General features: G+C 55.7%; 52 protein-coding genes and 4 pseudogenes (2 of these 56 running past the window's edge). 26 read left to right on the forward strand and 30 right to left on the reverse strand.

Features of this window, described 5'->3' with window-relative positions; all coding sequences use genetic code 11:
• Positions 1-74: the final stretch of an argininosuccinate lyase gene (gene argH / locus HQ912_RS27250; RefSeq protein WP_173407500.1), read on the forward strand. It extends 1,321 nt beyond the left edge of the window; 74 of the gene's 1,395 nt are visible here — the last part of the coding sequence; its start codon lies beyond the left edge, outside the window; it ends in the stop codon at positions 72-74.
• Positions 75-203: 129 nt separating this feature from the next.
• Here argH and HQ912_RS27255 read toward each other — a convergent pair whose 3' ends face one another.
• Entirely contained in the window at positions 204-863 is a 660-nt protein-coding gene (locus HQ912_RS27255) for a glutathione S-transferase family protein (protein ID WP_173407501.1), read from the reverse strand.
• 124 nt (positions 864-987) lie between these two features.
• Between HQ912_RS27255 and HQ912_RS27260 the strand changes: the two genes are divergently transcribed.
• From HQ912_RS27260 to HQ912_RS27270, 3 genes are all read left to right on the forward strand, one after another.
• Positions 988-1,272 carry a hypothetical protein gene (locus HQ912_RS27260; protein ID WP_047226126.1) on the forward strand — a complete coding sequence of 95 codons (285 nt, stop codon included), beginning with the start codon at positions 988-990 and terminating at the stop codon, positions 1,270-1,272.
• Between the two features lie 228 nt (positions 1,273-1,500).
• Entirely contained in the window at positions 1,501-1,749 is a 249-nt protein-coding gene (locus HQ912_RS27265; RefSeq protein WP_047226127.1) for a TIGR02647 family protein, read from the forward strand.
• Positions 1,750-1,928: 179 nt separating this feature from the next.
• On the forward strand, positions 1,929-4,772 hold the full coding sequence (locus HQ912_RS27270; RefSeq protein ID WP_173407502.1) for a class I adenylate cyclase: 2,844 nt from the start codon (positions 1,929-1,931) through the stop codon (positions 4,770-4,772).
• Between the two features lie 5 nt (positions 4,773-4,777).
• On the opposite strand, the gene rnk is transcribed toward HQ912_RS27270, so the two are convergent.
• The 3 genes from rnk to cyaY all read right to left on the reverse strand — a co-directional run bounded on the left by rnk (position 4,778) and on the right by cyaY (position 6,021).
• Positions 4,778-5,188 carry a nucleoside diphosphate kinase regulator gene (gene rnk, locus HQ912_RS27275; protein ID WP_047226129.1) on the reverse strand — a complete coding sequence of 137 codons (411 nt, stop codon included), beginning with the start codon at positions 5,186-5,188 and terminating at the stop codon, positions 4,778-4,780.
• Positions 5,189-5,465: 277 nt separating this feature from the next.
• Positions 5,466-5,684 (reverse strand): DUF1289 domain-containing protein, encoded by a 219-nt coding sequence (locus HQ912_RS27280; protein WP_047226130.1) that lies wholly within the window; start codon positions 5,682-5,684, stop codon positions 5,466-5,468.
• Positions 5,685-5,688: 4 nt separating this feature from the next.
• Positions 5,689-6,021, reverse strand: a complete 333-nt coding sequence (gene cyaY / locus HQ912_RS27285; RefSeq protein ID WP_047226131.1) for an iron donor protein CyaY — start codon at positions 6,019-6,021, stop codon at positions 5,689-5,691.
• A 202-nt stretch (positions 6,022-6,223) separates the two neighbouring features.
• Between cyaY and lptM the strand changes: the two genes are divergently transcribed.
• The 6 genes from lptM to HQ912_RS27315 are packed head-to-tail and all read left to right on the forward strand — an operon-like array spanning position 6,224 to position 10,825.
• Positions 6,224-6,394, forward strand: a complete 171-nt coding sequence (gene lptM / locus HQ912_RS27290) for an LPS translocon maturation chaperone LptM (protein WP_047226132.1) — start codon at positions 6,224-6,226, stop codon at positions 6,392-6,394.
• 9 nt (positions 6,395-6,403) lie between these two features.
• Positions 6,404-7,651 (forward strand): diaminopimelate decarboxylase, encoded by a 1,248-nt coding sequence (gene lysA / locus HQ912_RS27295; RefSeq protein ID WP_047226133.1) that lies wholly within the window; start codon positions 6,404-6,406, stop codon positions 7,649-7,651.
• 4 nt (positions 7,652-7,655) lie between these two features.
• On the forward strand, positions 7,656-8,486 hold the full coding sequence (gene dapF, locus HQ912_RS27300) for a diaminopimelate epimerase (protein ID WP_047226134.1): 831 nt from the start codon (positions 7,656-7,658) through the stop codon (positions 8,484-8,486).
• Between the two features lie 13 nt (positions 8,487-8,499).
• Positions 8,500-9,222 (forward strand): DUF484 family protein, encoded by a 723-nt coding sequence (locus tag HQ912_RS27305; protein WP_047226135.1) that lies wholly within the window; start codon positions 8,500-8,502, stop codon positions 9,220-9,222.
• Positions 9,223-9,224: 2 nt separating this feature from the next.
• Positions 9,225-10,124, forward strand: a complete 900-nt coding sequence (gene xerC / locus HQ912_RS27310) for a tyrosine recombinase XerC (protein ID WP_076383081.1) — start codon at positions 9,225-9,227, stop codon at positions 10,122-10,124.
• Positions 10,121-10,825, forward strand: a complete 705-nt coding sequence (locus tag HQ912_RS27315; RefSeq protein ID WP_173407503.1) for an HAD family hydrolase — start codon at positions 10,121-10,123, stop codon at positions 10,823-10,825. The genes xerC and HQ912_RS27315 overlap by 4 nt, the downstream gene beginning before the upstream one ends.
• A gap of 211 nt (positions 10,826-11,036) precedes the next feature.
• Here the strand turns inward: HQ912_RS27315 and sutA are convergent, their stop codons facing one another.
• The 4 genes from sutA to glnK all read right to left on the reverse strand — a co-directional run bounded on the left by sutA (position 11,037) and on the right by glnK (position 13,797).
• Positions 11,037-11,360 carry a transcriptional regulator SutA gene (sutA, locus tag HQ912_RS27320; protein WP_014340827.1) on the reverse strand — a complete coding sequence of 108 codons (324 nt, stop codon included), beginning with the start codon at positions 11,358-11,360 and terminating at the stop codon, positions 11,037-11,039.
• A 101-nt stretch (positions 11,361-11,461) separates the two neighbouring features.
• Positions 11,462-11,887, reverse strand: coding sequence for a secondary thiamine-phosphate synthase enzyme YjbQ (locus HQ912_RS27325; RefSeq protein ID WP_047226195.1), 426 nt, complete (start codon positions 11,885-11,887; stop codon positions 11,462-11,464).
• A gap of 212 nt (positions 11,888-12,099) precedes the next feature.
• Entirely contained in the window at positions 12,100-13,425 is a 1,326-nt protein-coding gene (locus HQ912_RS27330) for an ammonium transporter (protein WP_047226138.1), read from the reverse strand.
• Between the two features lie 33 nt (positions 13,426-13,458).
• On the reverse strand, positions 13,459-13,797 hold the full coding sequence (gene glnK, locus HQ912_RS27335; RefSeq protein ID WP_002555808.1) for a P-II family nitrogen regulator: 339 nt from the start codon (positions 13,795-13,797) through the stop codon (positions 13,459-13,461).
• Between the two features lie 412 nt (positions 13,798-14,209).
• Between glnK and HQ912_RS27340 the strand changes: the two genes are divergently transcribed.
• Positions 14,210-14,470 (forward strand): accessory factor UbiK family protein, encoded by a 261-nt coding sequence (locus HQ912_RS27340; RefSeq protein WP_047226139.1) that lies wholly within the window; start codon positions 14,210-14,212, stop codon positions 14,468-14,470.
• 93 nt (positions 14,471-14,563) lie between these two features.
• Here the strand turns inward: HQ912_RS27340 and HQ912_RS27345 are convergent, their stop codons facing one another.
• Positions 14,564-15,841: a sensor histidine kinase gene (locus tag HQ912_RS27345; RefSeq protein ID WP_047226140.1), complete on the reverse strand. Its 1,278-nt coding sequence runs from the start codon at positions 15,839-15,841 to the stop codon at positions 14,564-14,566.
• Positions 15,842-16,117: 276 nt separating this feature from the next.
• On the opposite strand from HQ912_RS27345, the pseudogene HQ912_RS27350 reads away from it, so the two are divergent.
• The 6 genes and pseudogenes from HQ912_RS27350 to HQ912_RS27375 all read left to right on the forward strand — a co-directional run.
• Positions 16,118-17,029, forward strand: a pseudogene (locus tag HQ912_RS27350) (YifB family Mg chelatase-like AAA ATPase); the annotation flags it as partial.
• A gap of 60 nt (positions 17,030-17,089) precedes the next feature.
• Positions 17,090-19,372 carry a hypothetical protein gene (locus HQ912_RS27355; RefSeq protein ID WP_143513850.1) on the forward strand — a complete coding sequence of 761 codons (2,283 nt, stop codon included), beginning with the start codon at positions 17,090-17,092 and terminating at the stop codon, positions 19,370-19,372.
• Between the two features lie 467 nt (positions 19,373-19,839).
• Positions 19,840-21,465, forward strand: a complete 1,626-nt coding sequence (locus tag HQ912_RS27360; RefSeq protein ID WP_260990058.1) for a hypothetical protein — start codon at positions 19,840-19,842, stop codon at positions 21,463-21,465.
• Positions 21,462-21,968, forward strand: coding sequence for a hypothetical protein (locus HQ912_RS27365; RefSeq protein ID WP_143513849.1), 507 nt, complete (start codon positions 21,462-21,464; stop codon positions 21,966-21,968). Before HQ912_RS27360 ends, HQ912_RS27365 begins: the two co-directional genes overlap by 4 nt.
• On the forward strand, positions 21,961-23,334 hold the full coding sequence (locus HQ912_RS27370; protein WP_260990059.1) for a tyrosine-type recombinase/integrase: 1,374 nt from the start codon (positions 21,961-21,963) through the stop codon (positions 23,332-23,334). Before HQ912_RS27365 ends, HQ912_RS27370 begins: the two co-directional genes overlap by 8 nt.
• Positions 23,335-23,880: 546 nt before the next feature.
• Positions 23,881-24,711, forward strand: coding sequence for an inositol monophosphatase family protein (locus HQ912_RS27375; RefSeq protein WP_090401485.1), 831 nt, complete (start codon positions 23,881-23,883; stop codon positions 24,709-24,711).
• Positions 24,712-24,843: 132 nt separating this feature from the next.
• Here HQ912_RS27375 and HQ912_RS27380 read toward each other — a convergent pair whose 3' ends face one another.
• Complete coding sequence (locus tag HQ912_RS27380) at positions 24,844-25,269, reverse strand: hypothetical protein (protein ID WP_090401484.1); 426 nt, start codon at positions 25,267-25,269, stop codon at positions 24,844-24,846.
• Positions 25,266-27,122, reverse strand: a complete 1,857-nt coding sequence (locus HQ912_RS27385; RefSeq protein ID WP_090401483.1) for a DEAD/DEAH box helicase — start codon at positions 27,120-27,122, stop codon at positions 25,266-25,268. Before HQ912_RS27385 ends, HQ912_RS27380 begins: the two co-directional genes overlap by 4 nt.
• On the opposite strand from HQ912_RS27385, the gene HQ912_RS27390 reads away from it, so the two are divergent.
• Entirely contained in the window at positions 27,121-27,291 is a 171-nt protein-coding gene (locus tag HQ912_RS27390) for a hypothetical protein (protein WP_159440118.1), read from the forward strand. The two genes, HQ912_RS27385 and HQ912_RS27390, sit on opposite strands and share 2 nt — an antisense overlap.
• 139 nt (positions 27,292-27,430) lie before the next feature.
• Here HQ912_RS27390 and HQ912_RS27395 read toward each other — a convergent pair whose 3' ends face one another.
• The 3 genes from HQ912_RS27395 to HQ912_RS27405 form a co-directional block, all read right to left on the reverse strand.
• The gene (locus tag HQ912_RS27395) at positions 27,431-29,284 is read right to left on the reverse strand and encodes an ATP-dependent helicase (RefSeq protein ID WP_313959888.1); all 1,854 of its coding nucleotides are present in this window, start codon (positions 29,282-29,284) and stop codon (positions 27,431-27,433) included.
• Between the two features lie 53 nt (positions 29,285-29,337).
• Positions 29,338-31,320 (reverse strand): ATP-dependent nuclease, encoded by a 1,983-nt coding sequence (locus tag HQ912_RS27400; RefSeq protein ID WP_090401481.1) that lies wholly within the window; start codon positions 31,318-31,320, stop codon positions 29,338-29,340.
• A gap of 273 nt (positions 31,321-31,593) precedes the next feature.
• Complete coding sequence (locus HQ912_RS27405) at positions 31,594-31,812, reverse strand: helix-turn-helix domain-containing protein (protein WP_017846214.1); 219 nt, start codon at positions 31,810-31,812, stop codon at positions 31,594-31,596.
• Positions 31,813-31,917: 105 nt separating this feature from the next.
• Between HQ912_RS27405 and HQ912_RS27410 the strand changes: the two genes are divergently transcribed.
• The 5 genes and pseudogenes from HQ912_RS27410 (at position 31,918) to HQ912_RS27430 (ending at position 37,588) form a co-directional block, all read left to right on the forward strand.
• Positions 31,918-32,478 (forward strand): hypothetical protein, encoded by a 561-nt coding sequence (locus HQ912_RS27410; RefSeq protein WP_090401480.1) that lies wholly within the window; start codon positions 31,918-31,920, stop codon positions 32,476-32,478.
• Positions 32,475-33,863 (forward strand): DEAD/DEAH box helicase, encoded by a 1,389-nt coding sequence (locus tag HQ912_RS27415; RefSeq protein WP_090401479.1) that lies wholly within the window; start codon positions 32,475-32,477, stop codon positions 33,861-33,863. Before HQ912_RS27410 ends, HQ912_RS27415 begins: the two co-directional genes overlap by 4 nt.
• A gap of 690 nt (positions 33,864-34,553) precedes the next feature.
• Positions 34,554-35,658, forward strand: a pseudogene (locus HQ912_RS27420) (IS3 family transposase).
• A 47-nt stretch (positions 35,659-35,705) separates the two neighbouring features.
• On the forward strand, positions 35,706-36,038 hold the full coding sequence (locus tag HQ912_RS27425; protein WP_090409838.1) for a DUF2790 domain-containing protein: 333 nt from the start codon (positions 35,706-35,708) through the stop codon (positions 36,036-36,038).
• Positions 36,039-36,262: 224 nt separating this feature from the next.
• A complete protein-coding gene (locus tag HQ912_RS27430) occupies positions 36,263-37,588 on the forward strand; it encodes an OprD family porin (RefSeq protein WP_090401478.1) in 1,326 nt (441 codons plus the stop codon).
• Positions 37,589-37,986: 398 nt separating this feature from the next.
• Here HQ912_RS27430 and HQ912_RS27435 read toward each other — a convergent pair whose 3' ends face one another.
• The 13 genes from HQ912_RS27435 to phnC all read right to left on the reverse strand — a co-directional run bounded on the left by HQ912_RS27435 (position 37,987) and on the right by phnC (position 52,001).
• On the reverse strand, positions 37,987-38,991 hold the full coding sequence (locus HQ912_RS27435) for a cytochrome D1 domain-containing protein (protein ID WP_108184480.1): 1,005 nt from the start codon (positions 38,989-38,991) through the stop codon (positions 37,987-37,989).
• A gap of 150 nt (positions 38,992-39,141) precedes the next feature.
• Positions 39,142-39,396 carry a hypothetical protein gene (locus tag HQ912_RS27440; protein ID WP_090401476.1) on the reverse strand — a complete coding sequence of 85 codons (255 nt, stop codon included), beginning with the start codon at positions 39,394-39,396 and terminating at the stop codon, positions 39,142-39,144.
• Positions 39,353-39,463, reverse strand: a complete 111-nt coding sequence (locus HQ912_RS28260; protein ID WP_390620690.1) for a DUF6957 family protein — start codon at positions 39,461-39,463, stop codon at positions 39,353-39,355. The genes HQ912_RS27440 and HQ912_RS28260 overlap by 44 nt, the downstream gene beginning before the upstream one ends.
• A gap of 318 nt (positions 39,464-39,781) precedes the next feature.
• Positions 39,782-42,940, reverse strand: coding sequence for an efflux RND transporter permease subunit (locus HQ912_RS27445; RefSeq protein WP_173407504.1), 3,159 nt, complete (start codon positions 42,938-42,940; stop codon positions 39,782-39,784).
• Complete coding sequence (locus tag HQ912_RS27450) at positions 42,937-44,421, reverse strand: efflux RND transporter periplasmic adaptor subunit (RefSeq protein WP_169857186.1); 1,485 nt, start codon at positions 44,419-44,421, stop codon at positions 42,937-42,939. The genes HQ912_RS27445 and HQ912_RS27450 overlap by 4 nt, the downstream gene beginning before the upstream one ends.
• A complete protein-coding gene (locus HQ912_RS27455; RefSeq protein WP_169857187.1) occupies positions 44,418-45,674 on the reverse strand; it encodes a TolC family protein in 1,257 nt (418 codons plus the stop codon). The genes HQ912_RS27450 and HQ912_RS27455 overlap by 4 nt, the downstream gene beginning before the upstream one ends.
• Positions 45,675-45,775: 101 nt before the next feature.
• On the reverse strand, positions 45,776-46,111 hold the full coding sequence (locus tag HQ912_RS27460) for a hypothetical protein (protein ID WP_169857188.1): 336 nt from the start codon (positions 46,109-46,111) through the stop codon (positions 45,776-45,778).
• A 396-nt stretch (positions 46,112-46,507) separates the two neighbouring features.
• Positions 46,508-47,488: an IS5-like element IS1384 family transposase gene (locus tag HQ912_RS27465; RefSeq protein WP_010466230.1), complete on the reverse strand. Its 981-nt coding sequence runs from the start codon at positions 47,486-47,488 to the stop codon at positions 46,508-46,510.
• Positions 47,489-47,595: 107 nt separating this feature from the next.
• Positions 47,596-48,465: a LysR family transcriptional regulator gene (locus tag HQ912_RS27470; protein ID WP_010466239.1), complete on the reverse strand. Its 870-nt coding sequence runs from the start codon at positions 48,463-48,465 to the stop codon at positions 47,596-47,598.
• Positions 48,459-49,469 carry a phosphonate dehydrogenase PtxD gene (ptxD, locus tag HQ912_RS27475; protein WP_003118429.1) on the reverse strand — a complete coding sequence of 337 codons (1,011 nt, stop codon included), beginning with the start codon at positions 49,467-49,469 and terminating at the stop codon, positions 48,459-48,461. Before ptxD ends, HQ912_RS27470 begins: the two co-directional genes overlap by 7 nt.
• Positions 49,470-49,477: 8 nt before the next feature.
• Complete coding sequence (phnE, locus tag HQ912_RS27480) at positions 49,478-50,305, reverse strand: phosphonate ABC transporter, permease protein PhnE (protein WP_010466252.1); 828 nt, start codon at positions 50,303-50,305, stop codon at positions 49,478-49,480.
• Between the two features lie 8 nt (positions 50,306-50,313).
• Positions 50,314-51,177 carry a phosphate/phosphite/phosphonate ABC transporter substrate-binding protein gene (phnD, locus tag HQ912_RS27485; protein WP_010466255.1) on the reverse strand — a complete coding sequence of 288 codons (864 nt, stop codon included), beginning with the start codon at positions 51,175-51,177 and terminating at the stop codon, positions 50,314-50,316.
• Complete coding sequence (gene phnC / locus HQ912_RS27490; protein ID WP_003118432.1) at positions 51,174-52,001, reverse strand: phosphonate ABC transporter ATP-binding protein; 828 nt, start codon at positions 51,999-52,001, stop codon at positions 51,174-51,176. The genes phnD and phnC overlap by 4 nt, the downstream gene beginning before the upstream one ends.
• Positions 52,002-52,462: 461 nt before the next feature.
• Between phnC and HQ912_RS27495 the strand changes: the two are divergent.
• From HQ912_RS27495 to HQ912_RS27505, 3 genes and pseudogenes are all read left to right on the forward strand, one after another.
• Positions 52,463-52,975, forward strand: a pseudogene (locus HQ912_RS27495) (IS5-like element ISPre1 family transposase); the annotation flags it as partial.
• 519 nt (positions 52,976-53,494) lie between these two features.
• Positions 53,495-54,763: a group II intron reverse transcriptase/maturase gene (gene ltrA / locus HQ912_RS27500; protein WP_010466266.1), complete on the forward strand. Its 1,269-nt coding sequence runs from the start codon at positions 53,495-53,497 to the stop codon at positions 54,761-54,763.
• Between the two features lie 59 nt (positions 54,764-54,822).
• A pseudogene (locus HQ912_RS27505) lies at positions 54,823-55,293 on the forward strand (IS5 family transposase); the annotation flags it as partial.
• A 146-nt stretch (positions 55,294-55,439) separates the two neighbouring features.
• On the opposite strand, the gene HQ912_RS27510 reads toward HQ912_RS27505, so the two are convergent.
• From HQ912_RS27510 to HQ912_RS27520, 3 genes are all read right to left on the reverse strand, one after another.
• The gene (locus HQ912_RS27510) at positions 55,440-56,309 is read right to left on the reverse strand and encodes a sterol desaturase family protein (RefSeq protein WP_169857189.1); all 870 of its coding nucleotides are present in this window, start codon (positions 56,307-56,309) and stop codon (positions 55,440-55,442) included.
• 68 nt (positions 56,310-56,377) lie between these two features.
• Positions 56,378-57,124 (reverse strand): helix-turn-helix transcriptional regulator, encoded by a 747-nt coding sequence (locus tag HQ912_RS27515; RefSeq protein WP_167361098.1) that lies wholly within the window; start codon positions 57,122-57,124, stop codon positions 56,378-56,380.
• Positions 57,125-57,306: 182 nt separating this feature from the next.
• Positions 57,307-57,448, reverse strand: the 3' portion of a protein-coding gene (locus HQ912_RS27520) for a DUF411 domain-containing protein (protein ID WP_090401471.1). Its footprint extends 326 nt past the window's final position; only the last 142 of its 468 coding nucleotides appear in the window; its start codon lies off the right edge, out of view; the stop codon is at positions 57,307-57,309.

The raw sequence follows: 57,448 nt of genomic DNA on the forward strand, positions 1-57,448 counted from the left end.
ACATCGGCGGCACAGCGCCTGCCCAGGTGAAGGCTGCCGTGGTGCGCGGCCAGGCGATGCTCGCCAGCCGTTAAAAGCCGAAAGCATCGCGAGCAGGCTCGCTCCCACAGTGGATCTTCAGTGAACGCACATGTGTGAACACAGGGAGATCAAATGTGGGAGCGAGCCTGCTCGCGATGACTCACTTCAAAACACCACAAAACTCACTTCTTGGCAGCAATCATCGCCAAAAACGCTGGCATCTCTGCCTCCCTGTCGGCCGCAATCCGCTGCACATTCGGGTTCTGCTCCAGCCGCTCCATCAGCCCCTTGGCCGCCGGCATATCCGCCAGCAAGTCGGTATCGAACACTTTCCGGCCCACCTGGCACGCCAGCGATACGCTGTAGAGGAAATACAGATCGGCCAGGCTCAGACTGTCACCCGCCACGTAGGGCGAGAATTTGCCGTGACGGCCGAGCGAGGCAAACCCCAGCAGCAATTCGGCCTTGGTCTTTTCCTTGATGGCGTCGGGTACCGATATGCCGAAAAACGCCTCGGCGTAGCAAGCCCGTCCCGGCAGCTCGATGTACAACTCGATTTCCCTGCACAAAGCCAGCACCTGGGCACGCTCGAACGGGTCGCTGGGCAACAGGGCTTTGCCCGACTGGGTTTGTTCGATGTATTCGAGGATCACGCTGGTTTCGTTGATAAACCCTTGCTCGGTCTTGAGCACCGGCACCTTGCCCCGTGGACTGATGGCCAGCACATCGGGGGTCTGAGCGCCGTAGAACGGCACCTCTTCGAAAGGCAGGCCCTTCTCCAGCAACGCCAGCTTGACCATGTTGTAATAATTGCTGACGGAAAAACCATAAAGCTTGAGCATGACAAGGCCTCCAGGCCGTGCGGGGTTGGCAGCCTTGCGTTATAGACCGTCGAACCATCTCTTGCCAGACGCATCACCGCGCTGAATGCAGGTAAACTGGCGACCTTTCTCCAAGGAGCCTGCCGTGAGCGAGCCAACCGATATCGACACCGACGAAGAAGAGTTCGTCGAAAACACGCTGATCCAGGCCATCGAAAACCAGATCGAAAATGACAACCCGCCAGCGGCCAAGGCCGTTTTCAATAAATTGACCCTGGTGGGTTACGAGCGCGAAGAAATTCTCAACCTGATGGCCCATGTGCTGGCAGTGGAAATTGACGCGATCCTCGAAGAGGACCGTGCGTTCGATACCCAGTGGTACGAAACGGCGTTGCGCGCTCTTCCCGAGTTGCCGCCAGAAAAGAAATAAGGTCTCACCGACTGTGGCGAGGGAGCTTGCTCCCGCTCGGCTGCGCAGCAGCCATCAAGCTATTGGGACCGCTTCGCGCTCCAGCGGGAGCAAGCTCCCTCGCCACAACGAATTACGCCTGCGGTCACCCAAAACAAAAAAAGCATGACGCTGACACTGGACAGCTCGGCCGAGTGCGCTCACTTTAGTGACGCTGTCGACCAAATTCCTAGAAAGTCTGGAGTCCTTATGTCGCTTACCCCTGAGCTGGTTGCCGAACTGGAAATCCTTGCACTCTTCAACCTGGACAGTTCCCAGGAAGGCCTGAAAATCCATCAGACCGCTGCCCCCTCTGCCATCGCTGCCGCTAAACGCCTGTTCGAAAAAGACCTGATAACCCAGTCCGACGGTGGTTACCTGACCAGCCTGGGCCGGGATGCCGCCGAGCATGTGCAAAGCCTGCTGACCATTCTCAACGTCGTAAAAGAAGCCGCCTGATTCCTCCTGTCGCCCACGGAAATCTCCTTCATCGAGGTTTCCGCAGGCGCCCTGGCGCACTGTGTAAAAATTCTGACGTCAAAAACATACATTCAGCTTAAGAAATCCCGGGTTCGGGCGCTAAACTGCCACCACCTGTGATCTCCCACGTTCGACGCCGCGAGCCGGTTTGAGCTGACATGACCCGCAATCACGAAATACGCCCCGATCTGGACGAGGGAATCGACCGCAAGGTCCTGAGCCAGTTGCGCGCACGTTTTCTCAAGCTCAACAGCGTACGGATGGATCGCGCCCTGGAAGGTCTGTCGACCCGCCAGCAAAGCGTGCTGACGCTGTTGCCGTTGTTTTTCCACGTCAACCACCCGTTACTGCCCGGCTATGTCTCTGGCAGCACGCCTGCCGGGTTGTCCAACTACGAGCCCGACGCCAGCGTCCTCGCCGAAGCCCAGCGGCTGACCCGCTCGTTCTCCTACAAGCCGCGCCACGGCAGCAATCCGCCGCGACCGATTCTGGGTCTGTTTCTGATGGGCAGCCTCGGCACCCTCGCCCAAGCGGATCAAAGCGACATGGATGTGTGGGTCTGCCATGGTCCGGACCTGAGCGAGGACGAACTGGCCGAACTGCGCAAAAAATGTCTACTGCTGGAAACCTGGGCGGCGACCCAGGGCGCTGAAGCGCATTTTTTCCTGATCGACCCGGCGCGCTTTGTCCGCGGCGACCGGGACACTCAGCTCAGTTCCGACGATTGCGGTACAACCCAGCATTACCTGCTGCTGGACGAGTTCTACCGCACGGCGATCTGGCTGGCCGGACGCACGCCGATCTGGTGGCTGGTGCCGGTGTATGAAGAGGAAAACTATGAGCAGTACACCCACACGCTGATTTCCAAACGCTTCATCCGCGCCGATGAAACGCTCAACCTGGGACATCTGGCCTATATCCCGCCGGGAGAATTCATCGGTGCCGGCCTCTGGCAATTGTTCAAGGGCATCGAGTCGCCCTACAAATCAGTGCTCAAGCTGCTGCTGATCGAAGTCTACGCCAGCGAACACCCGGACGTTCGCTGCCTGAGCCTGCGCTTCAAACAGGCGGTGTTCGCCAACCGCCTGGACCTGGAAGAGCTGGATCCCTACATGGTGGTTTACCGTCGTATCGAGGAGTACCTCACCGCCCGAGGTGAATCCGAACGCCTGGAGCTGGTGCGCAGGGCGCTTTACCTGAAGGTCAATCGCAAGCTGACCGGCCAGGGGCGCAGCACTGGCTGGCAACGGGTTCTGCTTGAGCGTCTGGCCCGGGAATGGGGCTGGGACCCACGGCAACTGGCGCTGCTGGACAGCCGCAGCCAGTGGAAAGTGCGTCAGGTCAGCAACGAACGGCGGGCGCTGGTCAACGAACTGACCTACAGCTACCGCTTCCTGACCCAGTTCGCCCGCACCGAAAAAACCGTCAGCCTGATCAACAAGCGCGACCTCAACGTCCTGGGCCGGCGGTTGTATGCCGCATTCGAACGCAAGGCCGACAAAGTCGAGTTCATCAACCCCGGCATCGCCCCGGACCTGGCCGAAGACACCCTGACGCTGGTGCAGTCACCGAACAAGAAAGAACCCGGGCAGAACCAGTGGGGCCTGTACAACGGCAGCCTCAACGCCCTGGAGTGGGAAAACTTCGCACCGATCAAACGCTGCCGCGAGTTGCTGGAGTTGCTGACCTGGTGCCATCGCAACGGTGTGATCGACAGCAGTACGCGCCTTGCGCTGCACCCAGGTAGCAGCGACCTGAGTGAGTTTGAGCTGTTCAACCTGCTGGGCAGCCTGCAACAGTCCATCGCCCTGCCGCTGAGCACGGTAGATGAAGAACAGCTGTTGCGCGCCAGCGTGCCCAGCGAAGTGCTGATACTGGTTAACGTCGGCGTCGATCCGCTCAAGCATCATCGCGACCTCAATATCCTGATGACCACCGAGCGCACGGACTCCCTGAGCTACGCCGGGGTTCGGGAGAACCTGGTGCTGACCCTGGATCAGGTCACGCTCAACAGTTGGAACGAGGTGCTGGTCAACCGCTTCGACGGCGAGCACGCCCTGCTCGACTGCCTGCGCGATTACCTCAATGACCTGCCCGTCACTCAGCGCCAGCCGCGTTTGCAGGTACGCTGTTTCTGCCACAACCGCGCGCAGTTCATTGCCCGCCGGGTCGAGGAAGTCATCGAAACGGCGCAGACCCTGCTACTGAGTAGGCTCAACCACCGCTATCTGCTCCAGGTCCAGCAGCACTACCACGTATTGGAGCTGGTGCCGGGCCAGGTCAATCACGTGGCCCTGGGCAGCCTGTCGGCGCTGATGGATTACCTGGGCGAGGAGCTGACGGCCTACAGCCCTCTGCATCTGGATCCGATGGCTCTGGAGGACCATGACCTGGCGCTGATCCTGCCCATGGGGCAGCCCGAGTGCATTCAGGTGTTCTACCGGGTCAACGAGGACGACGCTGAGCTGTACGTGCTCGATGAGCTCAATGCCCTGTGGCAGCAACGCCTGCCTTACCACGACGACCACAGCCTGCTGCTGCCGCTGCAGCGCTTCCTGCAATCGGTGCTGTACCGCCGCGACGCGTTACTGCCGATGGATGCCACCCAGCCATTGCCCCTGGAAACCCTGTACTACCAGCTCCTGCCCTCGGGCAGCGGGCGGGCACGGCGGATCGAGGCGCGGCAGGCGCCGCAAACGCCAGTGAACAAGCCGTTCTATGACGTGCAGGCAATCATCGGCAAAGCCACTCATGGGCAGGTGCACGTCACCCTGTATTGCGATCAGCGGGAGTTTTCGGAGCTGGAACATGGCGACCAGCTGTTCCGCGTGGTCGCCAGGGAGATCGTCGAACAGCGCCGCGAGGCCGAACGCTATCGCTGCTACATCACCGACCTGGACCTCTCGGGTCTTGTGGGTGATGGGGCCTGCTCAAGTAATTTGTACCTGCGTTACAAGGCTGACCTGGAACGCGCCCTGAACGAGGCGCTGGCCTTGGTCTGAAGCGCTTAGAGGTGGAAATCGCCGCCCGCTTCCGGCTGGTACTCCACGGCCAGCAATGTCAGTTTCAGCGTCTTGCCGCCCGGCGCCGGCCAGTCGATGTGCTGGCCAACCTTCAGGCCCAACAGTGCGCTGCCTACCGGGGCAAGGATTGATATCTTGCCTTCGTCGGCATTGGCGTCCTGTGGATAAACCAGGGTCAGGTGATAGTCCTTGCCGCTGCTTTCTTCGCGGCAGTGCACACGCGAATTCATGGTCACGACATCGGCGGGCACTTCATCGTGGCCTACCACGGTGTCGGCACGGTCCAGCTCGGTTTGCAACGCAATCACGCCCGGCAGCGTTTCATCAAGGCTATCGATCAGGCGCTCCAGACGCTGTACGTCCAGACGTGTAAGGGTGATGGAAGGTACGGTCATGATTCAGGCAGACTCCTTTGTTCTGCACGAAAAAAGCAAAACCCCGCCACAAAAAGACGGGGTTTTCACGGGCCTCGATGAGTTGAGGCGTAGCTGGACACTATCACAGCTCAATAAATAAACAACCCGGGCCAAATCTACCCATTGTCATGGGGAGCAGAATTACTGTGGCGCGGGGATTGTGGGAGCAAAGCTTGCTCGCGAAACAGGCGCCTCGATTTCAGGAAGAACGCGTCGTCTTCATCGCGGGCAAGCCTTGCTCCCACACAGTGGGCGATTACACCAGAGATTTGCGTTTAGCCGCCTCGGCACAGATCACCCGACGGCGCTCATCATCGGCCGAGCGCCATTCGCGGATATCCTCCACATGACGGAAACAACCGAGGCAGACCTTCTGCTCATCCAACTTGCACACGCTGGTGCACGGAGAGGGCACTGCGGGGCTGACGTTGCTGTAGAGCGGTTTGGGCGGCCGCGCCGGAGTGTTCTGGCTCACGCTGTCAAAGGCCTTCGAAATCCAGTTCCACCCCGGCCTGCTGCTTGACGATGCGCTCGAGCATCTCGCCCAATTGCTCTTCGCTCTTGTCGCACATCCAGCGCTCGCTTTCCTCGTCGTAGTCGAAGTGGAAACCGCCGGACACCGCCGCCAACCACAGTTGCCGCAACGGCTCCTGGCGGCTGAAAATCAACTGGCTGCCATTTTCGAACTTGACGGTCAGCACCCCGGCGGAGCTTTCCAGGTCGATGTCCAGCTCGCTTTCGTCGAATACATCCTCCAGCGTTTGCTGGGTCGCATCGACCAGATCGTGGAAACGGGCTTCAGTCAAACTCATTGCGGCAACCTCGAAAATGTCTGCTCATGCTCAAGCGCCGCAAGATACGGACGCTTCCCGGCGATTGCAAAGGATATACCGACCGACGACAGCCGGCTTTGGGAAAAGCCTCCCGGCGCCGGACGGGAACCCCGTTGCATAGGCAAGCTGCCGGGTGGCCGGTATACTCCGGCGCAATTAACGCATTTTCAAGGATTTCGCCATGAAGCGCCTGATCTCTTCCCTTGCTGCGCTCGTCGCGGTTGCTTGCCTTGTGACAGCCTGTGGTCAAAAAGGTCCGCTGTACCTGCCCGACGACAGCAAATCCCCTGAAGAACAGGCCAAGTCGTCGCAATCCAAGTCCCACGCGCACGATACCCACACCACTTATTAAGGGAACGCCATGGACGCTTTTAACTACCGTGGCGGGGAGCTGTTCGCGGAAGGGGTTGCCTTGTCCGCGCTCGCGGAACGTTTCGGCACGCCAACCTACGTTTATTCCCGTGCACACATCGAAGCCCAGTATCTGGCCTTCGCCGATGCTCTGGCCGGCATGCCGCACCTGGTATGTTTCGCCGTAAAGGCCAACTCCAACCTCGGTGTACTCAACGTCCTGGCACGCCTGGGTGCCGGCTTTGACATCGTTTCCGGTGGTGAGCTCGAACGCGTGCTGGCCGCTGGCGGCAGCGCCGACAAGATCGTTTTTTCCGGCGTCGGCAAGACCCGTGAAGACATGCGCCGCGCCCTGGAAGTGGGTGTGCACTGCTTCAACGTCGAATCGACCGATGAGCTGGAGCGCCTGCAACTGGTCGCCGCCGAGATGGGTGTCCGCGCGCCGATCTCTTTGCGCGTGAACCCGGACGTTGATGCCGGCACGCACCCGTACATTTCCACCGGTCTCAAGGAAAACAAGTTCGGCATCGCCATTGCCGACGCCGAGGATGTGTACGTACGCGCGGCCCAACTGCCGAACCTGGAAGTGCTGGGCGTGGATTGCCACATCGGCTCGCAACTGACCACCCTCGAACCTTTCATCGATGCCCTCGACCGCCTGCTGGCGCTGGTTGACCGCCTCAGCGATTGCGGCATCTACCTGCGTCACATCGACCTGGGCGGCGGCGTCGGCGTGCGCTACCGCGACGAAGAGCCGCCACTGGTGGCCGACTACGTCAAGGCGGTGCGTGAACGCCTCGACGGTCGCGACCTGGCCCTGATGTTCGAGCCGGGCCGCTACATCGTTGCCAATGCCGGCGTGCTGTTGACCCGGGTCGAATACCTCAAGCACACCGAGCACAAGGATTTCGCCATCGTCGATGCGGCGATGAACGACCTGATCCGCCCGGCGCTGTACCAGGCCTGGATGGACGTCACCGCGGTGCGCCCTCGCGCTACCGCCGCCCGCAGCTACGATATTGTCGGCCCTATCTGCGAAACCGGCGACTTCCTGGCCAAGGGTCGGGAGCTGGCGCTGGAAGAAGGCGATCTGCTGGCCGTGCATTCGGCCGGGGCCTACGGGTTTGTCATGAGTTCCAACTACAACACTCGCGGCCGCTGCGCCGAAGTGCTGGTGGACGGTGATCAGGCGTTTGAAGTGCGTCGCCGCGAGACGGTAGCCGAGTTGTTTGCCGGCGAAAGCCTGCTGCCGGAGTAAAACCATGCTGCTGCGTTTTACCAAGATGCACGGCCTGGGCAACGACTTCATGGTCCTCGACCTGGTCAGCCAGCACGCGCACATTCTGCCCAAGCATGCCAAACAATGGGGCGACCGGCACACCGGTATCGGTTTCGACCAGTTGCTGATCGTCGAGGCGCCCAACAACCCGGACGTGGACTTCCGTTACCGGATCTTCAACGCCGATGGTTCGGAAGTCGAGCAGTGCGGCAACGGCGCCCGCTGCTTCGCCCGATTCGTGCTGGACAAGCGCCTGACCGCCAAACGGCAGATTCGCGTCGAGACTAAAAGCGGCATCATCGAACTGGATGTGCGCAACGACGGCCAGATCGGCGTCAACATGGGCGCCCCGCGCCTGGCACCGAAGGACATTCCGTTCGAAGCGCCGGCCCAGGCCTTGAGCTATCAGTTGGAGGTCGACGGCACCACGGTGGAACTGGCGGCAGTATCCATGGGCAACCCCCATGCCGTCTTGCGAGTCAGCGATATCAACAGCGCGCCAGTGCATGAGCTGGGGCCGAAGATCGAAAATCATCCGCGCTTCCCCGCGCGGGTGAATGTCGGTTTCCTGCAGGTCATCGATCGCCACCGTGCGCAATTGCGCGTCTGGGAACGCGGTGCCGGGGAAACCCAGGCGTGCGGCACCGGCGCCTGCGCGGCGGCAGTCGCCGCGATCAGTCAGGGATGGATGGATTCGCCTTTACTGATCGACCTGCCCGGTGGACGCTTGTCCATCGAATGGGCAGGCCCCGGCCAACCGGTGCTGATGACCGGCCCGGCAGTACGCGTATACGAAGGACAAGTTCGTCTTTGAGTGAGTCAAACCCATGACCGACAAGCCACAGGTTCCAGCCCCGCAGCCCGACGAATCCCCCAGCCATCCGGACGCCGCAGCCGTGGCCGCGTACCTGGAGGCTCACCCGGACTTCTTCGTCGAGCATGAAGAACTGCTGGCGACGATGCGCATCCCCCACCGCCGCGGCGACACGGTGTCGCTGGTCGAGCATCAGATGAAGATTCTGCGCGAGCGCAACATCGAAATGCGCCATCGTCTTTCGCACCTGATGGACGTAGCCCGGGATAACGATCGGCTCTTCGACAAGACCCGTCGCTTGATCCTGGCGCTCATGGATGCCAACACCCTCGAAGACCTGGTGATGAGTGTCGAAGACAGTCTGCGCCAGGATTTCCAGGTGCCTTTTGTCAGCCTGATCCTGTTTGGCGATAACGCCATGCCAGTGGGGCGCTGGGTAACCCACGCCGATGCACAGACAGCCATCGGCGGCTTGCTCACGGAGAACAAGAGCGTCAGCGGCAGCCTGCGCGAACATGAGCTGGACTTCCTCTTCGGCGAAGAACAGCGCAAGCAGATCGGCTCCACCGCTGTCGTCGCCATCGCCCACCAGGGCGTACATGGCGTGCTGGCCATTGCCAGTCGTGATCCGCAACACTACAAAAGCTCGGTGGGCACGTTGTTTTTAAGCTACATCGCCGAAGTCACCGGCCGGGTCCTGCCGCGCATGACTGGTTCACTGCGCTCGGTACGCTGATGATGGAACGGCAGCTGGACGCCTACTGCGAACACCTGCGCAGTGAGCGCCAGGTGTCGCCCCACACGCTGTCGGCCTATCGCCGCGACCTGGAAAAAGTGTTGGCCTGGTGCCAGAAGCAAAACATCGGCAGTTGGGCAGCCTTGGACATCCAGCGTCTGCGCAGCCTGGTCGCCCGCCTTCATCAACAAGGGCAATCCTCCCGCAGCCTGGCGCGACTGTTGTCAGCAGTGCGAGGCCTGTACCACTACCTCAACCGCGAAGGGCTGTGCGATCACGACCCAGCCACCGGCCTGGCACCGCCCAAGGGCGAACGCCGTCTGCCCAAGACCCTGGACACCGATCGGGCCCTGCAATTGCTGGAAGGCGCTGTCGAGGATGACTTCCTGGCGCGACGGGACCAGGCGATTCTCGAATTGTTCTATTCCTCCGGCCTGCGGCTTTCCGAACTGACGGGGCTCAACCTGGATCAACTGGACTTGGCCGACGGCATGGTCCAGGTGCTGGGCAAGGGCAGCAAGACACGTTTGCTGCCCGTTGGCCGCAAAGCCCGTGAGGCCCTGGAGCTGTGGCTGCCGTTGCGGGCGCTGACCAACCCGGCCGACGACGCGGTATTTGTCAGCCAGCAAGGCCGGCGCCTCGGCCCGCGGGCGATCCAAGTGCGGGTCAAGGCCGCCGGTGAACGCGAACTGGGACAGAACCTGCATCCCCACATGCTCAGGCATTCCTTCGCCAGCCATCTGCTGGAGTCTTCCCAGGACCTGCGCGCCGTCCAGGAACTGCTCGGCCACTCCGACATCAAGACCACCCAGATCTATACCCACCTGGACTTCCAGCACCTGGCAACGGTCTATGACAGTGCCCACCCAAGGGCCAAACGAATCAAGGGCGACGAATCATGACCATCGAGCTCATCACTTTCGACCTCGACGACACCCTATGGGACACCGCCCCGGTGATCGCCAGTGCCGAGGCCATCTTACGCCAGTGGCTGACCGACAACGCCGCGAACCTGGGCAGCGTGCCGGTGGAGCATCTTTTTACCATTCGCGAGCAAGTGTTGCGCGAGGAGCCCGGCCTGAAGCACCGCATCAGCGCACTGCGCCGACGAGTGCTGTTCCGTGCCTTGCAGGACGCCGGTTATGACCAGTGGCAAGCCTCGGAGCTGGCGGACGAAGCGTTCGAAACATTCCTGCACGCCCGTCACCAACTGCAAATCTTTCCCGAGGTGCAGCCTACCCTGGAAATTCTGGCCAACCATTTCGCCCTCGGCGTGGTCACCAATGGCAACGCGGATGTACGTCGCCTGGGACTGGCGGATTATTTCAAGTTCGCCCTGTGCGCCGAGGACATCGGCATCGCCAAGCCTGACGCCCGGCTGTTCCACGAAGCCTTGCAACGCGGCGGCGCCACGGCGCAAACCGCCGTGCACATTGGCGATCATCCGGGTGACGACATCGCCGGCGCCCAACAGGCCGGCTTGCGGGCAATCTGGTTCAATCCGACGGGTAAAACCTGGGATGCCGAGCATGTACCGGATGCAGAGATTCGCAGCCTGACCGAGCTGCCGGGGTTACTGGCGGGGTGGCATAGCCAACCCTGAACCGCCTGTTTTGTGGCCACCAGACCTCAAATTGTGGGAGCGAGCCTGCTCGCGATAGCAATGGCACATCCAGCGTCGATGTGACAGATGGATCGCTATCGCGAGCAGGCTCGCTCCCACAGGATCCGCGGCGCCTGGCCTGAAGATTTTTATAGCCCATGAAAAAGCCCGCAGCGACGGCGGGCTTTTTCAGCAAGCAAGAAGCAGATGCTCAGATCGGGCGGCTGCCGTACTTGTTGTCCGGTTTCTTGGGCGGATCCGCAACAACGTTGGCCTCCACTTCCTGCACTTTACCGCCTCGGGCCAGGAACTCCTCCATGGCCTTGGCGAGCGCATCACGCTCCTTGTTCTTGGCCTCTACGCTCGGCAACTCGTCGACCGAAACCGCCGCCTTGGCCTTGCCTTTGGCGGTTGGCGCCGGTACATCGGCCCCATCGTCGTCGGCGACGTCTTCAGCCGCCGCTTCCAGGCCTTCTTCGGTCTCGTCTTCGTCACCTACTTCGAGGTCGTCGTTTTCCAGATCATCGTCGCTCATGTTCTACCTCATGACTTGCGAAAAGCAGATTAGTTATAGCCCAGCTTCGCCGTCTGTCGAAGGCTGCCAGAAAAAATTCAACATCCGCCGGCAATCAGCGGTTACTCCCCATCACCGTACAAAGTGGCGAGGACTTTACGAGCACCGCCATGATCACGGTGCTCGCCCAGATAAACACCTTGCCAGGTACCCAATGCCAACCGTCCCGCCGTGACCGGCAGACTAAGCTGACACCCCAGCACGCTGGCCTTGAAGTGCGCCGGGAGGTCGTCCAGGCCTTCGTCGTTGTGCTCATAATCGGCGGTTCCTTGTGGGATCAGCCGATTGAAAAATCGTTCGAAGTCTCGACGCACCGCCGGATCGGCGTTCTCGTTGATGGTCAACGAGGCCGAGGTATGCTGCAGCCACAGATGCAACAGACCGACACGACATGCCCGGAGTTCAGGCAGGCCGGCGAGCAACTCGTCCGTTACCAGATGAAAGCCCCGAGGCCTTGCCCGCAGGGTTATCAGCGTCTGTTGCCACATACAGATCTCCGCACGTTCGGCGCGCATTCTAGCGCGCTCTGGGAAAAAACAAAGGGCCTAATACGCCTGCTTTGGTGTAAGCCGATGGCGGTAGAAAAACCCATGTCGCGTACATAACAAAAGACGTCGGAAAAACCGACACATCCTGTGAGCAATGACAAACTCCAGACAAAAAAATGCCCGGCGAACCGGGCATTTTTTATTGCGTGTACTTACAGATTGTAGCCACGCTCGTTGTGCTGGGCCAGGTCCAGGCCGACCGCTTCTTCTTCCTCGGAGACACGCAGACCCATGACGGCGTCCAGGACCTTGAGAATGATGAAGGTGACGATCGCGGTGTAGATCACCGTGAAGCCTACACCCTTGAGCTGAATCCACACTTGCGCGCCGATATCAGTCACGGTGCCGAAGCCACCCAGGGCCGGCGCTGCGAACACACCGGTCAGGATCGCGCCCAGGATACCGCCAATGCCGTGCACGCCGAAGGCGTCCAGGGAGTCGTCATAGCCCATTTTGCGCTTGAGGGTAGTGGCGCAGAAGAAGCACACCACACCCGCCGCCAAGCCGATGACCAGGGCGCCCATCGGGCCCACGGTGCCGGCAGCCGGAGTAATCGCCACCAGACCCGCCACCACACCCGAGGCAATGCCCAGTGCGCTTGGCTTACCGTGGGTGATCCACTCGGCGAACATCCAGCCCAACGCCGCAGCAGCGGTTGCAATCTGGGTAACCAGCATTGCCATACCGGCGGTGCCGTTGGCCGCGATGGCGGAACCGGCGTTGAAGCCGAACCAGCCTACCCACAGCATGGCCGCACCCATCAAGGTGTAACCCAGGTTATGCGGTGCCATCGGGGTAGTCGGGAAGCCCTTGCGCTTACCCAGTACCAGGCACGCCACCAGGCCAGCAATACCGGCGTTGATGTGCACCACGGTGCCGCCAGCGAAGTCCAGCACACCCCAGTCCCACATCAGGCCGCCGTTGCCGGACCAGACCATGTGCGCAATCGGTGCATACACCAGGGTGAACCACACGGCCATGAAGATCAGCATGGCGGAGAACTTCATCCGCTCGGCGAACGCGCCGACGATCAGGGCCGGGGTGATGATGGCGAACGTCATCTGGAAGGTGATGAACACCGCTTCAGGGAACAGGCCAGTCAGGCTACTAGGCGTGAGGCCCGCCAGGAATGCCTTGTTCAGACCGCCGACGAACGAATTGAAGTTGACGACGCCCTGCTCCATCCCCGTGGTGTCGAACGCAATGCTGTAGCCATAAATGACCCACAGGATGCTGATCAGACCGGTAATGGCAAAGCATTGCATCATCACGGAAAGAATGTTTTTCGACCGAACCATACCGCCGTAGAACAGCGCCAGGCCGGGAATAGTCATGAACAGTACAAGAATTGTGGCAGTGAGCATCCAGGCAGTGTCGCCGGAGTTCAGGACTGGGGCTGCCGCTTCTTCTGCCATGGCCAGGCCAGGCGTTACGAAGGACAACAGGGCTCCTAGCCCTGCGAATTTACGCAGAGTCATATTGTTTTCTCCTGGGGCGTTGGGTTTGGCGGCTTAGATAGCGTCGGTATCGGTTTCGCCGGTACGGATGCGAATAGCCTGTTCCAGATTGACCACAAATATCTTGCCGTCACCAATCTTGCCGGTATTGGCGGCCTTGGTGATCGCCTCGATAACCCGGTCCAGATCCTTGTCGTCAATGGCGACATCGATCTTCACCTTGGGCAGGAAATCAACCACGTATTCCGCGCCGCGATACAGCTCGGTGTGACCTTTCTGCCGACCGAAGCCTTTGACCTCAGTAACGGTAATGCCCTGCACGCCGATTTCGGACAGCGACTCGCGCACGTCGTCCAACTTGAACGGCTTGATGATGGCAGTGACTAGCTTCATGAAACTTTCTCCCGAATTGGTGGACTTGCCCCAGGAAAACAAACCCGACTCAAGTCTAAGCGCAGTGCCTGGCTTTGTAACGCATCGTCGGCCCAAGTTGCCCGACCGGTGCCAGCTAACCACTCTGACGAAGCTCCCCGCCTCGCCGGCTGCACTGCATTCGTCACAGCGACTGCATCAGTGCATGGGTCATCAGCCACTAAGCAGAAACCTTGCCATCTGTGCCCAAACCTTCTGATTTCAGTCTCTTACCCACTGTGCCGGCTCGCGCCGCACCCCGAACCGGAACAATACGCACAACATCAGTGCGACGATGCCCGGTCCAGTGCGCGAAAAGCGTGCACTCCTTGCTCGCCAAATGAATATAGACGCTGCGTGATACACTGCCCTCATCGTTTTCAGGACACCTGCCATGCTTGCGCCCAAAGACCTCCTCGACGCCCTGAGCGGCCACGCTTCCCGCCTCTTGAGCGGCGACACACCCCTGCCCAAAAGCGAAATCGAAAGCCAGTTCAAGGCCCTGCTACAAAGCGGGTTCAGCAAGCTGGATCTGGTCAGCCGGGAAGAATTCGACAGCCAGATGGTCGTACTGGCCCGGACCCGGGCGCGGTTGGAGAGCCTGGAGGCGAAGGTGGCGGAGTTGGAGACGAAGATAAATCCTCCTACCGAATAAAATCCCCCAGCAGGAGCTGCTGAAGGCTGCGATTTTTTGTCTCGCTCCCCTGCCCCTGCAACGCTTTCTTGCCGAGGCCTCAAGCCGACTAGGTCAGCCACACGCGGCTCGCTGGGATTGACCTTGGGCCAGCGCCAGCGGCAACTCCAGGGTAAAGAGCGCGCCCTTACCCGGCCCCGCGCTCTGCACCGTCAGCTCGCCGCCCATCTCGTGCGCAGCCAGAATACAACTGTGCAGGCCAAAGCCGTGACCGTCGGCGCGCGTCGTAAAACCATGCTCGAACACCCGGGTGAGATTGTCCCTGGAGATACCCTCGCCGTTGTCCTCGACCTCGATCCGCACATGCTTGTCGTCAGTGGCCTTCAGACGCAGGGTAATGCGCGACGGTCGATCCGCCACCGAATCAAGCGCCTGCTTGGCGTTGTTGATTAGATTGATCAGTATTTGCAGCACCTTGTGCTTGTCCAGCGACATCATCGGAATATCGGCGAGCTCCTTGATCAGCGTCACATGATGACGCGCCAGGGACACATCGCAGATGCGCACCACATCCTCGATCAGCTCTCGCAGCGAACCCGGCTCCAGCACGCTGGAGTTACCGGCATAGGACTGCTGGGTGGCGACGATTTCCTTGATATGGTCGATGCTCTTGGTCAGCTGCACCAACTCATCGATCATGCTCCGCTGCTCGGCTGCCAGGGCTTCGGCCAACTTGCCAAGATAGCCGGGTAGCGCGCGACCTTTCGGATCGCTGCTGATAAAGGCGCCGAGATCATCGGAATGCTCCTTCATCAATTCAGCAACCCTGATCACCCCCTGCCCCTTGGATGCGTGCACTTTCTCGTACAAGAGTCGGGCTGACACATTGACGCTATTGAGTACATTGCCCACGTTGTGCAGCACATTGGTGGCGATTTCCGCCATACCGGCCCGGCGCGCGGTAGTGACCAGTTCGGCCTGCGCCTCACGCAACTCGTCATTGACCCTGGCCAGTTGCTGCGGGCTGGGGATCTTAAGGGCCGCAGGCACTAGCCGAACCAGCAGGATGGCAGTAATCACCGAGGCGATAGCAGTGATTACCTTAACCAGCGCCGACAGCCAATAGTAGGGCTGCCAGATAGTCAGGATTTCCATCACATGGCTGGTCCCGCAGGCCAGGATGAACACACCAAAAGCCGTCAGCATCCAGTCAAAAGGCACGTCTTTGCGCTTGTGGATAAAGTACAGAAGGGTGAAGGGGATGGAGATGTAGGACAGGGTGATCAAGCCATCGGCAATGACATTGGTCCACAGCAAATCCGGTCGCCACATATAGCAATGCCCATGGGGTATAAAGCGCTTGTCGGTTAACAGAGCCAGCAGATCGTTCATGGGCCACTCACTCCCTGTGCCGTAGATGCCGATTGGACAAATCGGAGTCTAGCAGGGGCTGGGGCGGTCATTTCGAAGGCTCCGTGAAACGACCGCAGAGCCCTGCTGAACGAACGCGCGCCCTATCGCCATCGTGTTCGCGGGGGTGATCGGCCATTAGTAACCGCAACATCCTGGCAAAATTTTCGCCTTCGATTGCCCCACCGAAAGCCTATCCCACGACTAACCTTCAAGAGCCGCAGGACGCGGCCCCTTATTCACTCAAGGAACGATTGCATGTCGCTCGCCATTGTCCATAGCCGCGCCCAGGTGGGGGTGGAGGCTCCTGCCGTTACCGTTGAAGTCCATCTGGCCAATGGCTTGCCATCACTGACGATGGTCGGCTTGCCTGAAGCGGCGGTGAAGGAAAGCAAGGACAGGGTACGCAGCGCGATCATCAATTCGGGCCTGAATTTCCCGGCGCGGCGCATCACGCTGAACCTGGCGCCGGCGGATCTGCCCAAGGACGGCGGGCGGTTCGACCTGGCGATTGCCCTGGGGATCCTGGCGGCCAGCGTACAGGTGCCAACCCTGATGCTGGACGATGTGGAATGTCTCGGGGAGTTGGCGTTGTCCGGCGCGGTGCGCCCGGTGCGCGGTGTGTTGCCCGCGGCGCTGGCGGCGCGCAAGGCCGGGCGTACGCTGCTGGTGCCGCGAGCGAATGCCGAGGAAGCCTGTCTGGCATCGGGGCTGAAGGTGATCGCGGTGGACCATTTGCTCGAAGCGGTAGCCCACTTCAATGGCCATACCCCGGTGGTGCCTTATGTTTCCAACGGGCTGCTCTCGGCGAGCAAGCCCTATCCTGACTTGAATGAAGTACAAGGCCAGGTCGGGGCCAAGCGCGCATTGCTGATCGCCGCTGCGGGAGCTCATAACCTGTTGTTCAGCGGACCACCAGGCACCGGCAAGACATTGCTGGCGAGTCGTTTACCGGGGTTGTTGCCGCCACTGGCTGAAAGTGAAGCCCTGGAGGTCGCCGCGATTCAGTCGGTCGCCAGTTGCGTACCGTTGAGCCATTGGCCGCAGCGCCCGTTTCGTCAACCGCATCACTCGGCGTCCGGCCCGGCGCTGGTGGGTGGCGGCTCAAAGCCGCAACCGGGAGAGATCACCCTCGCCCACCATGGCGTGCTGTTTCTCGATGAACTTCCATTTTGACTTTTTAGGTTTGGTTGTCAAAATCGAATTTAGACCGTCAGATCAGGGCTTACCATGGCATTTCCGTCCATACAATCGTTGCCAATCTTCTCAAATGGGGTCCACTATGATCACTATCCGTATGAGCAGCTGAATGAATACCAAAGGGCAATATTTACCGACGCAACGTCGAGCCGTGGTCGGCTATGTTCATCGGTGAAGCAGATTACGCTTAAAAGTTTTGAGTGCTACCTCCAGATAACCCGTCAGCTGGCAACTCCGCGATCGCAATCGAAATTCCGAAAGGTGGCGGAAGGCTTCCTAGGTTTTTTATATTCAGAAAAACATATTGAAACGACTCCGCTACTTCGCGCCCAACGAGCGAAGTTTTTCATATCAATAATTCCTTTCCTATCAGAGAAATACCCCAGCAAGAAAGAGTATTCATTTCCCTTGACTATCGAAGCAATAAACAAATACATAAGTGTGCTGAATAGCTTAGAGCAATGCCCCAAAAAAATAGAATATTGGCGAGGATGGCCGTTGCTGAATGTTTCTGGAGGAATGCATTTTCTTCCCTTATGGGCGTTTTACCGAAAGCTTGGTGCCGACTTTACAAGGAAACTCTATTCTGAAACTCATATCTTCCTATCAGGAAGGCGTTATCGAGCAATGCCAATGCTATCGAATCTAGGAGATTTTATAGAGACTCAACCATCAGATATCACACCTACACACTTAACTTCAGACGTATTCATGAGCGAATTCTGGGATCGTTTTGTGAAGTATTACGTTACAACAGCATATGATAGCGGAAAAGGACAGAAACTAAGCACCATCGCATCGGCCTGGAACGTACAATTCTCAGCTTTCGTGCGCAACCAACTTATTCCAGCATCCCTACTAAGCGGGGGGTATGCTGGATTACCCGTGTTACCAAAGAGACTTTATACCGACGCGGCTTCAAGAATCAGCACTGGAAATGACGGAACACTCGTTCATTCAAAATTATTGCACGATATTCCACTAGAGATTACCGACCAAGCGGCTATCTACCACATCTTTGACAGCCTAAACTCATCCATGAACGACTTAACAACCTGGGCTAAAGCTGAAGTCGCAGATCTGCATGCCAGACTAAATCGTCGATTGCGAGAAGCACCGAATGGAACACTGCGCTGGATCGGTGGATCTGGAGAAAACGAGGGAGGCCAAATTCAATGGATGAGAGATCGGAATAATCCAGCGTGCTTTGCTAATGCAGCACGAAATATCGAAGAGCACTCCTATTCATATATAATGGAGCGAGCCGTCCAAATTTTTGCTCCGCCATTTGCAGAAACAGCATATGAGCTAGGATTAGCAACAACAAGCTCATTGTACCCACACTGTCTACTACTCGTTAGTCTGTATCCAAAAATCACCGTTGGTTTCTTGGAAAACTTGGAGATATATGATGAGCATGGGAAAAAAATTGGATTCATCCCAACCGACAACGGGTATCAATTAGTTGGATATAAACTTCGTAGAGGGCACCGTGAAGCTGAGCAGGTTATTAGCCTTTGCGAGTACGGTGCATATCTTGTTCAACAAATAATGGACGTCACCGACTACGGCAGACGATACCTACAATCTATTGGAGATGATAATTACAGATATTTATTATTATCCGCAGTTAGAAGCTTCGGCAAATTTCAGCGACCAAAGTTAGCTTCGGTTACCACATCACCCATCCCAATAGAAAGACTGGTATCCGGCTTAAAGAAATACACGAACCTAGATCATGCTGAAGCTACGTACCTCGCACAACGCGCTAATCTCTCCACAATTCGCGCGACCGCTGGAGTAATGATCTATTTAGAATCAAAAAGCGCAAAAAAAATGTCCGAAGCTCTTGGCCATAAATCATTTGATCCATCGTTGTTAGCGCGCTATCTCCCAGCACCCATTTGGGATTTCTTTCAAGATCGATGGATTAGAATTTTTCAAGCAGGAATAATTATCGAAGCGATGGATGGGAGCCCATACAAACTGAAGGCTTCAGGTTTTGACACCTTAGAACAGGTTGAGGAGTTTTTATTAAACCACTCGATACAACTCCCCCCTGAGGAATCAAACACTCGCTTTAGCGAGGTGCGGCCCGACAGCTCTATATTGGTATCACTGAATGAACAAATTTTTGAAGAACTATTAAAGCTTAATGATTCAAGGTACAAATCTAGCAGCCATATACAATCAAGTCTTTGGAAAGATCTGAGCTCTAAAATAATCACTCACGTTGACTCGTGCCTTAGTGATCGACCAGACATTCAGCTTGCACTCTCTAACGCTAAAAACAAACTAGGGATAACCATTTAAATGAACGCGAAAGAAAATATTCACGCGTTGGCCTTTCTGGAAGAAATGTTCCCCTCCCAGAAAACTCGGTTTGAAAGCGAATGGTTGACCTCGGACTTTGATTCCAACGTATGGTGCTTTGATTTCGCGCGCGGGTATAGATTTTGTGTAAATTTCAACGTGGAGCTCGAGGACGGGTCTAAACTTTCCGCCCCCAAAAACAAAAAATTATTGAAATTATTCAAAAACTGGATAACCGTTCAGAATACCCAGAATTTAAATCAAGGTGTAAAACCAGGTAGTATCACCGCGTACGCTAACACGCGAAGAGCGATAAACATCATTGACTACCTTTTGCTGAACAGTTCGCGCCTTAAGCTCGCTAGCCATGGATTAAACCTTCTAACAGAAAACGATGTCGCAGCGTTTTTTATCAGTTGTCGAGTTCGGAAAAAATTGCTGAAGGGGTCTATAACTGGCGACAAACTGTGGTCGATTTCCTAAGAAGATCCAGTGAATGTAGCGATCAGATTGTCTCACGTTTCGCTGAAAAAAATCCCGATCTCTATTTTTTAATGATTCAAAATGAAACAGCATATGGCCTTTCGCCAAGCGAAACTCTTAAAGTCAAAATATGGCTACATGAGAACGATTATTATAGCCCCATTCTCAGCTCGGGGTACAGGTTAACGGTAAGCATCACCCGACTGGCATCACACATCTATAAAAATACCCTTGTGGGGGGCGCTATAAAAAGTGCTTTACCTGAGCTAAATCTGGCCCCTTATCCAGGGATGACAACTGAGTACAATGTCGTTGGCGTTCGTACGGCAAATGAAGACTCGATGTCAGATCGACAGTTTACCAAATATTATGCAACTTTTATGGCGATAAACAAACTGCCAGAATTAGGAATTGAAATTCCCAGTCATGCTTTTACTAAGCTCAGTTTGAGTGCTTTGAAAGCGCACCTAAATTTAGCGCAAACCATGCGTTTTAAGACATTGAGGCCGAGTATCCTATTACCTGCGCTGCAGAAGGCTATCGATTTTATTTACGAGTACGGAGAAGACATTTTCCAATCTGCTTCTGCTGTCATTGCTGCTCAAGCAAAGTATGGTGAGAGCGTAAACGATCCTGATTCGGATTGGTGGGTTCGCAAAGCTATCACACCTCGTTTAGCTGGGTTAGGAGTCCAATGCTGGAGTCTTAGCACCAAGATGCTGGCTGGCAAAAAACTCTCTAAAGAACTTAGAGAAAACAAAGTTCAGGAGTATTTTAACAGGCTCCGCAGTAACGAGGGGCTGTGGGAACTGTTACGAGTATATTATGGCGCAGCGCAATTGATCATCGGATTACTGATGGCGCGGCGCCAATCGGAACTTAAAAGCCTGATGCCGTTTGAGTGCCTTGATGACTCAAAGCGAAATTTAATATTTTTTAACGCAAAATCCGGATTTTTATCCAATAAACAAATTTTAAAAAGACCCATTCCAAGTATCGGCGTTCACATTATTGAAACATTGGAAAACTTCCAAAGCCTGCTGCTCAAAAATAAACTTATTATTGAGTATACATATTTGTTCGCCCCGCCTGACAGATATGCAAAAGGACTAAAAAAGAGCTTACATTCGCCTGCCTACAATAGAAGTATTGATTTTTTCTGCGACTACATTGAGGCACCTCGAAACAGCGAAGGATCAAGATTTTATTTCCGCCAGCACCAACTGAGGCGCGGCTTTTCGATGATATTTTTTTGGGGCAATTCATTTGGTGGCCTCGACACATTAAGATGGTTCTTGGGCCATGCGGATCTTGAACACCTCTATCATTACATTACTGAAGCCACTCCTGGAGAAGTACTTCGCGGGGTAAAAGCAGCTTATCTGGCAGACTCCTTAGCGGCTGGCGATAAAGAGGTATCCAATGAACTCGCGGCAGCTCTACTTTCACATTTTGGAACATCTGAATTTACCATACTGGATTCTCAAGAAGTAGAAATCTACTTGGAAACACTAATCGAAAACCACTCGCTAACTGTCGAGCCGCATTTTATCAAGATAGACGACGTAACTACCTATAGGCTGGTAACCAAGCTGATAAAATCAATATGAACAAAAAACTTCATTCGACTATCAACCTTTACAATTTACTTCTCGATATTGCCTCTCATCCACACAAATATCAGAAATCAGCGATAGGAGCTTTCTTAAAATCACAAGGCTCATTAGCTCGACACTCAGCTCCGGATAAAAACATCTATCCTTGCTCTTTAAATACGTTGAAGACCCGTGCTGATTGCTTTCTTGCAGGAGGCTTTGAGGCTATGGATCATGCAAGAATTTCGGCACTAAAAGCGTGTTCCCCAGTAGTGGTTCTGATTTCTGCTCAAGACAAACCTAGAACGTTAAAAGACGACGTCATTGCTCTTAAAAAAGAAATACAGTTTCTCAACGAAGAAATTCTTTGCTACACCATCGCATTAGAAACAAGCATGGAACAGGCAAGAACGTACGCCAAGAAGACAAACAATATAGTAAATATTCAACTCTGCGAGAAACAACAATCGGAAATTTATGCACTATTGAAATACCCCAGAGTAACGACCAATGACTAAACTTTATCGTTTGACATCAGCACACTTTCAGCTACCTTTAGCGCTACTTTCCGATCAAACATATATTTTCAACTCAGCTTCGTACATCCCGATGCTTCGCTATCCTAACGGCACATGGTGTCACTACTCTAATTGCTACATGCATTCTCTTTATAGAAAAGGATTGTCTCGCAATAACAAAGGCGGAACATTAAAAACCTATGCGGGCAACATAAGCCATTTACTGCGCTTTTGTTCGGATAACGCGATTGATGTTGCGCAAATGACCGACAGCCTCTTTATACTATTCATGCAGACGTTGCTTAACGACAAGAAATCACTGTCTACAACACACACACTTCGGTCGACAACTTCAATACTTACGATAGGGAAAAACTGTATCGACTTACTGGTCTATATCGGAAAAATCACCGGTAGAGATGAGTTTGTCGGTAAAGATGGAGTGATCAAAGCTGAAAAAAGAAAAGCTGAAATCGATATTGGGAACGGAAGAAAGCGCATCACCAAATACTATTGGCATCACCGTTCATTTCCTGAGCCATCTCCTGACAAAAAAAGATTCCCGATTACTGACGCTCATTCTAATGCCATTATCGAAGCAGCCGCTGGTACTGAGGACCTTTTTCTCAGAAAGCGTAGATTCGTGATGCTTAAACTACTTGCCCATACTGGTTGCCGACGTTCTGAATTGGTTTCGATAACGACGCATGATGTATATGCAGCGCTTCATGAGCCAACCATCGGCTTAAAATTGATGACGGCGAAAAAGCGCGGAAACTCAATCCATCATCGATACTTGCCCATCTCAATTCCGGATTTGAAATTCATCGCCTCTTATATTGAATTTAACCGACTCCCAAAAATTAGATCTCTGGGAGTTGAGGACGATGGCATGCTGTTTATCAGTGCACGCACTGGAAAGGGCCTTATGCCAAATACGATCACACAGGAGATCTCGGAGTTGGCGGGACTAGCTGGCATCAATGAGCGCTTATCTCCACACATGTACAGACATCGCTTCATCACTCAATATTTCATAAAATTGATTATTCAGCATGACTTTAATAATTCTGATGAGTTCAGGAACTTACTAATCAACACTGAATCCTTCAAACGTGAGGTGCAACAATGGACAGGTCACACAAACATTAATTCTTTAGACAACTACATACATCTTGCTTTCTCGGATATATCCAACAGAAAAGAAGTTGTGGAGGCGGCAATCCGCAGCGAGCACCTTTCATCGTTACTACAAACTGTCAAAATGGCCCAAGCAGAAATAAAAGCGGGATTTACCTCATCATCAGTTAATGAGCTGTTGAATACGATATCCGAATATCTAAATGAGCTTCAGCACTCGGCCTAACAAGCGTTATTTGGAATTATCAGTTTTCTACTAGCACACCAAAATCAAAAGTAAATGAGATCAGGGTTGATATTGTCGAGTGGCCGTTCACGTACTTTGCACAGCGATTAGCTGATCCGAATTGCTTGCCCCCTCCTTAACCATTGGCTTAAAATTCGAAGGTCGCATGCCGACCCTGAGGTTGGAGAGAATTGTCAGGCCTCCATATCTTCTGAAGATATGCATTTAGGTGAATGTTTGCTTGCACCAGCCAGGCCCCCAACTGGCTCAAAATCTCGGTCAAAGCTTGCTGCGCGTTCCAAGAATCTGCTCTGTTTGAGAGACCGCTTTTCCAGAACCGAGCGGGCTATCCGCCTGTATTCGACAATCTGCTTAAGCTTTAAACGTATCTTCTTTGGTCTTCTCATGATGATCCTGGGGGTATCGATGTAGGCGTTTATGGAACGACTTGCTATAGACGATGCGAATTGCAATCGGTATGCCTATCATGCACCACAGCAGCCTTAGAGACATTCCCTGAGCGGTTTATCAGCCTTGAGGAGCCTTATGCCTAGCCCAAATCTTTCTGAACTACTTGCTCAAGTAACAGAGATCGTTCAACACGCAGGCGCTCTCCTCGCGGCCGAGTGGAGTCTTCCAGAGGGTCCTCGAGGCATTGGTGACAAGGCCGCGATCGATGTCGAAATAGAATGTTTTTTGCGACCAGAACTTCTCAGCGTGTTCGACTGCGATTTTTGGGGCGAAGAGACCGGGCATGTTCTGACAGGACAGTCGTGGTGTTGGGTTGTAGACCCTAACGATGGCACCAGTGATTTTTTGAATGGCATGAAGGGATCAGCGATATCAGTGGGGCTACTGCATAACACCATTCCCGTGATGGGGGTCGTATACGCACCAGTGACTTCTGAGGGGCGCCCCGACTGCATCGGTTGGGCTGAGGGCACCCCCCATTTGATTCGCAACGGTCGAGCTGTGTCTGTACGCCTCGAAAATAAACAGCTTTCGAATCAAAGCACGATCATGGTGAGTGCAGCTGCGGTGACAAAGGCAGAACTCAATCGTGAACTGTGTGCTCCAGGACATTTCCATGCAATGCCATCGATCGCGTACAGACTGGCAAGAGTGGCTGTGGGTGACGGAATTTGCGGCATCTCTCTCTACGCTGTTTCAGCGCATGATGTTGTGGCTGGTCATGCGCTGTTGAGAGGTGCCGGAGGCGTCTTATTGGATGAAAATGGGTCCGAGATTCGCTATGCGACAGAGGCACAGATGACGGCTGTTTCGCAACGCTGCTTTGGTGGATCACCTTCAGCATGTCGCGAGTTGAAAGCTCGTGAATGGAATCTGGTGCTCGGGGGTTCAAACGCTATTGATTAGAAGCCTGACTATTGACCACCAGAATCGGTCAAAACCATGCTCTACGCGAGTAATTGAACTCCATCGGGTCACCCGATCGCGCCACACAGGACGGGGCGCTCTCCGAGCGGTATATGTCCAGTTATACCTGGACTAAGCGACGAGCTTCAGACGAGGAAAGATGGCCACAACATCGTCTGGGATGGTGGAAAGTATGGCCGTCACTTTCTCTTGTGGGAGACTGGTGGCCAGCATGGCTTCGAGTCTTTCAACTCGTTGGCGTATTGAGGCTGCACGATCCCACTGAATTGCGTATTTCTTTGCGACTTTCTGTTCGATGAGCACCAAGTTGCGACTACTGTCGTAGGTGTATCGCATCGCCACTTTCACAGGACAGTCGTTTTCATCGATCTCGAGAAAGGTGATCTCAAATATCACACCATTCGATGTCTTACGGGATGCTGATTCGACGTAAGCGTCTTCGAACAGGTTGTCGATGAGGTCGCTAGGCTGAACGCCTCGGCTGATATGGAGAGTCGTCAGTTCGTCAACGAGTAATTTGATAGATTCGAGGCTCATCTCAGCATTTTCCTCAGTTCAGCGATGACTACTTCCACGTGCGAGATCGACTCGGAAAGCGAGCTATTATCACGCTCAGCAACCTTGCCGTACTTCTTAGCAAGCTTGGTATTGATAAAGCTCACCAGTATACCGTCGTTGGGCGTATTCGGCTTTGCCATCGGAACGTGAGCTGCGAATTTCCGATAAAGAGTAGAGCTTTTATCGTCGACCCCTAAGTCGCTGAGCAGCGTGGCAACTTCATCTTGGGCCTTTTTTGTAAGAATCTCTCGAAGCTGCTTCCGCGCGATCTCTGGTCGCTTTTCCATGAGTGTCGGGTCGATGACCTGGGCGGCTTTCTTCATCTCGGCGTTTCGGATGACGTTCGTCAACTGTGCAAGCACGTCAGCGTCGTAACCCTCTATGCCCGGCAATTCTTTGACTTTCTGGGCCGCAAAAGCATCGATTTCAGCTCGCTTGTCAGAGAAAATCTTGTTGAAGTCCAAGTCTTCCAAATAGGAGTCCTGATCGCTCACAAACGCTTCGGAGGATCCAACACCCGCCAGGGACTCCTCTCTTCGAACGTATTCCTCGTCAGTGATTGTGTATTCCTTGGTGCGTTGATGTTTTGCTCGATCAACCTCCTTCTGAAACGAGCTCCACATCGCATCCAGACCGGTTTCCTCGTGGTAGATCACAACGGCGTTGTTATCAATCTCGAACGCAGTGATTTCCTCTGGGGGGATTGCGCGTAGCACCCGGCCGACGATTTGAGCGAAAGCATTCAGGCTTCGATAGGGCCGAAAAAGCGCAAGAACCGTAAGGTACCTGTGGTCATAGCCTTCCATCAGCATGTTCACTGAGATGACCACGTCGCACTGATTGTTATCGATCGTTCTAAAAGCTGCATCGATGTCCGGCTGTTCCATGTAGCTATGAACAATCGCCGCTCTTAAATTTTTGGCCTCGTACCAAGTACGTAAATCCTCGGCGTGGGCAATACTGCAGCCCACAGCAAGGATTTTGTGAGGCACTTCAGGTGATGATTTCTTCAGCTCCGTGAGGTTGTGAATGCTCTGGTCAATCACGTCCAATGAGCACTCTTTGGACAATGCAACGCTACGCTGGACCCACTCAGGGTCTTTGAAACCCAGCACTTCCTCCTTTGATAACCTAACGCCTGGCTGGTCAGCCAACGTGAAATAGAGCTCATGAGCATTGACCGTTTCTTTCCTGAGCCATTTGACGTAGCGGTCCCTCATCACCTCAGACAGTGGCGTTTTGTGAATCAGCTTTCCGGGCACTTCCTGGTTGTCACCACGAAATGGGGTTCCAGTTACAAAAAGTTTTTTAGCCTTGGCGAAGTAGCCAAGTGTCTTTTGCCAAGTGTCAGCCGGCGCGTGATGCCCTTCATCGACGATGATCAGGTCGAAGAAGTCGGGCGGGACTCGCCTGGTCAGGCACGTAGCGCGGTCGCTGTGAATTTGCTGAATATTGGAGTAAACGATATGGCTTTGCTCCAGGCTGCGCTGAAGCGTCAGCGAGCTGAATTCGCAGGTGACGGGCAGGTCATTTCCACTGAAGATCACATCAAAGTTAATCCAGAAATTGTCTTCCAAGAGGTCTTGGGTCTTCCGAATGCTCTGCTTGGTCACAAGACCAGGGGTGATGATCAAGACACGCCCTTTCGCCATTCCAAACGGCACGATGGAAATCAGCCCTGATTTGCCCGTGCCCGTAGGCAGCACGATCAGCGCATCCTGTTCAGGATTGCTTGCAAAATGCTCTTGGGCCTTCATGTAGGCTTCGATTTGAGGCGTCCGCAGCTTACTGTTGCCTAAAATGTTAACGGCAGTGTCGGTAAAGTAATTCATGAAAAACTCTCTGGCGTTTTTCGAGAATCCACGACAAAAACGCCGCTCGAACGAGCAGCATGCGCTTGCGCAGATTGCGATAGAAAAAGAACTGTCGACAGCAACGAAGCTGTGGCGGGCATCGAAAATCCTTATTTCTGAATCAACTGGATCAACAAAGGCGGTTTAGAGGGCTGAACACGCTTTTAATCATAATAGCCGAATGATATTGCTCAAGGTGCCTTGAATTTTCGAGCCTGCTCATGCCGACACTGCCGAAGACAGTTCATAGCCACGATACTCTTACTTTGAAGTCTCGCTTAGAAACATCAATTCGATCCGGACGTAATTTGGACCCCGGCTTTAGTAAGCAGCTCGTACAGGGTCGCAATTTTTGTTCGTGTGCCACGCGAGGCACAGTAAGTAAATATGACCCGCTGCTTGGCCCGGGTGAAAGCCACAAAAAATCCTGCTGTCGCCTCAATTTCATCCTGGGAAAAACTCCACCACGCGCCGTCATCCAGTCCGACAAAAATGACGGTGTGATACTCAAGGCCCTTGCTCTTGTGGATCGTCATCAATGGAACTGCGTGGACGCCTTCGTACATGTCGAGGGCGTAGGACCAGTCCGTACTGTGGAGCGAGGTGGACAGAAGATGTTCCGCGGTCGCGTCTAGCACTTTGTCTAGCCAGGTTCCCTGGTCATAGGCGGGGTTGGAGCGTATTACATGCTCTGGACCCACGAAATTTAGGATGTCGTCAACAAGTGCGCGTGAGGCCGCCTTGCTTTTTGGGGGATGCGAGTAACGTGCAGCAAGTTCGGTTGTATAGGTATCCAACTCACGAGCGAGCCTACTCTGCCTGATTGCGTCATCGACATCGATCCCTCTCATTGAAGCGAGCCAATTCTGGCAGCTCGACCAATAACCACCAGCTCGCGGAGTCATTGCGAGGCGGAGAACGGTGACCAGCAACTTTGAGATTTCCTCGGCCATCAGCTCTTGCAGCATTACTTTGCCGACCATTCCAGCTTCGTTACGCAGCGCCAGATTTTCGCTCGCGAAAGCAGGTTCTAAAAGTTCGGCATACTCTCCCGCCTTTTGTCGAACCAGGATGACGAAATCTCGAGGAGCCAGTTTCAGATCGGCAATGTATGTCGCTACTGATCGTGCCAACTGACGCGCTTCAATTTTCGGACTTGCGAAATCGAGAATTGAGCAACTTTCCCCGTCAATTGTGCCATCAGTCTGAGATACCGGCTGTACAGCTCGTGCGTCTAAGGCCTGGGCCAACACGTGCTGGATACGTACTAGCTCCGGCGAAGATCGGTAGTTGTTGAAGAGCGAAGTCCGGACACCTTCGAAATCGGCATCGAAGGCAGAAAAAGGATCATCCATCGCCATTGCCCAACGCATGATCTGCTGCTTGTTATCTCCGACAGCAGTCACGATGGTTTCTGTGCCTCGAAAAATCGTGCTGACCAGATCGTACTGAACCCTTGTGGTGTCCTGGAATTCGTCCATGAACAAATGCGAATAAGTGAGGCGCAGGGCATCCCGCGCCATCGGATTGACTCGCAACAGCAATTCAGCGAGACGGCCAATCATCGCGAAGGACAGCACACTTTTGCCGCCGTCGTGGAGCGACATTTTCCAGAACGCATCTGCCGCCCATTCTGCGACAGTTGGGGCTGGCCATCCGTCAACAGGCAGCGGTAAGCCGAGCAGGTGCCGGCGCTCAAATATTTTTGGCCCAATCTCACGCACGTCATTTTTCGTTCCAACTATCGAAGGCGGCGTTGGAAGGTCATGGAGAAACTCGCGAAAATCTCGTTCATTGTGAGTCGCGATCTCGTAGTCGGGTCTTGGCCGCCAGCGGTCAGGCAATGCCTGACCGAAGCGGTCGACCAATCCTTTTGCAAACGCATCAAACGTCATGGAGTCGAAGCGGCTCGCGTGGGTGTGGTGGCAGCGCTGACGTACGCGTGCTGCCAGATTTGACGCAGCATCGCGCTTGAAACTAATAGCTAGAATGCGCCGAGGAGATGGGGCCGCATCAGTTTGAAGGAGAAAGGCGGCGCGCTGCGCGAGCAGTTCTGTCTTGCCAGCACCCGGACCCGCAATAACGGACCGATTTTTTCGCGAACGAGCCACCTTCAGCGCATTCGCCTCTAGAGCTTTCACTCCTACGGGCTTCCAGTCCTCGGGACGTATTCGGCGTGACGAAACGGCCATGATTAGTCTCGCCTTAAGGAGTTGGCAATATGTCGAACAACTTCGGCTAGAACTGCTGGCATTTCTGCGATCAGACTCGCCTTGCTAATGCGTGTCAATGCCGCCAGATGTGTAGCTGGCTTGCTGTGGGTGAGAAAGTGGTACCGATAATTCGGAAACAATGGTGGGTAATTCTCATAGGGTCCCGTATATATCGAAAGTCCCGGACCTGACGTCCCCAGCACAACCTCCGCAGCCTTGTCAGCGGCCATACGTGGACCTCCCCCTTTAGGGATCACGGCCGCATAGTCATCGGGGAAAGCATCTAGCATCGCCAGATCAAGGTCGAGCGGAGCCGAAAAGTAAACCCCGTATTCCTTCAGCCTATTGATCCAGCTCAACTGAGTGGAGTGATCTGATGAATTGTTCCAACCATGCATCCCGAGCAATGCTGCGTCGGTCAAAACGCCGGTGGTGGTTTGTAGCAATTTGGCCTTGGGTGCGCCGAATTCAATAAGCTTCTCAATCGCTGTTTTCACTCGCCCCCAACCACCACCATCGCGGCCGAGATCCAAGTCCAAGAGAGTTGCGTAAGGAATACCTAGACTCTTAAGTAAGCGCCAGAAATATTGGACGTGTCGTCCGCCGAGAGGGACGATCGCGACGAAAGCTGGGTCGATGAGAAGATCAAGTGCCTCGGCGAGATGAGGGAGGACGATCCTTTCCGAGTCACCCTCAACGAGCAGGACAAACCGCGCGAAGTAAAGCTCGGGATAGGCCAAGATGGCACCACGTACGAACTTGCTGGCTTCAACATCATCAGCCGGCAGCTCAATTCGCTTCACAGTAGATACGCGCGTCTTTGCGCTACAGCGACAGTAACGGACCTCGCTTGGCTCGACGCGGCTAAGGACTGCTGGCGAATGGCTCGTAATTATGGCCTGCGCCCCGCTGGCCTCAGTCAACGATCTAACCTGGCGGATGATTCGAGCAAGGAAGTAGGGTGAAAGATGGTTTTCAGGTTCCTCAAGAGCAAACAGTGTGAGCGCGGGAGTATGGAGTGCATCCTCTCTAAATCCGGCCACAGAACCTTCAACAACCTCGCGCTCTAGGTCAAAAACGGCGGCGGCCAATGCAAAATAAAATAGCGACTGCTGTCCGTCGCTGAGGGCTTCAATACCTCTTTCTCGCCCGTCAGGTCCCTGCTCAAATATGACCGCGATCTTATTGATCACTTCCTCAAACCGTCGGCTCACCAGACTGAGCCTAGGCTTGGTATTGGAAACGTCGTCATGCAGGTCTGCCCAGCGTGTTTGCAGAGCCTCGGTGATTGCGGTGATCGCAGACTCGCCTTCAAACGCAGCGGTCAGACTCTCAGTCGCCTCTTGCACTTTGTCTTCGGTTTCGGAGGACCATTCAATAGCCCTTAGGAGTCGGGCGGCCAGGGTACCGGCAGTTGCACGGATTTGGCCGGCGGCATCCCGGCTAGCTGGGGTGTAATAAAGTTGTATAAGACCCCGATCGGTTACAGCCACTGGTTGGCATTTGTCCTCTGCGGGCTCCTTATCCAGGCTATCGATCCAATAGAGATTCTGTGATACCTCTCCCTCAAGCGTACCATCGTCGTCCCATTGTGCTTCAAGCCGCATTCGGCAAACGGGCGCTTGGGCCGCTCTCGTAATCAGCATGTGCCGAAATGAAGGGGCGATGGTTTCTGGGGTTGCAGACCCGTCCAGCAACTCTGGAAAGGCAATAAGCGCCTCTATGTAGAGTTCTTTGGAATCGCGGCTCTCAGGATCCTCTCCGGGGGCGAGGTGGAAGTCCGAGAATGATACGGTGCGCTGCGCCCGCGTGACCCCAAACATCTTCGACATAGCCTGAAGAAGCGCAGTTTTACCCGCAGCGTTAGGACCAACGATTGTGGTGACCTCATCTGAGATTGGGATTGCAATCTCATTCGGGCCGAAACAGCGAAAGCCAGATACCGTGATCGACTCGATGCGCATAGGTTCCTTCCTCAATGCGGTAACGGGCACACATGCTCGTTACAATCCGGCGAGGTTAGCGCAGTATCCCTTCGCGCACAGCCCTCTAACCTCGAATTTTTGGGCCACTCTGGCCAATTAGGTACTCAGGCCATGGCTAACAGCTACGGGATAGCAGCAAGCTGATTTCAGCCCGCCAAACACCAGTGCAAGCATCCCCCTCGATCCATCGGCGAGCCTTGCGAAAATCGGTTCAGTGCTTCTTCGGAGAAGGGTCGATCTAGAGTTAGGGCTCTAACGACTGATGTATGGCAGCAGCGTGTGTGGTTGGCAATCCAGTTGGTATGCGATGCGGTAGAGCTTCTCGATCGTAAGGTTGACTTCGCCTCTCTCGATCCTACCGACATAACTGCGATCCATCATACATACGTGCGCTAAAGCATCTTGAGATAGGCCTACCGATATCCTTCGCTCACGGATGTTCTGCCCGAGATCCTTTGCCAACTGCTGCATAACCGCCTCGACTTACTCAAGGCGAAACTATCCGTCGTTTGCGGACTAGGTAGCGACGGATTATAATCCGCATTTGTATAGCTATTTGCATTCCTAGGTGCCTGCATGAAACCGGCTACATTTAAGTTAAACAGGCACATCTTCGAGTTACTCCAGGAAGGGAAACTCCAACGATTCACCACTCTCGACCTTCGTGATGCCTACGCTCAGAAAATAGCCCCATCAGATATCGGTCTCGGTGAGCTCTGGAAATATGTATATGAGCAGGTCCGTCGCTTGAAGCATGTCGGCTGGATTCGGCAGGACGAAGTGCGTCGAAAACGAGGACAGGTCTTTCACGTGCTAGACAAGCCAGAGCTTCTCTCAGTTGAACTCGTCGACTGCAATTTCATGAGTTGTTCCCCTCTGCTAGGGCAAAACCCTACCGCGGGTATTCTTAAACCGGTTGAAGCGCCTACCCAACGGCTTGAGACGCTAGCCAAAGAAATTCGGTTGGATTTGCTCACATCGATGGGCGAGGCTGAGCGGTATAAACAGCTCTTGAATGAAATGCCAGAACTGAAAGTCTGGGTTGAAGATAATTACGTTGAGGCCCGCGATCGAAGCTCTCGGCTTCTTGGTCACCTAAAGGCTGTCGAGAAGACCTTAAAGTCGCTAGCCGCATGAGTATTTCTCTGCGCGCCTGGCAGGCTGCATGCGTTGATGCTGCTTTGTCTCGTTATAAGCATTCTCCGCATTTCTTTTGCCAAGCAACCCCTGGTGCGGGAAAAAGTAGAATGGCGGCGGAGATCGCCCGTCAACTATTGCTCACCGGTGAGATTGATCTTGTGCTCTGTTTTGCCCCGTCCTGCCAAGTAGCAGAGGGATTGAGGAAAACATTTTCAGGCGTGTTAAACCGCCAGTTTGATGGCCTATTAGGCTCTGTTGGTGTCGCTACCACTTATCAAGGCATGCATCATCAAGGTGAGGAATTCTGGAGGTTGCTTGATAAATATCGAGTCTTCGCAGTCTTCGATGAGATCCACCACTGTGCGGGCCATGACCCCCTTTTAAGCAATTCTTGGGGGCAGATCATTTTACAGAGGATTCAAGACAGAGCTGCCTATACCCTTGCGTTGTCAGGCACACCTTGGCGGTCGGATGAGAGAGCCATCGCATTGGCAAGGTACTCAAATCCGGAGGGCCGCTTGATCTGTGACTTTCGCTACGGCATCGAAGAGGCGATATCAGACAAGGTATGCCGTCCCCCCCGTATCGTGCTGATCGATAACAATGCGATAAGGCTGACAGAGCAAGTGGGTAACAGCTCAACGGACGTTGTATATCCCAGTATTGCTCAACTCCTCACTGAGTCTCCCGTTAATTTTGAGGACTTACTCTCTAACGATGAGATCGTTCAGCAGACCATCGAATTGGGCAGTGAACGGCTAAATGAGATCCGGAAGGTCACCCCAAATGCCGCAGGCTTGGTGGTAGCGACTAACGTCCGGCATGCCAATCAGATTGCCTCTATTTTGAGGGCCCGCGGTGAAAGTTGTCTGGTCGTCACAAACCAGACTCCTGGGGCTCAAGGGCTTATTGATAAGTTTCGCAATAGCAATGATCGCTGGATCGTGGCCGTGGGAATGATTAGCGAGGGCACCGATATTCCAAGACTGCAGGTTTGCTGCTACCTCAGTAGGATTCGCACAGAACTACATTACCGGCAGGTGCTGGGTCGGGTGTTGAGACGCATGGGAGATATTGATGAGCATGCATGGCTATATGCGCTTGCAGAGCCCCTTTTGCAACAATTCTCCCAGCGGATTGCCGAGGATCTTCCAGAGGATCTGGCCGTTCTAGATTATGTTCAAGGCGCCAGCTCGCGTCTTGCATGGACAAAAAATAGTGAGCTCGACGCACCCTTCGATGGCTCAACTGAAATTTCGATACACCGGCGAGTTCCTCAAGTAGAGGGTGAAATATCGTTCGTAGGGGATGTAGAGAGAAAAGGCCTCTACGAACTGGATATCTCGTCAAGCTTTCGAACAGAGATTCTTGCTTATTATTGAATTCGGTACTTCACGATGATTGCTAGATCCTTCAGATCAGCCAGAGCTGCCTGGACCGGAACCCATAGCTGCCAGTCATTTGTGTCTACAGAGTCAGGGGCAATTCAATCAGAGGGCAGTTCAGCGGCACGCTCTGGGGCTCTGTAAATATTCTATAGGGAGGGATGGTGGTGCCATCGTACGTGTTTGTCGGTTCGTGAAGATACCTACGATGAGGAAGTATACCCGGCCTTCGAATGACTGACTGATGGCTTGCCGATTGCCTTCCTGACCGGCAGCTGTTGGCCGTTTGTTTTCTGTCGCGAAGGACGGCAACTGACCGTGAAGCGGTCAGTCATGACAGATAAAAAGCGACTAAGTGAAGTCGTTCGCTATGGGGATATGTAATTTCGAATAAGAGGCTCGTAGATACTCAATATGGAATTCGAGCGAGTTCTGATGCTGGTACGATACAACGTGCTCCGCCAAAAAATTAAACTCCTAAGAGTTGCGTTCACAAGTACAGGGGGAAAGGGGGAAAGGGGGAAAGGGGGAAAGGGGGAAAGCTTACACATAAGTAATATTCGCGGCAGCTTTCTGAAAGGCTTCAGTGGTTATGCTCTATTCAGAAGTTAGTGAGAACCCGACGTCTCCCCTGATTTGAGTAGCGCTCAGCTTTAGAGTCCAATCCCAGTAACCAGGAGATTGGACATGAAGAAGCGTTTCACTGAAGAGCAAATCATTGGCTTTCTACGCGAAGCCGAGGCTGGGCTGCCGATCAAGGAGCTGTGTCGTCGGCACGGCTTTTCAGAGGCCAGTTACTACCTCTGGCGCAGCAAGTTTGGCGGGATGAGCGTGTCGGATGCCAAGCGCCTGAAGGAGCTGGAAAGCGAAAATGCCCGGCTTAAGAAAATGCTCGCCGAGTCGATGCTGGAGATTGAAGTCACCCGCGAGGCGTTGCGAAAAAAGTGGTGAGCGCACCCTCGCGTCGAGAGCTGGTGCGCCACATGACGGCACGCGGCTTGAGTGAGCGCCGAGCGCTTCAGGTGATGCGCATGAGCGCCAGTGCTCTGCGCTACCAACCGAGGGCGGATCGCAACCAGAGCCTGCGCAAGCGCATTGTGGCCCTGGCTCATCGGCATCGCCGCTATGGCGCCGCGATGATCTATTTGAAGCTGCGCCAGGCTGGCGAGGTGGTCAACCACAAGCGGGTGGAGCGCCTGTATGCCGAAGCCCGCTTGCAGGTGAAAAGGCGTAAGCGCAAGAAGATTCCGATTGCAGATCGACAGCCGCTGGGCCGCCCGCGGGCCGCCAACCAGGTCTGGTCGATGGACTTTGTATTTGATCGCACGGCTGAAGGGCGTGTCATCAAGAGCCTGACCGTGGTGGATGATGCCACCCATGAGGCTGTAGCCATCGTGCCGGAAAGAGCGATTGGCGGGCTTTCGTTGACGCGCATCCTGGATCGTCTGGCCATGTCACGCGGACTGCCCAAAGCCATCCGCACGGACAATGGCAAGGAGTTCTGTGGCAGGGCCATGCTGACCTGGGCTCATCAGCGAGGTGTGCAGCTGTTCCTGATTGAGCCAGGTAAGCCCAATCAGAATGCCTACATCGAATCGTTTAACGGGCGCTTCCGTGATGAATGCCTGAACGAACACTGGTTCACCAGCCTGCCGCACGCCAAGGTAGTGATTGAGTCCTGGCGGAGGGAATACAACGAAGAGAGACCGAAGAAAGGGCTTGGTGGGTTAACCCCATCGGCCTATGCCGAGCAACTGGCCTCGAAAGCCGTTACATTGACCCAGGACTCTAAAGCCAGCTGCTACTGAAGACGGGGAGACGTCGAACCAGGAGATAATCATGAAAACACTCAAAGCACTTTTTGCCGTCACTATTTTGACCTTGTCGTCATTGGCCATGGCTGAAGGCGGAGGTGACCGCGTTTACGGTCGGATGATGCAAGAAAACCAACAGGCGATGGAGCAATATGCCTTGAAAAATGGTAAGGCCATCCCTGAGATTGTTCATTATGAATATGGTATGAACCTCGATATTCAGAAGGTGGTCAGTGTCACGCAAGCCAACAAAACCTGTGGTGTTGCGCCTTCGCGCATGACCTATGAAGACACGGCGGGCAGGCTTAATACCGTTGAGTACAAGATTATGGGTACCAACTGCCCACACGGAAGCTAACCCCTAAAGGTCATATCTACGTCAGTCAGATCATTCATTAGGCTTTTTAAGCATGCTTACTGGTCGCTGACATAGAAGTAATTTTCAGGTCACGCTGGAGTTATCTTTTGTATGAAATTATGTCTGCCGGCACTTAGAGGAAATCTCTACGTGCCGGTGGCTTTTTTATAATGATAAAAATATTTCATAAAGAAACTCTGCCAAGCTAAAGCCTGGAGTGTTAAATGAACAATAAAAGCTTTTATGGTCTTTCTCTCATTGCCCTTGGCATGAGCATGGGGCAAGTTGCAGTGGCCGTTGAGCAAAAGCCTGAGGGGTTCATTGAAGGGAGCACCTTTAGTCTTCTCAATCGTAATCTCTATTTCAATCGTGACTATCGAAAGGGCCAGTCAAGTCCTACAGGCAATGGCTACGCTGAAGAATGGGCTCATGGGATTATTGGACGTTTTGAGTCGGGCTTTACCCAAGGCACCGTCGGGTTCGGCATTGATGCATTTGCAATGGTAGGACTCAAGCTTGATTCGGGTGATGGACGCTCGGGGGCTAGAAGCTCAGTGGATGTCATGCCCTATAACAGCAAAGGCCAACCTGAAGACTCTTACTCAAAAGTAGGCGGAGTCGCGAAGGCTCGCTTTATGGATACGGTGGTCAAAGTAGGTGACGTCTTTCCATCCACGCCTGTCGTGGCATATGGCGATTCTCGACTGCTGCCAGAGAGCTTTAGGGGGGCAACGGTTACCAATACAAGCATTAAAGACCTGACTATTCAGGGGGGCCGGCTGCATGCGATGAGCCAACCCAATTCGAGCAGCATGCGTGACGGCTTTTCGACTTTCTATGCCGGTGCTGTTGATGCTCCGTGGATTGCTTACCTAGGGGGCGATTACACCGTTAATGAGCATGTTGGTGTGAGTCTTTACTCCAGCCAATTTAAGGACGTTTGGAATCAGTATTACGCTGGCACTTCCTTTAGTTATCCGCTCTCAGACAACGTCGCGTTGATCGGTGGATTTAATTACTACCGCGCGGTCGACGAGGGTAAAAAACTCCTAGGCAGCTTTGATAACAATATCTGGAGCGGCAAAACCGGGGTCAAATTCGGCGTCCACACGGTGACCGTTGGCTATCAGCGCAGCAACGGCAATGACGACTTCGATTACCTGCGCCAATCGGACTCGATTTTTCTGGATAACTCCATCCAGTACAGCGACTTCAACTCACCGAAAGAGCAATCCTTGCAGCTACGCTACGACCTGGATATGCAAGCTTTCGGCATTCCGGGCCTAAGCTTCATGACTCGCTACGCGAAGGGGTGGGACGCTGATTATTCCAACGCGAACAGCGTGTACATGCGTCGCGGAGCAGATGGAGCGCCCTTGCAAGACCAAAAGCGTTGGGAGCGAGACATTGAGGCTAAGTACATCATCCAGTCAGGCTCTCTGAAGGACATGTCTCTGCGTGTTCGCCAAGCAACCACGCGTGCTACCGATTTCGAATCTGATTTGGATGAGGTCCGACTGATTGTCGAGTACCCACTGCAACTGCTTTAACCAGCGCAAACCTGCGGCACCAATTGTTCGATTACCAGATACACCCCGTCTCCTTGTTTCTCCTTTGGTTTGGGAGGCGGCTTAGGCGCCCTAGTGGCGCCTTTTTTTATGTGGATTGACATAAGGGCGGGACGTTCTGTTGTCAGTACTTGTGTTTGCCCCGCTTGGGAAATCTGCTAGCTAGGTTCTTTTGATCTGCTGATGGGTAATTGCACTGACTTGACCACCCGTTTGCATTTGACCTGACCAGCCATTTGCATCGGATTCGACCAGTACGTTTCTTGGCCATGGCCGGCAGAGAGCGACCAATTGCTGCCTTCGAGATTTTCACACAAGTCTTTGGACCGTCAAACTCGGTTGCCGCAGCCCGGCAGCACAAACCAGCGGTCGTTTGCGGCTCACTCGGGCACTTGGTAGCTAATGCCATTGGGGCCGGCCCCGACTTTATGGCTGGCCACCACTGTGCGACTGGCAGTATCGATCACAGAGAAGGTGCCGGCCTCGATATTGCTAACAAATACATAAGCGCCGTCGCTGCTGATGGCCACGCCGTGAGCGCCCTTACCGGTGGTCAGGGTGGCGACAACGCTCAAGGTCTGCGGGTCAATCACCGAGACGCGGTCATCCGGCTCACTGCTGCTGCCCTGATTGGCTACGTAGACCTGGCGACCATCTGCCGTGGCATACATCTGAATCGGCGTTCTGCCGACGGCAACTTTACCTATCAAGCGTTGTTTTTTCGTATCGATGATTCCGAGCTTGTTCTCCGCGCTCAGCGACACATAGGCCTGCTGTCCATCTGGGGCGAAGCCGACTTGCACGGGGCCGTTACCAACGGCAATTTGCGTGGCTTCTTTCAGCGTTGCGGTATCGATTACTGATACGCTGCCACTGCGCATATTGGCGACATACAGCATCTTGCCATCCGGGCTCAGGCGTAAACCATGGGGGAAACTACCGGTCTTGACAGTGCCGAGCTGAGTGCGTGCTTGTAGGTCAAACACCCGCACCAGATTAGCGGAAGAGTCGCTAACGAAAGCCCGCTGTCCGCTCAGGTCAGTCACCACGTGGGCAGGATGTTGCCCCGCCGGCAGGCTAAAGGCCGGTTTATCTAGCGTGGCAGTGCTGAACACCAACAACTCACCCGCCTTCATGGCTCCTGTTTGATGTTCAGCATGCGTAGGCATGCCCACCACCAGTAGCAAGCGTCCATCGGCGCTGATTTGTAAATTATGCGGTGCAATATTCAGGGCCAGCGTTTTGACCACACCCGTGTCGAGCCTGACTTGGCTGATCGAACTGTCGCGCTCATTGGCCGTGTACACGGTGCCAACTGGTGCTGCCAGCGCTACGTTTAAAGCCAGAGCGAGACTGGACGCCAAAAGCAGTTTGAACTTGAGCATGAGCGCTGATCCTTTTAGCAAAACAGTGACTATTGCGACTGTTGTTCGGCGAGCAATCGCCTGCCTACCATGCTGCGCCGTTGCAACCAGTCGCTCATTGATCATGATCAACTACTCGGCATTGAGCACTACGGAAAAAGTAGTTATTGCTTACGGTAAGACGAAGCGAAACAGCTCAGCCGACTTGCCGGGAAACGTCAGTCTGAGCCCAGCTTTGCTGCCTGCTGCGGCTTGGTAAGAGCCTTCGGCCAACATCGCGTTGTCGCCGGAGGGTTCCAGCGGCAAGACCTGCTTGGCACTGCCGTTTAAGAGCGTGACTTCGCCCAACGCACCGTTGCTGGTGATCGGGTTATAGGTAGCATCATGGCGCAAGCATTTTGGTTTGCTCGTCAGAAACGGACACATCGATCACGGTCCAGTCAGCTACCAGGCAATACGCTTTGCCCGGAAAATGCGCCTCAACAAACGACACCGCTTCGGCATCTCAGAACACTGCCGATCAAGCTGTTTCCTTTACCAACGAGTAAATCGATCAAGCCCGACATTTCCATACATTCCTCCGGGTTTGCCTAAGAAGAAATATGCCTTCGTTCTTACAACCTATCCGCATCGGGAAGGACTTATTAGCCTCCTGCGTCGATCTCTATCAGCTGTGTGTAGGCGCATTGCCGATAGAGTACGATCCCGGATTGATTATAAGGGTCGTCCTCTGTCCAATCAGAAAGCCAGACCGCTGGATGATATTGCGCATGCAACCAGGAGTCGTGCAGCAGTGGCGGACACGATTACTTCATAGTCCGCTTCCTTGCGAGAGTTTAGATTCAACAGCGAGGCGCCGGCGGCGCATCAAGCGGTAAGCTGCCGGAATAACAAACAGGGACAGTAAGGGCGCGGTAACCATGCCACCGACCATGGGCGCGGCGATGCGGCTCATTACTTCGCTACCGGTACCGCTTCCCAATAGGATCGGTAACAGGCCAGCAATGATGACGGCTACTGTCATGGCCTTGGGTCGAACACGCTGCACGGCTCCTTCGCTAATCGCTGCGATTAGTCCACGCTCAGTACTGTCGCCGGCCTCTACACGCTCGGCCCAGGCGTTTTTTAAGTAGAGCAGCATGATCACACCGAATTCGGCAGAAACACCTGCCAGAGCAATGAAACCGACGCCAGTGGCCACCGACAGGTTGAATCCCAGCAGGTAGAGGAACCACGCCCCACCGGTAAGGGCGAACGGCAAGGTGGCCATGATCAGCAAAGCCTCGTCGAATCGGGCAAACGTCAGGTACAGCAGTACGAAAATGATCAGCAGCGTGGCGGGCACCACCAGTTTGAGCCGTGCGTTGGCTCGTTCGAGAAACTCGAACTGTCCCGAGTAACTCAGGCTCATGCCTGGCTGCAGCTTGACCTGATCACTCACAACCCGACGCAGGTCGGCAACCACGGAAGCAATGTCCCGGCCACGCACGTCGATATACACCCATCCGGAAGGTCGGGCATTTTCGCTCTTGAGCATCGGCGGGCCTTCACTGACTTTGACCTTCGCCACGGTGCCAAGAGTGATCTGACTCCCCAACGGGGTGTAGATTGGCAATTGCTCCAGGGCGCCGAGCGAGTCACGCCACTCACGGGGATAACGTACGTTGATCGGGAAGCGTGCGAGCCCTTCAATGGTCTCGCCAACGTTTTCACCGCCAATAGCACCAGCCACGATCGACTGCACATCAGCGATATTCAATCCGTAGCGGGCAGCGGCTTTGCGGTCGATATCCACATCGACGTAACGCCCACCGGTTAATCGTTCGGCCAGTGCCGAACTGACACCGGGCACGTCCTTGGCCGCGCGCTGAACGGCCTGCGTGGCTGCATCGATCTCCGTCAAGTTGCTGCCGGCAATTTTCACTCCGATCGGACTCTTGATCCCGGTAGCGAGCATGTCGATGCGATTGCGGATCGGTGGTATCCAGATATTGGTCAGGCCAGGGACGCGTACCACTCGATCCAGCTCTTCCACCAATTTTTCCTGGGTCATACCAGGACGCCATTGCTCGCGAGGTTTGAACTGGATAGTGGTCTCGAACATCTCCAGCGGCGCGGGGTCGGTGGCGGTTTCGGCGCGGCCGGCCTTACCGAAGACGTGTTCAACTTCGGGTACCGTCTTGATCAGACGGTCAGTCTGTTGCAGCAACTGCGCTGCTTTCTGAGCCGACAATCCCGGCAGAGCCGAAGGCATATAGAGTAAATCGCCCTCGTCCAGCGCAGGGAGGAATTCGCCACCCAAACGGGAGATCGGCCACAACGCGCTAAGGAAGACTAATAACGCGATCAACAGGGTGACTTTGGGCCGATGTAACACCGCATCCAGGGCCGGCTGATAGATCTTGATCAACCAGCGGTTCAGAGGATTCCGGTCCTCTTTGGGGATCCGTCCACGAATCCAGTAGCCCATCAGCACCGGCACCAGGGTTACCGATAGTCCTGCGGCCGCAGCCATGGCATAGGTCTTGGTGAAGGCCAATGGACCAAATAGACGACCCTCTTGGGCCTCCAGGGTGAACACTGGAATGAACGACAGGGTGATGATCAGCAGGCAGAAGAACAGCGCCGGTCCCACCTCCGCCGCCGCTTCGGTTATCACATGCCAGTGACGTTCGCCCTTCAACTCTTCCCCTGGATGGGCCACATGCCAGGCCTCAATCTTCTTGTGGGCATTCTCGATCATTACTACGGCGGCATCGACCATGGCGCCGATGGCGATGGCGATCCCGCCCAAGGACATGATGTTGGCGTTGATCCCTTGGTAACGCATAACGATGAAGGCAATCAGCACCCCCACGGGTAAGGAGATGATTGCCACCAGGGAGGAACGCAGATGCCAGAGGAACACTCCACAGACCAACGCGACGACAATGAACTCCTCGAGTAGCTTGTAGCTGAGGTTTTCGACGGCGCGATCGATCAGTTTGCTGCGGTCATAGGTGGTGACGATTTCCACCCCAGCCGGCAAACTGCTTTTCAGGTCGTCCAGTTTGGCCTTGACCGCCGCAATGGTCTCACGAGCGTTCTTGCCGCTACGCAGAATAACCACGCCGCCGACAGTCTCACCCTCGCCGTCGAGCTCGGTGATACCACGACGCATCTCCGGGCCCAACTGGATCGTTGCCACGTCGCCGAGGGTTACCGGCACCCCGCCGGCACCGAGCTTGAGCGGAATCGAACGAAAGTCATTGAGCGTCTTAAGGTAACCGGAAGCGCGCACCATAAACTCGGTCTCCGCCATCTCCAGTAACGCACCACCCGTTTCCTGATTGGCCTTGCCGATAGCCTCAGTCACCGCTGCTTGAGTGATGCCTAGGTTGGCCAGTTTCAGTGGGTCGAGCTGTACCTGATACTGCTTGACCATGCCGCCCACGGTGGCCACTTCCGCAACACTCGGTAGGGTCTTGAGTTCGAACTTGAGGAACCAGTCCTGCAAGGCGCGCAGTTGCGCCAAGTCGTGTCCGCCACTGCGATCCACCAGTGCGTACTGATAGATCCAGCCCACGCCTGTGGCGTCGGGTCCCAAGGACGGTTTGGCGGAAGCCGGTAGGCGGCTTTGGACCTGACTCAAGTATTCCAGCACCCGCGAGCGGGCCCAATATAAGTCCGTGCCGTCTTCGAACAACACGTACACGAAGCTGTCGCCGAAAAAGGAATAGCCGCGTACGGTCTTAGCCCCCGGCACCGAGAGCATGGTGGTGGCCAACGGATAGGTCACCTGGTTCTCAACTATCTGCGGCGCTTGTCCCGGATAAGGGGTGCGGATAATCACCTGAACATCGGAAAGGTCTGGCAATGCATCGATGGGCGTGCTCTGGACCGACCAGACGCCCCAGACCGTGACGAAGATCGTCGCCAGCAGCACCAGAAAGCGGTTTGCCACTGACCAGCGAATCAGGGCGGCGATCATGGCTGGCCCCCTAGTTTTTCCAGGTGTTCAACGCGCAAACCATCATCGGTTTGGCTAACCGAGACCCTAACCTTCTCGCCAGTCTTGAGACCTTGAATGAGAGCAGGGTCAGCCAATGGGAGGGTCATGGTCATACCCGGCATGCCCAGCGTCTTGAACGGACCAAGGGCAATTGTTACGTCTTGGTTGTTGATCTCGACGATCTTCCCATCCGCCTCATGAAAGCTGGAGGCTGCTGCGCTGGGTGGTGACATTTCCAGCGTGCTCGCAACAATGCCCTTGAGACTGGCCTCAGAGTCGAGCAGAAACTGTCCAGAGCTGACTACCTGCTGGCCTTCTTCCAACCCCTTTAACACCACCGTCTTGCCTTCGCTTTCCTGCCCGAGTTGCACTTCTATGGGGCGGTAGCGACCCGCGTCTTCGGCGAGCATCACCAGTACACGTCGGCCGGTGCGAATGATTGCCTCGCTCGGCACCCACAGCACACTTTGTTCGGTCGAACGATTCAGGTGCACTTGGGCCGTCATACCCGGCCTGAGTCGCCCATCCAGGTTGGGCAGTTCGACCCGCACACGCACAGTTCGGCTGTCGGGATTGGTTTCGGGCAAAATCGCACTGACCGTGCCCTTAAGCACTGTGCCCGGAAAGGCTGGCAGACGTGCTTCGACCGCTTGCCCCATGATGATCGATCCAGTCTCCGACTCTGGAACGGCCACTGCCAGCCAGACGCTGCTCAAGCCATTGACTCGAGCCAGAGTCTCGCCGGCCGCCACGGTCATACCCGAACGTACATTCAACTCTTGCAGCACACCGCTTATGGGGCTGGTGAGCGTCAGGACCGGCTGGGTCTTGCCGCTTCGCTCCACTTGAGCAATCAACGTCGCTGGCATCCCGGTCAAGCGCAAGCGTTGGCGCGCTGCCGCCAGCAAGTCGGCATCGCCACTGCGTTTGAGTGCGAGAAACTCTTCCTGAGCAGCGGCCCACTCCGGGACCAGGATATCGGCTAAAGCCGCATGGGCTTTGAGCACATCGCCTGGAGCACGGGCATACACCCGCTCCACAAAGCCAGCAGTACGCGATTGAATCACCGCAACATCCCGCTCGTCGAATGCCAGCACACCGACCACGTCCAGGCTGGAAGCAAGCACGCCGCGAGTGACTGTGGCCAGTCGTAAGCCGAGATTCTGGGTCAGGCTGGGGTCAATACTGATGGCAGCACTGTCCGCTGCAGCATCAGCGTAGCGGGGCTTCAACTCCATATCCATAAAGGGAGATTTGCCTGGTTTATCGAATTTCTGTTGCGGCTGCATCGGGTCGTACCAATACAGTACTTTGCGTTCGTCTTGCGTTTTAGGGGCCTGTTCGGAGGTGGTCTCAGGCATTGCACTCATGCGCTGCTGAGCGAACCAATAACCGCCGGCAGCGCCCAAGGCAATCGAGAGGCCTGTCAGCAAAGCCCCTTTCCAGATTCGAGTGCTCATTGATTGGCGTCCCCATAAGCAAAATACAGGCGAGCACTGGTGAGGGCGCGCTGTTCTTCGAAGTCGATCTGTTTGAGGCGGGTCTCGATGAGTTCCCGTCGGGCCGCGATGACCGCCGCCAAGTCGCTTTTACCGGCGCGGTAGCTGGCCATGGTCAGCGCCACCTTTTCCTTGGCCAGGGGTAGCAGACTGTCCTGGCTGCGGCGCATGGCACGGTTTAGACGCTCGTACTCGGCCAAATCGTCCTCCAGTTGCTGGGAATGTTCACGCAAGAGAGCCTCGCGCTCGGCCTCCAACTGATTCAGTTCGGCGTGTTTGGCGGCGATTTTCGGGTTCTGTCGGGAGTCGGGGAACAGTGGCAGGTCGAAAGTAAATTGCACGCTGACCATATCGCCGAACTGGCGGCCGCGGCGCTGGTAGTCGAGTTCCCAACTCCAGTCGGACTGCTTTTCCGACTCGGCTTCACGGACCTTGGCCTGCGCTTCGCGGGTCATTGGAGTGAAAGCCGCCAGCGCGGGATGATGTTGCAGCTTATGGGAATAACCTGAGGTATCGATGGGCCACTCGGGCAAGCTGCCGACGGGCTGGTCATTGGCCGCTGGGCCAATCCAGCGTTTGAGGGCCGCTCGGGCTTGCGCACGCAGGCGAATTAACTCGTCCTGTTGTTCCGCCAACTGAGCCGCCTCCTGTTTTGGCGTGACCGCATCGGCAGGCTGAGCACGGCCACCGGCGATCTGCGCCCGGACGGTATCAGCCAACAGACGGTTCTCCCGGTAAAAATCCTGAAACAGCGCCTCTTTACGTTCGACGGAGTAGCTGCTGATCCAGGCTAATGCCGTGGCCTGACGAACGTTCAAGCGCTCGACACGGCTTTCAGCCGCGGCTCGATCTACCGACGCCTCGGCAACTTCAACGCGCGCCCTACGCTTGTCGCGGTTGGGTACCTCCTGCATGACGCCGACCATCTGCATGGTCATGAAGTCCTGCTCGAGGCGCCAGCGGTCAGGGCCGCCGATGGGATAGTTTTGTACGCCCAGCAGGAGCTTCGGGTCGGGTAGTTCACCGGCTGGAATGGCGGCGCTGCTGGCCGCTTGCAGTTTGGCCGCTTGGGCGGTCAGTGATGGTGCATTGTTTTCAGCCAACCGTAAGGCTTCGTCGAGTGTCAGGGGCGCAGCATGGCTTGGCAATGCCAGCATGCTTGCCGCCAGGGCAGCCACGAGGGGCCAACCGGTGCAGTAGCACTTGGGCTTCATGTTCACGATTCCTGTGATGATCCACTGCGCGCCTCTTTAGACATGCGCGCAGATATGCCATCCCGCGCCAGAGCAGGATGAGGTTCAGTGTGGTACAGGAATCAAGCGCGAGGCGGTCGCCACACCCCGGACGGGGTCTGAATAGGCAGGGAGTCGCTGAAGATTTTTAGCATCTGCGGATTGGACAAACGGGTGGCAGGTTTCTCCAACGACACTTGTAGCAAACTGCCGCTCCTGCATTCCTGGCCAGGTTTGCAGGATTTGCCATGATCGGCGGAGCTGCTCATGTCGCCGTCCTGGTTTATATCACCCATCATAGTCATGCCCGTCGTTTTCATCGGGCAAGGTTCTATCGGTGACTGAATGCCCGCCATCCCGCTCAGGGGAAGCGCCAGGCTGATCAGGAAAATGAGGCAACACCGCAGATAGCGTTTCATGCGAGGGAGTCTAGTCGCTGGTGACGGGCTATACCATTACGAATCTGTCAGGAAGAACCAGCCAGATAGCCCTGCAGGTCAACATGAGTCCCCTTGCCTAGAAACAAGGACTCGCTAAACAGCGAAACCCGACTCCCTGAGCATGGAAGTGGTTAAAGCTCACAGAATACCGTTCGGATCATGTTTGATTGGTTTTACTATTAGTGTGGCCTCGGTAGCTGCCGTAGCTGCAAAGCAAGGGAGCCCACTAGGGATGGTCTGAAGTAGCCATGTATTTCCCCGGCATACCACCTAGCGCAACTTTTAAACTCGCCAAATGATCAAAAAACAATCAATTCGACGAGTATTTCTTACGTTTTCGCCACCCGGACCCCACTCCGGTGGCCATTTCCCGCATTACAGGCGCACCTCTCCTGCATTCGTCAGTAAATGTCGGCGCGCCATCCACAGGTTCGACAGAGCGAACAGTGTCACCAGTTGCGCCGTGTTTTTGGCCAAGCCGCGAAAGCGCACCTTGGTGTAACCGAACTGGCGCTTGATTACCCGGAACGGATGCTCGACCTTGGCGCGCACCTGAGCCTTGGCCTTTTCAATCTTGCGCTTGGCTTTGTACAGCACGCTGCGCTTATCGAGTTTTTTGTAGGTGCTGCGGCGTGCCGCCACCTGCCAGATAACTTCACGTCCTTCATGCTCGGGCCGCTTTTCGACACCGGTGTAGCCTGCATCGGCGCAGACCACGTTTTCGTCGCCATGCAGCAATTTGTCCACCTGGGTGACATCCGCCACATTGGCCGCCGTGCCCACTACGCTGTGCACCAGACCCGATTCGTCATCGGCGCCGATGTGGGCCTTCATGCCAAAATAATACTGGTTTCCCTTCTTGGTCTGGTGCATTTCCGGGTCGCGCTTGCCGTCCTTGTTCTTGGTCGAACTGGGCGCATTGATCAGCGTTGCATCGACGATGGTGCCCTGGCGCAGCGACAGGCCGCGGTCGCCCAGATAGCCATTGATGACAGCGAGGATGCCGGCCGCCAGCTCGTGTTTCTCCAGCAAGCGGCGGAAGTTGAGAATGGTGGTTTCGTCGGGGATGCGCTCCAGGTTCAGCCCGGCAAACTGGCGCAGGATCGTGGTTTCGTACAGCGCTTCCTCCATCGCTGGATCGCTGTAGCCGAACCAGTTCTGCAGCAGATGCACACGCAGCATCGCCATCAACGGGTAGGCCGGACGGCCACCTTCACCTTTCGGATAATGTGGCTCGATCAAAGCAATCAAGCCCTTCCACGGCACCACCCGATCCATCTCGATCAGGAACAACTCCTTGCGGGTTTGCTTGCGCTTGCCAGCGTACTCGGCGTCGGCGAAGGTCATCTGCTTCATCGGGAAACTCGGTGGGTGGGGTCGCGGTATTTTGCCAAATCAGAAAGTCTTTTTCAGAGTTTCCCTAGGCTGACAAGCCAAGCGCTGGATCGCAACCATCCATCACCTTATCCAGCTAGATCTGCCTCCTCCAATAAGTGCCGCACAAATCCCGGCGGGTGCAGATTTCCGGGAGGTTTGCGCCAGATCAGTTGGAGACGCTTTTCAAGCCCCGGGATGGGAAGAGCTACCAGCGCGCCACTGCGAACTTCGTCTTGTACTGCGGAAGCCATCACCAACGACACGCCGAGTCCCGCCCTCACTGCTTGTTTGACTGCCTCGGTGCTGCCTAGCTGCATACCGCTGCGAGGCACGCCCAGTTCGCCAAAGTATTCGGTCAGAAGCCGTCCGGTACCGCTACCCGGTTCACCTCCCAGCATCGGCAGGTCCACCAGACGATCACGTTCTATGCACCCTGCTTCAGCCAGCGCATGGTCGGGGCTGACGATAAGCACCAGCGGCTCGACCCGCCAGAGGCGGTGTTCGAAGTCGGGGTGAGGTAGCCACCATTCCATGATCGCGGCGTCGAGCTGGCCCGCCAGTAGCTGGTCGGCCACATCCGGGTTGGCGGCGATGCGCAGATCCACCTCGCCCCTCTCATTTGCGGTCGTCAGATAGTTGCGCACGAATGGCTGGAGAAGGTAGGTGCCGATGTTGGAGCTGGCCCCGACGCGCTCACGATTGCCATGCAGGGCTTCTAGCGCCCGGGCGTGCATGTCGAGCAAGGCGGTCGCATGCGGCATGAAGGCCAGCGCCCGTGTGGTAGGCTGGCAGCCGCTACGACTGCGCTGCACCAGCGTTACGCCGACCTGCTCTTCAAGCTTCTGCAAGTGCTGCGACACCGTCGGCTGGGCCAGCCCCAACGCCCTCGCCGCGCTCTGAAAACTGCCTGTTTGAACGATCGCTACCAGGCTCTTCAGCCAGACCGGATTCAACATGCGGCAGGCTCGGCCTTGGGCAGACGGTTCGCAGCGTTGATTGGGCGCGCACCTGCCAATACCTGGATGATGTTCTGCGCTGCACAACGTTCAATCTCCAGGCGCACCGCGCGCACTGCCGACCCTATGTGCGGAGTGAACAGCGTATTCGGATGCGCGAGCAGCGCAGGATCGATCAGCCGCGGCCGGTCCGCGCGAGCCCAGTCTTCCATTTCGAATACATCCGCCGCATACCCGCCGAGCTGGCCTCGCTCAAGCGCCGCGAGCACGGCGGCTTCATCCACTACCGAACCACGACAGGGGTTTACAAGCAGAGCGCCCGGCCGTACGAGGGCAAGCAGCTCGGCGTTGACCAGATGCTGGGTATCGGCATTCAAGGGAAGCGCCAGCAGGATGAAGTCCGAGCTGGCGAAGAGTTCGCTGCACGCCACCTGGCGCAGGCCGAGCCGTTGCTCGGTTTGTGTATCCAGAGCCTTCGCCTCGTGGTACTGCAGGGTCGCGCCCCATCCCTGCAAGCGATCAGCCATGGCCAGTCCGATGGCGCCCATGCCAAGGATGCCGACCGTAGCGTTATCCAGCCCCGTGCCGTAGAACTGTGGTTGCCAGCCCTGGAACTCGCCAGAGCGGACGAACGCATCTGCTGCCCGCAGATGCCGCCCCAGCCCCACCGCCAGTCCGATCGCCAGCTCGGCAGTCGGGACCGTCAACAGATCAGGCACGAAGGTCAGCCAGACCCCGCGGGCAGTACAGGCGTCCACATCGAAATTGTCGAAGCCCTTGAGCGCGCAGCCGACTACACGCAGCTCAGGGCAGGCTTGAAGAAAGTCTGCATCGACCCGATCGGGCATGAACGCCATCATCGCCTGAGCATCGCGGCAGCGGCGCAGAATTTCCTCGCGCGTCAGCGTGCTGTCGGTCTGGTTGGTCATCAGCTCGCAATGTGGCGCCAGCAGTTGCAGGATCTCATCGTGTACTCGGTGAGTTATAACGAGTTTCGGCAGCATGGTTTGTCCTATTTGAAACGTTTGCGCAGCACGCCACTGAAGGCGTCTACTAGCGTGACCATGGCCAGGATGACCAGCAGGATTGCTGCAACCTCCTGGTACTGCATGATGCGCAGCGAGCCCATGAGTTCGAAGCCGATACCGCCGGCGCCAACCATGCCCATCACGGTGGAGGCGCGAAAGTTGTATTCCCAGCGGTAGATCGCCACGTCGGCGAACTGCGGCGTCACCTGTGGCAAAACCGCGTGCAGCAGCACTTGCATCGGCGTAGCCCCCGCCGCCCGAGCGGCTTCCACCGGCGCTTCGTCGACGTGCTCGATGGCCTCGGCGAAGAACTTGCCGACCATGCCGACCGAATGCAGACCCAGGGCAAGCACGCCCGGCAAGGCGCCGAACCCTACGGCTGCAACGAAGATGATGCCCATGATCAGCTCCGGCACCGACCGCAGGGCATTGAGCAGCACCCGGGCAACACCGAACACAAGGGGGTGCGGCGCCGTATTGCGCGCTGCAACGAAGGCCACCACCAGCGAGAACACCACTGCGATGGCCGTACCGGCGATGCTCATCGCCAAGGTGTCGATCAAGGGGCGAATCCAGCTTCGATAGCCCGAAAAGTCTGGCGGCATGGCCTCGCCTGCCAGGGTCGCGATGGAGGGCAGCCCGTTCAGCAGCGTGGTGGCATCGAGCAGCCCCACGTACCAGCAGGCCAACAGCACCACTCCGAATACAATCGCCACCTGCCCCAGCTGGCGCCACCAACCGAGGCCGAAGCCTCGAAGGATGTGCTCGCGTTGCTCTGCAGGCAGCGCCTGCACGTCGTAATGAGTAGACATATCGGTGCTCACATCGTGGCGAAGTCGAGGCCGAGCAGCGATCCCATGTTGCGGATCACATCGTAGTCGGCGTCGGTGATTGGCGCGAAGGCCTCGGCCTTGAAGTTGCGCAGCACTTCGGGATCGTCGATACCGACGAATACATCCCGCACCTTGGTTTTCAGCTCGGGGCTCAGGTTCGAGCGCATCGCCCAGGGGTACTGGGGGTATTCGCCGCTGTAACCAAGTACTTTCACCTTGCTCGGATCGATTAGGCCACGTTCGGCTACGTGATTGAAAATTACCTCCGACAGCCCACCCGCATCGGCGTTGCCGTTCGCCACGTTGACGGCAACGGCGTCATGCGTGCCCACAAAATGTTGTTCGTAGTCCTGCCCACCCGTCAAATCGGCCGTCTCAAGAAGCACGGTTTTGGGAATCAAATGGCTGGACGTCGATGCCCGGTCACCATAGGCCATCTTCTTGCCCTTAAGGTCGGCATACTCATTCACGCCTGACGCCACATTGGCGATAATCACCGAGCGATAGGTCGGCTTGCCGTCGATGACCATGGCAGCGAAGGGCTCGATGTCGCTTTTGCTTTTGGCCATGACGTAGGACAGCGGACCGAAATACGCCAGGTCGATACGGCCAAAGCGCATCGCCTCAATCATCGAGGAATAGTCGGTGGTTACGATCAGCTGCACCTTCTTGTCCAGATGCTCTTCCAGATAATCCTTCAGCGGCTGGTTACGCTTGATCAGCTCGGAGGCGTTTTCGTCCGGCAGCAGGGCAACCTTTAGCACATCCGGATCGGCATCGGCCGCTAGGGCGGACAAACTTGAAACAGCGGACAGCAAGCAAGTCAATAAGAGCGCGGATAAGCGTTTCATCGGGACATCTCCAGTGAAGGTTCGAGCATGACAGGTGGTTCAGCCGGAGCATTCGCTGGCTGAGTCGTAGAGCGGCCTGCATAGATGCGCTCAAGCTGCGCATCGGTGAGTTCCGAGGGCGCGGCATCGAAAACGATCTGAGAATCGGCCAGCCCGACGACGCGATCGGCGAAGCGGCGGGCATATTCGAGTTGATGCAGCGAAACGATGGCGGTGATGCCGTCTTCCTTGCAGATGTCGCGCAGCAATCCGAGAACACGGACCGAAGTGGCCGGGTCGAGACTGGCTACCGGCTCATCGGCCAGAATGATCGCCGGCTGTTGCGCTAGCGCACGCGCGATGCCTACCCGCTGCTGCTGGCCACCGGACAGTTTGTCCACCCGGCTTAGCGCCTTGTCTGCCAGACCGACCCGAGCGAGGCAACTGAGCGCAATCTCCTGATCGGCACGCGGCAGAGGAAACAGCGAGCGGAGCGTGTTGTGAAAGGCCAGCCGACCGGTAAGCACATTAGCCAGTGCGCTTTGACGTTCGATTAGCTGGTGGTGCTGAAAGATCATGGCGGTACGCCGACGATGCTGACGCAAGGCCGAGCCGCTGCCGAGTTCACCGAGTTCGCTGGTGACACTGCCGCCAGTGGGCGTGACGAGTCGATTGAGACTACGGAGCAAGGTCGACTTGCCTGCGCCCGAGAGACCAAGCAGCACGGTGAACTCACCACGCCGAAATGCAATCGAGGTATCGCGTAGGGCTGTCACGCCGCCTGGATAGACGACGCTCAACCGGTCGACCCGCAGCACGGCGTCCTGTATCGGATGGGGCGTCATTTGATCACCTTTCGCAATATTGCTGGCCGCACAATTGCGGTTCGCGATGCAAAGGGTAGAAATTCCTTGTTACCGCACTGCTTCTAAAGGATGACATTTCGATGAATACTTCGAATCTGCCGTAGCGGGGCGGCAAGCGAAGCCGTGGAAGAACGGGCGCAACGTAGCGTCTTTCTTCACGCGGGATACAGGAGGCTTTGATTGATACTGCTGCGGATTCGCTACAGTAACGTTGGGCCAGAACGTAATGCCATCCAAGCAAGAGAGCGCACACTAGCGGACTATAGGAGACATTCTATTCTTGCCCGTCGATTGACCTAGGCCGTTATGTGGCTGGTCGAAACCTTCAGGTGCCGCCCAACTAGACGTCTGTTGTCGCGCCCAGCTTAATGCTAGGGAAACTCTGAAGAAGACTTCCAGATTTTGGCAAAATACCCGGATTCCACCCACCGAGTTTCCCGATGAAGCAGATGACCTTCGCCGACGCCGAGTACGCCGGTAAGCGCAAACAAACCCGCAAAGAGTTGTTCCTGATCGAGATGGATCGGGTGGTGCCGTGGAAGGGTTTGATTGCCTTGATCGAGCCGCATTATCCCAAGGGTGAAGGCGGTCGTCCGGCCTATCCGCTGATGGCGATGCTGCGCGTGCACCTGATGCAAAACTGGTTCGGTTACAGCGATCCAGCGATGGAAGAGGCGCTGTACGAGACCACCATCCTGCGCCAGTTCGCGGGGCTGAGCTTGGAGCGTATCCCCGATGAAACCACCATCCTCAACTTCCGTCGTTTGCTGGAGAAGCACGAACTAGCCGCCGGCATCTTGGCTGTCATCAATGGCTATCTGGGCGACCGAGGGCTGTCGCTGCGCCAAGGCACGATCGTCGATGCCACGCTGATCAATGCGCCGAGTTCGACCAAGAACAAGGACGGTAAGCGCGACCCGGAAATGCATCAGACCAAGAAGGGTAACCAGTACTGTGTGTCACGAACACAGGTCAGATGACCTGTGCTGCTGTGCCGAAGATGGAAGTAGGCCTTCCGAAGTCGGCTTGCAGGAGCGGACTTCAAACCACCCGGTGCTGCTGCATCCAAAAGGTGTGGTGGTGAGCGACCGAGGAAAAGTCATCCCTGAGGATGGCAGGTGAGTATGGAGAAGATGAGCGAAAGCAAACCGTCCGATGACGCATCGTTATGCCCAAGGTGCTGCCGAAACTGAGGTGGAGTACTGGCTTCAGGACAAGTCGGGGCGTTACCTGCTTACGGACCCGATGGCAGCCGGTGTATAGGCGGCATGATCTTCATACAGGCTTTGGTACGGAACGTGAGAACCTTGTTCCAGATGCGAAGGAAAATGACAAATGGCCAACACCATGAGGAAGAATACCGATGCTGGAACGAGGGGCGGAGCCTCCCGTAGTAGCGATGAAGCCTCTGTAATGGAGGTGGAGCGAAGGGGCGGCGTTATCCGGCCGACGAGCGTTGCCAACCTCCGGGGATGAGTGGCGTGAGCTCGGCGAAACCTTATGACATAGCGAAACGCACGGTATGGGACGCCTACCAGCAGGTCAGGGCCAACCGCGGTGCTGCCGGCATCGACGATGAAACCATCGCCGATTTCGAGCGGGATCTGTCTAAGAATCTCTACAAGCTGTGGAATCGGATGTCGTCGGGGTCGTACTTCCCGCCTCCGGTCAAGCAAGTAGAAATTCCCAAGGCATCGGGAGGCACGCGCAAGCTGGGAGTGCCCACGGTTGGTGATCGTGTCGCGCAAACCGTGGTCAAGCTTCTCATCGAGCCGGAGCTGGACTCGATCTTCCACTCGGACTCCTATGGGTACCGGCCGGGACGATCAGCGAAGCAGGCGGTGGCGATCACGCGTGAGCGCTGCTGGCGATACGACTGGGTGGTGGAGTTTGATATCAAGGCAGCCTTCGATCAGATCAATCATGGGTTGCTGATGAAGGCGGTGCGCCTGCACATCAAGGAGGACTGGATACTTCTGTACATCGAGCGGTGGCTGGTTGCGCCGTTCGAAACGGATCACGGTATGCGCGTCCGACGCGAACGCGGCACCCCGCAAGGTGGAGTGATCAGTCCCCTCCTGATGAATCTGTTCATGCACTATGCCTTCGACACCTGGATGCAACGTACCAGCCCCAACTGCCCGTTTGCCCGCTACGCCGATGATGCGGTGGTGCACTGCCGCAGTCGAAAGCAAGCGGAGTACGTGATGCGCTCCATTGCTTCACGGCTGGCTGCCTGTGGCTTGACGATGCACCCCGAGAAATCGAAGGTCGTGTACTGCAAGGACAGTAACCGTCGCGCAGGTTATCCGCATGTGAGCTTTACCTTCCTCGGCTTCACCTTTAGGCCGAGGAAGGCGCTCAGCAAACAAGACCAGCTCTTCACGAGCTTCCTTCCGGGAGCGAGTGCGGATGCCTTAAAGCGGATGCGGCAAGCGGTACGCAGGTGGCGACTCAATCGCCAAACCCACGTGACGCTGGTCGACGTGGCTCGGCTCTACAATCCAGTGATACAGGGGTGGTCGCAATACTATGGCTCGTTCTATCGGACAGCCATGCTTGGCATCTTCCAGCACATTGACCGCGCGCTTGAACGCTGGGCCCGACGAAAATACAAGGCTCTTCATAGGCGCAAGCGGCGCATTAGCCAATGGCTGGACAAGATGCGGACTGTGGTACCCCGGCTGTTTCATCACTGGCGAGTGACCGGGCAGCAAGGTTGGATAACGGGAGCCGTATGACGCGAGAGTGTCACGTACGGTTCTGCGAGCGGCTGCGGGGGCAGTTCCCGCGGCCGACTCACCACTTCGGCATGAAGGCGCACATCGGTGTCGATGATGAGTCGGGCTTGGTGCACAGCGTGGTGGGCACGGCGGCCAACGTGGCCGATGTCACCCAGGTCGATAAGCTGCTGCACGGCGATGAGAACATGGTCGGTGCCGACGCGGGTTACACCGGCGTCGAGAAACGCCCTGAACATGAAGGCCGGGGGGTCATCTGGCAGATCGCCGCCCGCCGTAGTACTTACAAGAAGCTTGATAAGCGCAGTGCTTTGTACAAAGCCAAGCGCAAGATTGAGAAGGCCAAGGCTCAGGTACGAGCCAAGGTCGAGCATCCGTTCCGGGTGATCAAGCGCCAGTTCGGTTATGTGAAGGTGCGCTTCCGTGGTCTGGCGAAGAACACGGCGCAACTGATGACGCTGTTCGCGCTGTCGAACCTGTGGATGGCGCGCCGACATTTACTGGCGAATGCAGGAGAGGTGCGCCTGTAATGTGGAAAATGGCTGCCGCGAGGTGCTCGCGGCGGCTAAAAACACAGAAATAAGCGGGTGATCTGAGCGTTTTTGATCGATTTGCCGCTTTTAAAATCGGCAGGGGCTGAAGTCAGCCAGAAATACACAACTACTTCAGACCATCCCTAGCCTTTGTTTACACGGTCATGTTCAAAGGGTTCGATAAGCTGTCCCAGGTAATTTTTAGGGTAATCCGTTTCATGCAATCCGACCTCGGCTTGGCCTAGTTTCCCCAGACTGTCATAGAACGTGCCAAATATTCGGTCCCACACCATCAGAAACTCACCAAAGTTGACCTGGGCGTCTTCAAAGTCGCGTTTGTGATGCCAGCGATGAATTTCGGCAACACCGATAATGTGGCGCAACCATCCCACCCGGTAGTCCAGGTTCGAATGCTGGAAGGCCAAGTGCACTGTTAGAACTCCAAACCAGGTGGCCACAACTGCGGAGGGTGCGCCTGATGCGAACAGGATCACCAGCCCCGGACTCGCCATAAGCACCGCGTGCAACGGATGTCGTCGCTCCCCGTTCATCCAATACAACCGCTCGGCGCTGTGATGAGGCATGTGAAAACGCCATAGCCAATACACTCGGTGACTGATCCGATGCATCGCATACAGGCTCAGATCGAGCACGGCGATGACTAGTAGCAACTGCAGCCACAGCGGGCTCTTGTTCGGAAAGAGACGAACCGAAGCTGGCACCGCATCACCAAGCTCGACTAGGACTCCAGCTGTGAATTGAATGACGGAAAGGTTCACCAGCATGTGCAGCAGGTCTGTCGCGGTGTCTTGATGATCCTCAAGCCAGGCTTCGCGGAAAGGTTGGATGCGCTCCAAGCCAGCGATGAGCAAAAGTCCCACTGCAGCAACTAGGGGAGTCGTGGGCCAATACGGTACGCCGGTATACAGCGTCCAGATCATAAAAGTGGCAGAGCCGCCAAACACGAGTGGATAGCTAACCCACCGTAAGGCGAGTTGGAGAAAGGAAGGCATTGCTCAGCTCCTGGATATGGAACCATCACAATATGTGTAGAAGCCAGCTTTCGGCTTGAACGAAAGAGCTAAGTCTCCTGGAGATGAACTTCAGCCAAAGCGGATGACGGATCGATACCCAGTAGCGCCCGGAATGTCCGGGAGAAATGAGCCGAGTCTGAAAAACCCGCCTGATGAGCCGCGTCGGTCAGCCGTGCACCTTTAGCCAAATGCTGCAGGGCTTGCGTGAGACGTAACCATCTCACGTAACTGCGAAGCGGCAGCCCCGTATGTTCCACGAACCAATGAGAAAACCGCGTGGGGGATAGATGCACCACAGCGGCCAACTCTTCGCGTCCCATTTGGCCTCTGCTCAGCGCCTCAATTACCTTGATCAAGCGAGGATCTGGGGGCGGGAGATCGGGCAGTCGCAGCGCCTGGCGCACCCCGGTCCTAACCTGGAGATCAGTGTGTCCTGGCTCGTGCAGTGCGTCGACTATCGGCGCTACGTCCGCCGGAGTGATCCAGATCACCCTCGCTTCTTCCGCACCCCGCAGAGCGTGGGCTTCCTCGGAAAGCGCATCCACATAGATCGACAGAACGTGACCGGCGCTCATCTGGTGTTTCAAACCGGCCGGAATGAAGATGGCGCCCCCTGTTTGAATACCCATCGGGGTTTGAACTGATACAGTTGAGTCGAGGCCAACTGAGATCTGATGTGCTTGATGGAGGTGCCATTCCTGGTGACCGGCACGGCCATAAAAGACACCGATACCAGGGCCAACCCATGCATGACCTGCCCAGCGCACGATCTCTGCTGTAACCCAGCTCTTCATTCTCTAGCTCGGCCTACTTCCACTTTTGTCCGTGCCGACTGCACACGTATAGTCATTCGGCATCTGACTGCGGCATCGTATTGATGCAGGGCCATGATGGGCTATTCCTACCCGGACATTTGAGCGTTTTGCCGATGCCGGATCGACCGGTTTAGTATCGTTCGGGTTATGAACGTTTGTAATTAGTTTGCCGGGTACTCAGCGATCACTTGGTCGGTACCTGCTTTGCTCAGACCGATGACCTGATACGCATGCTGCTTCCCACCAACCTCCATACCAGGCGAGCCTGCCGGCATCCCCGGCACAGCAATCCCGATAAGGTCG

Source organism: Pseudomonas sp. MPDS (assembly GCF_013283895.1).
In the GTDB taxonomy this organism is placed as follows: domain Bacteria; phylum Pseudomonadota; class Gammaproteobacteria; order Pseudomonadales; family Pseudomonadaceae; genus Aquipseudomonas; species Aquipseudomonas rhizophila.

Excerpts from the sequence above, each read along its gene's own strand:
- sutA (WP_014340827.1), bottom strand. The coding sequence starts at position 11,360 with ATGAGCGACGATGATCTGGAAAACGACGACCTCGAAGTAGGTGACGAA.
- lysA (WP_047226133.1), top strand. The coding sequence starts at position 6,404 with ATGGACGCTTTTAACTACCGTGGCGGGGAGCTGTTCGCGGAAGGGGTT.
- glnK (WP_002555808.1), bottom strand. The coding sequence starts at position 13,797 with ATGAAGCTAGTCACTGCCATCATCAAGCCGTTCAAGTTGGACGACGTG.
- HQ912_RS27265 (WP_047226127.1), top strand. The coding sequence starts at position 1,501 with ATGTCGCTTACCCCTGAGCTGGTTGCCGAACTGGAAATCCTTGCACTC.
- xerC (WP_076383081.1), top strand. The coding sequence starts at position 9,225 with ATGGAACGGCAGCTGGACGCCTACTGCGAACACCTGCGCAGTGAGCGC.
- HQ912_RS27410 (WP_090401480.1), top strand. The coding sequence starts at position 31,918 with ATGAAACCGGCTACATTTAAGTTAAACAGGCACATCTTCGAGTTACTC.
- HQ912_RS27470 (WP_010466239.1), bottom strand. The coding sequence starts at position 48,465 with ATGTTGAATCCGGTCTGGCTGAAGAGCCTGGTAGCGATCGTTCAAACA.
- ltrA (WP_010466266.1), top strand. The coding sequence starts at position 53,495 with ATGAGTGGCGTGAGCTCGGCGAAACCTTATGACATAGCGAAACGCACG.
- HQ912_RS27390 (WP_159440118.1), top strand. The coding sequence starts at position 27,121 with ATGAAAAACTCTCTGGCGTTTTTCGAGAATCCACGACAAAAACGCCGC.
- HQ912_RS27380 (WP_090401484.1), bottom strand. The coding sequence starts at position 25,269 with ATGAGCCTCGAATCTATCAAATTACTCGTTGACGAACTGACGACTCTC.
- HQ912_RS27450 (WP_169857186.1), bottom strand. The coding sequence starts at position 44,421 with ATGAGCACTCGAATCTGGAAAGGGGCTTTGCTGACAGGCCTCTCGATT.
- HQ912_RS27340 (WP_047226139.1), top strand. The coding sequence starts at position 14,210 with ATGCTTGCGCCCAAAGACCTCCTCGACGCCCTGAGCGGCCACGCTTCC.
- HQ912_RS27385 (WP_090401483.1), bottom strand. The coding sequence starts at position 27,122 with ATGAATTACTTTACCGACACTGCCGTTAACATTTTAGGCAACAGTAAG.
- HQ912_RS27305 (WP_047226135.1), top strand. The coding sequence starts at position 8,500 with ATGACCGACAAGCCACAGGTTCCAGCCCCGCAGCCCGACGAATCCCCC.
- HQ912_RS27325 (WP_047226195.1), bottom strand. The coding sequence starts at position 11,887 with ATGTGGCAACAGACGCTGATAACCCTGCGGGCAAGGCCTCGGGGCTTT.
- HQ912_RS27270 (WP_173407502.1), top strand. The coding sequence starts at position 1,929 with ATGACCCGCAATCACGAAATACGCCCCGATCTGGACGAGGGAATCGAC.
- HQ912_RS27425 (WP_090409838.1), top strand. The coding sequence starts at position 35,706 with ATGAAAACACTCAAAGCACTTTTTGCCGTCACTATTTTGACCTTGTCG.
- HQ912_RS27370 (WP_260990059.1), top strand. The coding sequence starts at position 21,961 with ATGACTAAACTTTATCGTTTGACATCAGCACACTTTCAGCTACCTTTA.
- phnD (WP_010466255.1), bottom strand. The coding sequence starts at position 51,177 with ATGAAACGCTTATCCGCGCTCTTATTGACTTGCTTGCTGTCCGCTGTT.
- HQ912_RS27440 (WP_090401476.1), bottom strand. The coding sequence starts at position 39,396 with ATGTGTCCGTTTCTGACGAGCAAACCAAAATGCTTGCGCCATGATGCT.
- HQ912_RS27465 (WP_010466230.1), bottom strand. The coding sequence starts at position 47,488 with ATGAAGCAGATGACCTTCGCCGACGCCGAGTACGCTGGCAAGCGCAAG.
- phnC (WP_003118432.1), bottom strand. The coding sequence starts at position 52,001 with ATGACGCCCCATCCGATACAGGACGCCGTGCTGCGGGTCGACCGGTTG.
- HQ912_RS27345 (WP_047226140.1), bottom strand. The coding sequence starts at position 15,841 with ATGAACGATCTGCTGGCTCTGTTAACCGACAAGCGCTTTATACCCCAT.
- HQ912_RS27400 (WP_090401481.1), bottom strand. The coding sequence starts at position 31,320 with ATGCGCATCGAGTCGATCACGGTATCTGGCTTTCGCTGTTTCGGCCCG.
- HQ912_RS27375 (WP_090401485.1), top strand. The coding sequence starts at position 23,881 with ATGCCTAGCCCAAATCTTTCTGAACTACTTGCTCAAGTAACAGAGATC.
- ptxD (WP_003118429.1), bottom strand. The coding sequence starts at position 49,469 with ATGCTGCCGAAACTCGTTATAACTCACCGAGTACACGATGAGATCCTG.
- HQ912_RS27255 (WP_173407501.1), bottom strand. The coding sequence starts at position 863 with ATGCTCAAGCTTTATGGTTTTTCCGTCAGCAATTATTACAACATGGTC.
- HQ912_RS27430 (WP_090401478.1), top strand. The coding sequence starts at position 36,263 with ATGAACAATAAAAGCTTTTATGGTCTTTCTCTCATTGCCCTTGGCATG.
- HQ912_RS27460 (WP_169857188.1), bottom strand. The coding sequence starts at position 46,111 with ATGAAACGCTATCTGCGGTGTTGCCTCATTTTCCTGATCAGCCTGGCG.
- dapF (WP_047226134.1), top strand. The coding sequence starts at position 7,656 with ATGCTGCTGCGTTTTACCAAGATGCACGGCCTGGGCAACGACTTCATG.
- HQ912_RS27435 (WP_108184480.1), bottom strand. The coding sequence starts at position 38,991 with ATGCTCAAGTTCAAACTGCTTTTGGCGTCCAGTCTCGCTCTGGCTTTA.
- cyaY (WP_047226131.1), bottom strand. The coding sequence starts at position 6,021 with ATGAGTTTGACTGAAGCCCGTTTCCACGATCTGGTCGATGCGACCCAG.
- HQ912_RS27415 (WP_090401479.1), top strand. The coding sequence starts at position 32,475 with ATGAGTATTTCTCTGCGCGCCTGGCAGGCTGCATGCGTTGATGCTGCT.
- HQ912_RS27330 (WP_047226138.1), bottom strand. The coding sequence starts at position 13,425 with ATGACTCTGCGTAAATTCGCAGGGCTAGGAGCCCTGTTGTCCTTCGTA.
- lptM (WP_047226132.1), top strand. The coding sequence starts at position 6,224 with ATGAAGCGCCTGATCTCTTCCCTTGCTGCGCTCGTCGCGGTTGCTTGC.
- HQ912_RS27355 (WP_143513850.1), top strand. The coding sequence starts at position 17,090 with ATGGCATTTCCGTCCATACAATCGTTGCCAATCTTCTCAAATGGGGTC.
- HQ912_RS27405 (WP_017846214.1), bottom strand. The coding sequence starts at position 31,812 with ATGCAGCAGTTGGCAAAGGATCTCGGGCAGAACATCCGTGAGCGAAGG.
- HQ912_RS27315 (WP_173407503.1), top strand. The coding sequence starts at position 10,121 with ATGACCATCGAGCTCATCACTTTCGACCTCGACGACACCCTATGGGAC.
- HQ912_RS27510 (WP_169857189.1), bottom strand. The coding sequence starts at position 56,309 with ATGCCTTCCTTTCTCCAACTCGCCTTACGGTGGGTTAGCTATCCACTC.
- rnk (WP_047226129.1), bottom strand. The coding sequence starts at position 5,188 with ATGACCGTACCTTCCATCACCCTTACACGTCTGGACGTACAGCGTCTG.
- HQ912_RS27515 (WP_167361098.1), bottom strand. The coding sequence starts at position 57,124 with ATGAAGAGCTGGGTTACAGCAGAGATCGTGCGCTGGGCAGGTCATGCA.
- HQ912_RS27445 (WP_173407504.1), bottom strand. The coding sequence starts at position 42,940 with ATGATCGCCGCCCTGATTCGCTGGTCAGTGGCAAACCGCTTTCTGGTG.
- HQ912_RS27455 (WP_169857187.1), bottom strand. The coding sequence starts at position 45,674 with ATGAAGCCCAAGTGCTACTGCACCGGTTGGCCCCTCGTGGCTGCCCTG.
- phnE (WP_010466252.1), bottom strand. The coding sequence starts at position 50,305 with ATGTCTACTCATTACGACGTGCAGGCGCTGCCTGCAGAGCAACGCGAG.
- HQ912_RS27365 (WP_143513849.1), top strand. The coding sequence starts at position 21,462 with ATGAACAAAAAACTTCATTCGACTATCAACCTTTACAATTTACTTCTC.